The organism is Dokdonella immobilis (genome assembly GCF_900115085.1).
Taxonomy (GTDB): domain Bacteria; phylum Pseudomonadota; class Gammaproteobacteria; order Xanthomonadales; family Rhodanobacteraceae; genus Dokdonella; species Dokdonella immobilis.
Window position 1 is genome coordinate 1 of the sequence record NZ_FOVF01000014.1, and the last position, 57671, is coordinate 57671.

Below are 57671 nucleotides of genomic sequence, written 5' to 3' on the forward strand. Positions count from 1 at the left end.
GCCAGCGTGCCGCCGCCATACCGACGGGCACCTGTACCTGCAAGCCATTGGGCAAGTGCACCTCGATTGCCTCAATGACCGACTCCGGTTCGCCAACCAGGATGGGCACGACCGCGGGCGACGACGGCATCATTGGCTGCCTCCTCAGGATGCGCCGCCAATAGCCAAAACTTGGCAAACTCAAGGCGTGCCGACGGCAATACGCCGCCTGAGTCAGGCCACCGCTCTTCCATGCCGCCATGTGGCTCGACCAAAACTCCGAATTGCTGACCATCGCTGCGCTCCATTGAATACGGGCGCGCATCGAAGCAAATCGGAGCGATGACTTACAGGTGTCGTAGGCAGGCGCTTACCAAACAAGGGGCGAATCTCGGCAAGGTCGCCACAACTCGGCCTGAGCCGATTGAATGGGACTCCGAAGAGACGGCCCCGGAAAGCATTCGCCTGTTCGAGCGACACCCAGCCGAGGAACCGATCGCATTCGAATACTATCGGGCGCAATTCGGACTGCAGCAAATCGTCTATTCCTATCTGAGCCGGACGCTCGGTTTGACGACGTTGGCACAACTGCAGACGATTCCGGCGATCCTGACAGCCCTCGTTCTCGCTGGCCTGTTTTTCACCTACCTGCAGCTCTACAACCGGCTGTTTGCAGTTCTCTTCCTGTTGTCACTGGCCTGCGCGCCGTACTTCCTGAGCATGGCAAGGAATCTGTACTGGAATCCCTACTTGATGCTGGCGCCAGCGCTGGCCGCAGCTTTCCTCTACCAGGCCAGGACGCGGACCGGGCAGGGGCTGCTTCTGGGTTTGATCGGCCTATTGATGATGCTCAAATGCCTTTCCAGCTACGAGTACCTGACCTCGGTCACCCTGTTGGCATGCTCCGTACTTCTCGTGGCGCCGATGTTCGGCGACCCCGAAGCGAGACCTAGATGGAAGCTGGCGGCGGCCGTATTCGCTGTTTGCGTTGTCGGCTTCGTCGCCGCCTTTCTGATTCACGCCTCGGTCCGCGGCGATACGTTACTGGCCGGTATCAGGAACATCTACGTCGAAGACATTGCGCGGCGGACGTTTGGGGACCCGAACTCATTCGCCGGAGAAACGGGGGAGTCCCTGCGGGCCTCTGTCTGGGATGTCCTGAAGATCTACTTCTTTGAGTATCCCGGTAGACGCACCATGATCGTTCCCGGCAAGGTGTTTCTCGGTCTGTTTGCGCTGTCGATAGCGGGGATAGGTTACAAATTCTTGACTCGGCATCCGCTGGCTCGTCGCGACGCCTACACGTTTGTTGTGTTCCTCTTGGTGCCGTTGTCCTGGTTCATCTTGGCCAAGGGCCACTCTTTCACGCAGACGCACATCAACTTCGTGCTTTGGTACGTCGGGTTCATGCCGGCCCTCCTGTTTGTAGCATGGAGCGCAGTTGCAAGTGGACTGGCTGCGATCATGAACCGGCGGAATCAGGCGTTCTGATGTCGGGCGTCGCGCAAACGACGCCTCAGGTCGCCCGCTCGATTGCGTATGAACCGGTAGGGAAAACCCAGCCAAGCCGAAGCGGGTAGTCCGGGCAGTTTGCACGTTGCCGGATACCGCTCCGACATGCGCTTGGCCCATTCGGACTGAATTGCATACTGGGTCGGATTCATGAGAGCAGGCCTAAGTGCTGTCGCCATCATGATCTGGATCCGCTTCCGTTTGAGGGATAGTTCGTTGTCGCCATCCTTCTGTCGGTGATGGACAATTTCGGCCTCGCGATTGTACTGATAGGCGTAGCCAAAGTGCTCCGCTCTTGCAAAGAACTCCTGGCCAATGAATCCGTAGATTTTCAATCGCTCACTGAACAGGCCCAGATCGACTAGATCGCGCTTATACGCGCAGATATTGCACTCGGTAATAGCCGCCTTGGGCCACTCCCGACGAATACGGCTGAAAGCAAGCGGCTCACAATCCGGTAAACGATCGAGCTCACGCATCTTCTCGACTTGCCTGGAATCCAATGTGGATGCAGGAGTCCTCGGCCCGCCGGTGATAGTCCGCGAACGGACGGATCGTTTCAGCGCAGCAACATAGCCGGGACACGGAAAGCAATCATCGTCGAGGATGGCTATAGCTTCATTGTCGGCCTCAAGTATGCCCATGTTCCGAGCCATGGCCAGGCCATAGGATTCGCAATGGGTGTTGACCCACTTGAGCGAATAGGAGGTCTCGATGCCCTGCAACATCTGCTCGGTGTTGTCTGTGGATCCATCCACGGCCACCACAACCTGAAAGTTCTGGTCGCTTTGGGCGTTAAGTCGTTCCAGCAGGACCTTAAGAACTGTCACCCGGTTGTAAGTCGTGATGACAATGGTCAATGACATGGTTGAAAGAACTCTGTGGTGGTCGCAGCTGCAGTATCTACGAATATGACTAAACCCGCGATAGTATGACGCTTATGCCAGTTGACGTATGCTTCAACAAGTTGCGCAAGGTCGATTCTGGGCGTCGCGGACAATCCTGAGACAGCAATCAATTTCCAGTGTCCCGTGGTGAATGCGGTTGCTAGCACATGGTCAACTAATCGATACGGTAAGAGTTCTGTCTCGAACCTCGATGTGGCTATTCAAGAATGATGTTTCTATAGGGCAACCAAGCATACACATTGCTCGCGAAGTTCAGCCACACGAACAGGACCAATGCACAGTAGAAAAGGACCAGGGTGACCCAAAGCTTTTTCTGGCGGCCCCCAAGTACACCAGGTAGGTAGGAATAGACGACCAATTGAAGAGGGAGCAGATAGAGTCCAAGGCGATCGAGCGCAGCCGAGCTCCCTGGCGAAACGAAATACGCTCCCATCAGCAGCAGCGATAGATAGGATATCCAACGCCACAAGCTTGTCGATTCAGGCGACATGTGGAAACTGCGGTTCAATAGCAAGAACAACACAGCCGCGAGAGAATTCATGCCCAGGCGAATGAATGCGCCTTGAGATTCATACCCGCGCTCAAAGTACTGCGTGTACAAATAGGACGCTTCTCGCTCCAGAAAGGCGAGGTAGGCAATGACTCCGATTACACCGATCCAGAAGGCTATCCAAACCCGCTTCCTTGTCGCAGTCAGCGCGGCAATGGGCAGTAGCAACATAGCCGAACGATGAAATAGCGTTGCAGTGACCACCCAGCCGGCAAATCGAGGCGCTGCCTTTCTCTCCAGGGCCAACAAGCCGAGCATGGAAAACCCCAATGCCATGCCTTGGCGTGAATAGCCCATTGCCACCACGATCACGAGATACGGAACGGCCACTGCCGATGCCAGCCATGGCTTGGGCAATCGACGACAGAATGCGATCAAGCCCGCCGAGAATATCAAGGCGGCGACCGTGTTCACGCCATAGATTTCCCACCCTAGCGAAAGGCTCAGAGCATTGAGCAACTTGTAGCCGGGATCGCTCTGCATGACCAAAGACGACCAACTCTCACCACGCGCTTCTTCCAGATGGCCGAGGTAGTTGTACCAATCGCCGCCCACTTGGTATCGCAGACCAATAATTACGACCAACACAATTCCGAATACGATCCAGGGCGGCGTCAGTTTGACGGGATATCTCGGGTCTTTCGGTCCGCGGTCGCGACCTAGCAGCGCTGCTATCGCCGGAAACATGAACAAAAACCAATAGGTCAGCATGGTTGGCCTGTATCGTTATGGGCCGACAAGCCGAAGGCATTCGGCTATCACGGCTTCTCGGTAGATGGGTCTGCCGTGCCAGTAATGAACAGCTTTGCGACGCAATTCTGCGTAGGCCGCTGGCTCGTCCAGCAAGCGCAAGATGGATGTCGCGGTCCGCTCATCGGAGTCGACAATGACTGCGTTCTCGTTGTCCAGGCAATACCGTCCTATTTCGCCTACTGGCGTAACCACAGGAACAAGCCCCAGCTGCATGCCTTCGACCACCGACATTGCCATTCCTTCGTATGCACTGGTTTGCAGATAGAAAAAATGGTCAGTGGCAAGCTCACGGATGCCCTCAAAACTCATTTCGCCCATAAATCGGACTGCAGCGGTCAAGCCCAATTCGCTGCAAAGTGCCTGAAGGGATGACTTTTCGCCGGCGTCAGGGCCAATTATCGTGAATCGGCCGCTGGGGCGAGCTTGCCAGATGCGATGAAATAGCCGGATGGCCCGTTCCAGATTCTTCTGGGGAGCCAACCGCCCCCAAAATATGAATTGCGGTGTCGGCGGAACCATTGTGTCCACAGCGCGCGCCGGGGCGATTCGACGAGTCATAAACGGAATAATGGTCACCTGTCGACGAAGCGTATTCCGAAAGCGCAGCTCCACCGAAGCTTCCGAATCGGCCCAGACCGCGCTACTCAGAGCCATGGCCCAGCGGGTGAACAGGTAGTCAAGCCAGTGGGCGTCGACGGAGTTGTGGATCAGCACTACCAGTTTGATTCGGGAGCGGAACGTCCGGACCAGAATGCCGACGATGCACGAGCGCCAAAGCGAGACGATAAGAAGATCGGGTTTGCTTTTGAGAATTGCGCGAACTGCGGCGAGGAATGCCAGCGGGTTCCACGTACGCAACCGTTGTCGACTGGTTCGCACGGATGGGAACAGGAAGCGGACCTGGAAGTCGAGAGGGCCGCTTTCGCTGTCGGCCATTGACCGGGCCGCAGATTCGGCACCGCCAATGCCATCGTAAGGCAAGAGATGGATTACCCGGCGCACAGGCGTCCCAGAATGCACTGATACTTCTCAAACATCGCGAGCTGGCCATACTCTGAAACCGCCAATGCCCGTGCTCGTGTGCGCAGTCCTGAAGCCAGGTCAGGGTCATCAATGAGTTGCCTTATGGCTCTGGCAAAAGCCTCGGGTGTCTGAGCGACCGGCAGACCGACACCGCCACCAGAACCAAGCAAATTGTCGATGCCAGCGACGTCGGAGCCCACGACAGGCAAACCCATCGCCAGGGCCTGGATCATAGAGGTGCTCAGAGTCTCCCCTGACGAGGCATGCGCGTATATATCGAGGCCCCTGAACCATTCCTGCAGCGCGGCTTCGCCGAGATAACCCACGAACGACACCACCTCATCAAGCTGCAGCGCGCTGACGCGCGTGCGCAAATCTTGCAGGGTTTCCCCCACGCCGGCCAGGCTCAGCTGCCAGGCATCATTCCCGTCTTCGGCGCACAGAATCGCCATTGCATCGATCAGCAGGTCCTGTCGCTTGATCTCGGTCATGCGAGAAGCCATCCCGACTACACGCCTGGAGTTGAGTGATCCCACGGATCCACTTGGACTATAGACATCTGTGTCGATGCCATTCGAGATCACATGTACCTTGCTCTCGCGCCAGTGGCCACCCAGTCCCCGTTGCAGTTGAGCCCGGTACTCGGGTGTCAATACCACCACAGAGTCCGCGTACCGCATCAACAATCGCGAGATCCACCATTCACTGGCGCGTTTAAGTGCATTGGCCTGATGCTCAATCGCCAGAATGGGAATCCCGTGTCGATGAGCGTACAGCGCACAGGGCAGAATTGCCTTTACGCTGTGCAGAACAATCGCATCCGGGCGAGAGCGTTCAAGCGCGCGATAGAGCGCTGGCCAGGCTAGCCAGGCGCGACGAGGCTTGGTCCCGACATGCTGGAAGGTGATTCCGTTCGCAGTACACATGGCTCGGTATTCCGGGAGGACCGGTTCGACACCAAAAAAGATCAGGCTCGGCGCCCATGCATTTGCTGCCCGGGATGCTGCGGCGAGCGAAAAGGCCACGCTGCCATGTCCACCCAAGCCGGAATAGAGGATTTGAGTGACCATCATAGCGTTGAGGCAATCTCTCGAGTCGCGCTGATCAGCATATCCTTGATGACGCTTGGAACTTTGCCGGAGGTCGCATAACCCCCATCGCGCCACAACGCCGAGATCTCTGGAAAACGCCGATAGCGCGGCAGCGTGCGAATCGCGCACCGTCTCGCCAGATGTCGAGCTCGAGCCTCAGTACTGGCGAGGGTGCAAGTGGCATGTTCTCTCCCCACCAGCTTTATGAATTCCTCCTGCCGTTCGGACATTCGCTGGGAAGCTGTGGCCAGGAAATTCTGCTCGTCGGCCAGCCCGCCCGAGTGAGTGGCCTTGCGAACGAGTCCTTGCGCGCGCTCAATTAGCCCTTGGATAAAATTTGGTTGCTCAAGTCGATTGACGAAAAAATCGGATGCATTGTCACCATGTCGACGATACAGCTGGAGGCAATCATCCAGCCGTGACGTCTGGTGCAGCAAGTCAGCAGTTTGCACAAGCCAATTGTCATGTGCTCGCTGACTCGTTGGGATTGGCAGTAGGCAGGTCAAAAGACTTCGGCGGAATGCCGCGCAGCATCCCATGACCATCGCCTCGTCCGGCAAGCCAGCAGCTCGAATCTGGCCCCGCTTGGTAGTACCTGTGGGTACAAGCTCGCGGTCGGCCAACAATGCATCATTGATGAAGCAGGAGCTGTCAGGATTCCGCAGAGCCTCCTGCTCCAAAACTGCGATCTTCTCAGGCAGCCAGACATCATCCTGGTCGCTCAGCAAGACCAGGTCGCCTGTGCACAGCGACAGGGCTCGGTTGAAATTCTGGGCCACGCCTAGGCGCTGGTCGTTGATCTCAAGCCGAACCGGAAAAGGGCATGTAAGCGCGAAGGCGCGAACTATGTCGGGCGTGGCGTCGGTGGACAGGTCATCGGCCACGACCAACTCATCTGGTTGCCGAGTTTGGCTAAGAAGGCTCTCTAGCTGCGCAGGGAGGAAAGCTGCACCGTTGAAAGTCGCCATGGCGATGGAAACCATCACCGAATCTGCCCCTTCCGCGCCCGAAAATACCGTTGTATGCGCCACTTTGCGTGCCACGCCGCTAGAAGACCCAGATAAAAGCGGCTGTCGTAGGAACGCGCGCGCGTATGCGCATAGCGTGCCGAGACATCCAGAGCAGCAAAATGCGGGTAAACGCCGAAATAAGGGTTCTCATCACGAAAGCTTCCGGGGTTCCAGTGGTGAGGCAAGCCTGTCTTCCACAACACATACGGGAGACTGATCTGGTCGCGCGTGCCATAGCGACTATACAAGTTCCACCACAACTCCATCGCCGAGTCCAATTCGGGATGGGCGTGATTCTTGAGCAGCACCGTAGCCTCCACTAGACCTTGTCGGTCTGGAAAGCCTTCCGACAAGTAAGTGTTTAGTTCCTCTTCGATACGGCGCGCATCATCGACCTTGCCCATCTTGATGCAGGTCGCAACTTCGGACCTCACGCAATCTCTCTTCGAATGACGATAGAGTCCCACTGCCGTACCCGTCTGAAGAAACTTCGATAAGAGCCGGGAGCTGGGCCCGAGAATGCGAACGTTTCCGTCAACATAAATGCCAGCATCGTAGCCGGTCAAAATTCGATGACCAAGCATCTTATAGAAGCGATTTGCGATACGCGCGCTTGAAAATTGGCTGTTATCTACCAAATGCGGGCGCCAACCGCGCACATTCAAAGCGGGGTCATCAGTTATTGCGACATAGTCGATAGACGGATCCATCTCGACGGGTGGATAGATCCGGTCGTATCCGCCAAAAACACAGGTATAAACCAGCAGCTGCACTCTAGTGGTTTCCGGTAACTGTGCTGAGCGGCCTCGCCACGGCGAATTTCTCCAGCACGAAAGGAATGGCCGCTGGGACGTTCGAGGGGAAAGATGAAAATCGGAGAGCCATCGCCTTCGGTTGCGTTCTCACCCAGTGTAGGTGCATTCCGCCGTGCATTGAAGTCATTGAGCCGTGAAGAATCAGGCGAGTGGTTTGGACGCCACCCCGATTACGTTGGCCACAAAGATCGTTGTCTTCCGCGATTCTGGAGTGATGTGCCCAAGAGATCGCTATCTTGAATTGATATCTAACGTTCGGGTATTCAGCGCGCCTAAAAAACGCATGTTCCCTGAAGCCGTAACGCTTTAGGCGTGCGCCAAGCAGGAGCAATCCAATGAAGTCCTTTCCCTGCATATGTTTGCTGCTCTCAATCGGAAAGGGCTTTGGCCAGTCCCTACGCAACGGCGAAATGGGCGGAGGCGTAGGTCGAAGAAGGCGCGCAAGTTCGCGCTTTTCCCATACCATTCGCGCCTTCCACTTGCTGGCTGCATGGCGCGGATCTCCGGTGACCAAGCCCGCAGCTGCTTTTATGATTCGTCACAAAAAAGACACAGAAAAATGCTTCTTCGTCAAGCATGCAGCCGTCAAACCGGTTGAGAAAATCATGTCCCCGTTGCGTGCTCTCCCCAGTGCATGACCCGAAAGGTTTATATGAATCCGCCGGAGCCCGAATCACGGAGCCAACCTGCGCAGTACGTCCTCTAGGTTGTCGGTGGGGCCATCGAAGGCCACGATGACCTCGAAGGCCTTGTTAGTTTGCAGTCATTGCCTGTCCAGCGGTAGCGCTACCCTGCGCGCTCGGTTGCAAGTTGTAGGCAACCATACGCTGGCTCATGTCTCAGCAATCTGGGGCTGGCAAATATAATCGCATATAGGTTGCATCTTGTTTTGCCAAGTGAGGTTGCGCTCGGCATAAGTGCGCATATCTGTTCCGAATTTCGGGTTATCGCTAACCAGTTTTTCATAAAAGCGCTGTACTGCAGCGATATCAAGCGGCTCCTCGGAGGCTGGAGCGTGGAATACAAATGGCAGGTTGCCTGCAAAGTCTGGATCCTTGAATCCAAGCACGAATGGCAAGCCGCGCGCACAGTACTCACGAGCCTTGATAGTCGACGAGTCCATCATTACTCGATGTATTCCAAGGCTTGAAATCCCAATATGCGTAAGCGCAACGATGCCCTCAAGCTCCTGTCCGCTTTGAGGCCCCCAGAACCTTACGAATTTCTCTACGCCCTCAGCTGCCGCCAACTCTTGGAGGCTCATGCTTTCCGCACCACTCCCGACTACATCGAAGAAAACGTGGTGCTTGCCACCATTCTCGTAGTACCGGGAAAGACCGGTAATGACGCGATCATATCCATGCCACCTGGACAGGTTTGCCAAGCCGAGAAGGCGCAATCCAGCGCTCCGATCGCGATTAGCGCTGAGAGGCCAGCGCGCTGGATCGACACCATTGTCGGTTCGAATTGTCGGAACGCGGAAAATGCTTGTCTGATGAGAGAACGTAACAATTCTGTCCACCAATCGCCAAAGCATTCCTCGAAATAGGCGGTCTACAGTTTGCTTGGCTTTCTCGCGAAGGGTCTGAGATTCATTGTCGTACGGAAAGCTCGGAATTTCGATCAAAATCTTGATGCTTGGATCTGAGCGCCTCACACGCCAAAGCATCCAAAGCATTAGCGGCGAGCAACCTTGGTAGCGGAGATAGATGTATTCCACCACTCCTAGCAAGCGTGGAACCGCTAGATAGAAAAAAAGATAATATGTTAGGCGTCGGCGGAGCGCGCCGTAGCCAAAATGCTTGGCGACTTGCTCGTCCAGCAATATGGAGGCGCCAACTGGGTAAATCAGTCGTACAGGTCCGCCCAGCTCCTTTGCAAGTGCAACTCTCTGTCCTCGGATCTTCTCCGCTACGCCCTTCAGGTGCGGCTGGCTCAGATCCAGACGCGCTACGTAGGCACCTCTAATTGGTCGATCACTCATGTATGCGGTGCGATTTGTAGGGAGTCAAAGACTGCTTGCCTTTCAGTGAGCAGCAACTGATAACTCGTAGTCTGTTGGATTCGGCCCTTAGCAAGATGTACGATTCGGTCGCAGTTTCTCAGCGTCGTCAATCGGTGCGCGATCATAATCATGGTCATGTCGCCCGCCATTTCGCCCAGTCCGCTCATGACCCGGTCCTCGGTGGCGTCATCGAGTGCGCTGGTCGCTTCGTCCAGCACGAGGACATCGACGCCCTTGTACAGGGCCCGGGCGATACCAATTCGCTGCCGCTGCCCGCCCGACAGACGCACGCCGCGTTCGCCTACCGGAGTCTGGTAGCCCTCGGCCAGTGAACACACGTGGTCGTGAATCTGCGCAATTCGGGATACCGCTTCGAGCCGGGCTTGATCGATCTTGTTTGGCGGAGTGCCGAAAGCAATGTTCTCGGCCACGCTGGCATCGCTCAGGAAGATCGATTGCGGCACGTGGGCGATATGCTTTTGCCAGGCGGCCGCATTGGCTGGCGTTACCTTGACGCCATCGACGCTGAAGTGGCCCGATGTCGGCGACAGCAGTCCCATCAGCAGATCCACGAGCGTGCTCTTGCCGCTGCCGGTCACGCCGACGATGCCGATCTTCTCGCCGCGGCGTATGCGCAGGTTGATATCGTGCAGAACCGGGGTTGGCGCGGTGGTCGCCTCGTATTGGAAGACCACCTGCTGCATGCAGATCTCGTTTCGGAATGGAATGGCGTCGAGATCCGGCTGCGGCAGCGGCTCGTATTCGAGCAGGTCGAGCACGTCATTCACCGAGGCCTGTCCGCTGAGCGCGGCGCTCCAGCCGGCATAGACCTGCTGGAACAGCGGCATCAGCTTTGCCGCGCCGACGGCGAGGATGCCGAGCGTCGGCAGGATGGTGTTGAAGTCGCGCCCGGTGCCGCTGAAGTAAACGGCGAATCCAACGAGCAACAACATGCCGATCGCTTCGATGGCCACCCGTGGGAACGTGCTGGTGAACTGGCTGCTGGCCTGGGCGCGGCGAAGGCGCTGTTCGATGCGCGAGAAGCGGCGCGAATAGATTGGCTGGGCGCGGTCGAGGATCACATCGCGGATACCGCCAAGGCCTTCCTGGATGGCCTGGATACGCTGGTCGTTGGTCAGGGCGATGGCACTGCCGTTCTCGCGAAGGCGCTTGCGTACGCGCGCCGCAATCAGGAAATAACAGGCGCCAAAAGTGAAGGCGCCGGCGAGTGCTACGCCCGGGTTGATGGCCACGAGCAGCAGCACGATGGCCATGGCCACCACCAACGCGGTCGCTCCGGTCAGCAAGGGCTGCACGTAGCTGACGATCAGTTTCTGGACCTTGTTGATCGAGCCGATGATGACACTGGTGTTGTGGCTGACATGGAAACTGTAGGGGCGCTGCAAGGTGCGGGCATAGAGGCTTTCCCCGATCTCGGCGCCGAGACCGTTGGCGTAGCGGATGCTCGCCGAGAGCATCAGCAGGCGGGCCGCGGCGGCCAGCACAACCAGTCCTGCGAATACCGCGCTGACGGCCAGCGGCAACTGCGCCAATGTCAGCCCGGTCGCAGCCATCAACCGGCCCACGATCCGCATCTTCGCGGTCGCCTCGGGGTTGGCCAGGACAGAGATGAAAGGCAACACCGCGCCGATCGAGAGCAATTCGGCTATGGCGCCGAGCAGCATGAGGCCCAGCAGCAGGACGAGCTGACGTTTACGGCGCGGCGAGAGCTGGCGCAGGAACCGGCCCAGGCTGGCGCGCAGTTCGCCCGAGGTTCGAGTGCTGGATTCCTTGCCTGTCAACATGCGCCTTGACGATTCCCCTGGAACGCGATGGTACGATCTGCGCCGGTTTCGAGGCGACTTTGCCACTGTACCAAACCGCTGTGCGGGCATGGTCCGTGCGGCACGCGGTCCCCGTCAGGCAGCGGGTTGGGCCGCCCGGTGTCGGTCGAGCGGGCCAAGTCGCGCGGCGACGCACAGAGGTGAACTCCACCGGATCTGGAATGCAACGTGGTCAGGATCGTCCTCTTCGCCAATACCGAGTGGTACCTCTACAACTTCCGGCGTTTGCTGGCGCTGGCCTTGGATCAGGCCGTGCCTTGCCGCGAAACAATGGCGTCGCCAACACTCATGCCGGAATGGCGAGCTTGCGCGGATGGCATGCCCAATCCTGCGTGACCGCGAGGCGGATTTGGCAGGGCGGACGCGCCTCCCGGCATATCCGAAATGTGTTTCCTATTATTGACATTGTCGGTGTAATGTCTAACATAAGAAACACTTTTCGACTGAATTGCCAGCGTGCGCCCAATGGCGAAGCAACCGTCCCACCCCATGCTCGAGGCGCAGGCAAAGCGCTTCGGAACTGCACTGCGCGCTCGCCGCAAGCAGTTGGGTATCAACATGACGGCAGCCTCGGAAGCCGCAGGCATTTCCCGCGTGACCTGGCACCGGTTGGAGAAAGGCGAGACGACCGTCGCCTGGGGCTCTGTGCTGGCGGCAGCTGCCGTGCTGGACATGGCGTTCGTGATCGGCGACGACGGCACTGCCGAGGTGGAAACCCCTCGCTCGCCGGACCCGAATGCCTGGGTTCCGCTTCAGATCCGCTTGGCCGAGTACGCTGGGTTACGAGGACTGGCCTGGCAACTCCGGGAAGGACTTGAATGGCTCAGCCCTCGCGAGGCCTGGGAGATCTACGAGCGCAACGGACGGCACCTTGATACCGCCCAACTCTCGACGCACGAGCAAGCCCTGATCACATCGTTGCGTCGACTGTTCGATCGCACGGCGGATCATGTTTGATCGTCCGCACCATCAGCGAATCGCCAGCGTGCTGTCGAGCCTGGATGGCGAGCTACTGCGAACCTTCCAGTGTTGGTTCGGAGGGGGTACCGCGATTGCACTGATGTTCGGGGAGTACAGGGAATCGGTTGATATCGACTTCCTGGTGTCCGACGCGGCCGGTTACCGCGAATTGCGTCAGCGTCTTCGTGGCGCGCGGGATCTGTCGGCGCTCACCCGGGCCGATGTCCGACCGATAGATTGCGAGCGCGATATGCGCGCCGATCAATATGGCATACGCACCGTGCTTGATGTGCAAGGAACGCCGATCAAGTTCGAAATCGTGCGTGAAGCCCGCATCGCGTTCGAGGCGTCGCGACGCACGCAACGGGTATGTGGCATTTCGACGTTGTCGCGCCAGGATCTTGCCGCCTGCAAATTACTGGCAAACGCCGATCGCTGGCGTGACGACAGTGTCTTCGCGCGCGATGTCATCGACCTGGCCATGCTGGATTTGCCGCCGCGAGCGCTGAGGCCGGCCCTGGTCAAGGCCATCGCTTCGTACGGCGTGAGTGTTGTCGCCGACTTGCAATTGGCGTTGGCGTCATTGCGTGAACGACCGGAGCGGCTGCATCGGTGCCTACAGGCGCTTTCCATCACGCTGCCTGCCGCCGCCCTGCAGCAGAAACTGAGGTCGCTGGCGCGCCGCGTTGCGTCCGCGGCGGAGGGGATGGTTTGAAGATCGTCCTCTTCGCCAATACCGAGTGGTACCTCTACAACTTCCGCCGATCGCTGGCGCTGGCCTTGCGCGATGCCGGTTACGAGGTGCTGCTGATTTCGCCGCCGGGGCCGTATGGCGAGAAGTTGCGCGCGCTGGGGCTCCGCTGGGTGCCGGTGCCGATGGTTCGGCGCAGCCTCAACCCGCTGCGTGAGCTGCACCTGCTGTGGCACCTGTGGCGGTTGTTCCGGCGCGAGCGGCCGGCCCTCGTGCATGGTTTTACGATCAAGTGCGCGGTGTATGGCTCGCTGGCTGCGCGTATGGCCGGGGTGCCGGCGCGGATCAATGCCGTCGCCGGCATGGGTTATGTGTTCAGCAGCGCGGATCTGAAGGCGCGCCTCTTGCGACCGCTGGTGCGTGCGCTGTTGCGGCTGACCCTGGGCGGCGCGAATGCGCGCCTGATCCTGCAGAACCCCGATGATGTTGCCCTGTTCGAACAGGCGGGTCTGGTGGACGGGGCGAATGTGCGCCTGATCGCCGGTTCCGGGGTTGATTGCATGCGGTTCAAGGCGCGTCCGGCAGCGCGCGAATCGAACGGGCCGCCGAAGGTACTGCTGGCCTCGCGCCTGCTCTGGGACAAGGGCATTGCCGAGTTTGTCGCGGCCGCGAGGATCCTGCGCGCCGAGGGCAGGGGGGGCGCGTTCCTGCTGGCCGGTGATCCGGATCCGGGCAATCCGGCGGCCGTGCCTTTGGCCACGGTGCAGGGCTGGGTCGATGAGGGCGTGTTGCAGTGGTTGGGGCATGTCGATGACATGCCGGCCTTGTTCGCCAGTGTCGATATGGTCGTGCTGCCGAGCTATCGCGAGGGATTGCCGAAGGGGCTGATCGAGGCCGCTGCCTGCGCCTTGCCGCTGGTGACCACGGATGTGCCGGGCTGCCGTGAAGTCGTGACCGATGGGGTCGATGGCTTGCGGGTGCCGGTGCGGGATGCCGATGCGCTGGCGCGGGCGATTGCGCGGCTGATTGATGATCCGGAGCTTGCGACTCGGCTGGGTCAGGCGGCGCGTGCCAAGGCGCTTGAGCGCTTCGACGAGCGGCTTGTGGTGGCGCGCACGATTGCGGTCTATCGGGAATTGCTGGGGGCGGGGTCTTGAAGCGCTTGCGTTGGGTGGTGCTTGGCTTGAGCGTGGTCGGCCTGGTTGTGGTGGTGATGCTGACCTCGGCGGAGATGGCCGAGATCCGGCGCGGCTTTCCGTTGTTGAGCCGCTCGATGAGCAGGCTGGAGAGGGTTTGGCCGGTTGGGCCTGATCTTGAGCATGTGGTGCTGTTCGCCGGTTTGGGTTTCCTCTGGCGTGTGCTGATGCTGCGGACGCGGTGGTGGGTTCTTTTTCTGGCGCTGGTCGCGCTGGCCCTGATCACCGAGGTGATGCAGTACATGACGGTTGGGCGCACGCCGCGCTGGACTGATGCGCGCGATGACGTGGTGGGTGCCGCGCTGGGCATGCTGCTGGCTGTGCCGGTCGTTGTGTTGTTGCGGCGGGTGCGGGGCAAAGCCCGGGCTTGATGGGTGTGTTCCGAGGGCGTGGGGTTGCTGCTTCGCCCGTCCACCCTCACCAGCCTGTCGGCAGCCTCTCCCGCCAGCGGGAGAGGCATCTGAGTCGGACGACTTCGGGGGCTGTGGATCGGGATTGTTGGGGAACTGTCCTTCGACTTCGCTGCGCTACGCTCAGGACGAACGGAAGTGAGGAGCTCCTGTTGTTCCTTCTCCCGCTGGCGGGAGAAGGTCCCGGAGGGGGATGAGGGTGGGCTTTTGATCTTGGGAAATGGTCCTTCGACTTCGCTGCGTTACGCTCAGGACGAACGGTGGGGGTGAGGGATTCTTGCTTTTCCTTCTCCCGCTGGCGGGAGACCAAACGGCAGGATTGCCGTTTTGCGCAGCGGAGCTGCCCGCGAGGGCGAGCGCCAGGGATGGTGCGAGTTCATGTGCCCGGAGGGCGGATGAGGGTGGGCTTTTGAACTTGGGATTGCCGCTCCGCTCGGCCACCCTCACCAGCCTGTCGGCAGCCTCTCCCGCCGGGGGGAGAGGCATTCCAGGTTGGGGTTGGTGGGAAATTGTCCTTCGACTTCGCTGCGCTACGCTCAGGACGAACGGTTACGTCTCGTTGTCCGGCTTTGCTTCGCTGCGCGAACGGGGTGGTTGGGCTCGTTTCTATTTTTGGGGCGAATGAATAAGCTGATGGCGCTGTTTCATTCCGTGTGAGCTCATGATCGATCTGCATTGCCATATGCTGCCCGGCATCGATGACGGGGCCGTCGATCTCAAGATGGCCCTCGAGATGGCGCGTATTGCGGTGGCGGATGGGGTGCATACGGTGGCTTGTACGCCGCATATCTATCCGGGGTTGTACGAGAACAACGCGATGGGGATCCGTCGTGGCGTGGCCGAGCTGCAGGGGCGGCTCGATGCGCGGGGTATCAAGTTGCGTTTGCTTGCCGGTGCCGATGTGCATCTGGAGCCTGGCTTGTGCGAGTCGATCCGGCGTGGGCGAGTGCCGACCCTGGCCGGGACGCGTTATCTGTTGCTCGAGCCGCCGCACCATGTCGCGCCGCCGCGTTTCGAGGAATCGGTGTTCGAGCTGCGGGCTGCGGGCTATGTGCCGGTCATTACCCATCCCGAGCGCCTGACCTGGATCGAGCAGCATTACGAGATGTTCAAGCGCCTGGCCGAGAACGGAGTGTGGATGCAGTTGACGGCAGGCAGCGTGGCTGGCCATTTCGGCAAGCAGCCGCGCTATTGGTCGGAGCGCATGCTGGATGAAGGCCACGTGCATATCCTGGCCAGTGATGGCCATCATCCCGAACGACGGCCCCCGGTGCTCTCGGAAGGGCGCGAGGCGGCCGCGCGGCGGGTCGGTGAGCAGGAGGCCACGCACCTTGTGGTCACGCGTCCGCAGGGCATCATCGACAACCTGCCGCCGGAGAAGCTGCCGCCACCGCCGTTGCCGGCCTCGAAGGGCAAGTCGACAGGGAGTTTCTGGAAGCGCCTGATTGGGGCACAATGAAGCTCCAAGGATGCGGGTGCATGTGGATGAGTGGTTTTGTATTGCGAAGTCTGGCGGCCTGCTCACTGGCGCTGTTTCTGGCCGGGTGTGGCGGTGGGCCGGCGGTGCGCACGACGCCCTACGCCAATGCGCTGCCGCCGTCGGATACCACGACCTTGAATGGCGTCTACGAAGGCACGACCGACTACCGGGTCGGCCCGCAGGACCAGCTCGAGATCGCCGTGTTCGGCGTGCCCGACCTGACCCGAACGGTCAGGGTCAACTCGAACGGAGAGATCTCGCTGCCCCTGGTCGGTGGCATCGTGGCCGGCGGCAAGACCGTGCCGGAACTCGAACAACTGATCGCCGAGAGCCTGTCCAAGAATTACCTGCAGAATCCGCAGGTGACCGTGTTCGTCAAGGAATACGCCAGCCAGCGCATCACCCTGGAAGGTTCGTTCAAGCGGCCCGGCATCTATCCGCTGACCGGCAAGACCACGCTGCTGCAGGCCATGGCGATTGCCGGTGGTTTCGACCAGATGGCCGAGCCGAGCAAGGTGGTCGTGTTCCGCCAGGTCCAGGGCAAGAAGATGGCCGCGGCGTTCGACGTCCGCGCGATCCGGCGCGGCGATGCCGAGGATCCGCTGGTCTACGGAGACGATATCGTCGTCGTTGGCGATGCGGCCGGCAAATCGGCCTATCAGAATGTCATGAAGGCGCTGCCGTTGGTTGGGCTGTTCTTCCTGCTATAGCGCGCATCACGGACGACGAAGGAAAGTGAGTCTCCATGGCGCCTGACAAGTTTCCGATGAACGCAAACCCCAGCGGCAGCTCGCTGCCGGCAGCGAGACCCTCCGGGCGTGCGCTGCAGCAGCAGGCGTTCAGCGAATCCCGTGCAATCGTGGCGACGCCGGTGGATGGCGCCGACTCGGGCGATGACGACGGCATCGATCTGCTCGCCTACTGGCGCATGCTGGTCAAGCGGCGCTGGCTGATTGCCGGCATCGTGGCGGCGGTGGTGGCGATTGCCCTGATCAGCACCTTGCTCACGCCTCCCACGTATCGCGCCACCGTGGTCATGCAGATCGAAGCCCAGTCCATGCAGATCATGGACGTCCAGGGCATTACCCCGGTTGGCGGATACGATCGCGATTTCAACCAGACCCAGTACGAGCTGTTGAAGAGCCGCTCGCTGGCCGAGCGCGTCGTTGGCGATCTGCACCTGGCCGATACCAACGTGCTCGAACGACTCGAGCCGCCGAGCTGGACCGACCGCCTGCGCAACCTGCTTAACCCGGGTTCGCGCCTGCAGGAAGCGCCGGTTGCGCCTGAGCCGGCTGCCGCCGAAGGGGCCGGTGCGGACGCTGTGGACCCGATACAGAAGCTGCGCGTGGCGACCGCCCAGGTGCAGAGCGGCGTGACCGTCAGCCCGGTCCGCGACTCGCATCTGGTGCGGGTCAGCTTCGATAGCCTGTCCCCGGCATTTGCCGCGCGCGTGGCCAACGCGCTGGCCGACGGCTTCATCGCCTCGAGCATGGATCGCCAGTTCGGGGCTTCCTCGTATGCCAAGAAGTACCTCGAGGACCAGCTCGCCCAGCTCAAGTCTCAACTCGAGGATTCGGAGCGCGCTCTGGTCTCGTTCGCGCAGAAGGAGGACATCGTACCGGGCGCCGACGGAACCTCGCTGGTCGGCCAGAACCTGGTCAGCCTCAATGCCTCCCTGGCCGAGGCGCAGCAGCAGCGCATCCGCGCCGAGGCACGCTGGCGAGCGGCGAGCGGTGCCAGCGGCGCCACGCTGCCGGCCGAGATGTTCGTCGATTCGCCGGTGCGCATCCTGCAGCAGCAGCGCGCGACGCTGCAGGGGCAGTACCAGCAGAAGCTGCAGGTGTTCAAGCCCGACTATCCGGAAATGCTGGCGCTGAAGAGCCAGATCGACGAGGCGTCGAGGCAGATCGACGTCGAACTGAAGAACATGCGCGCCTCGGTCAAGGCCGAGTACGATTCGGCGCTGGCGCAGGAGAAGCTGCTGGTCGAGCAACTCGACAGCCTGCGCTCGCAAACGCTCGAAACGGATCGGCGCAGCATCCAGTACAACATCTTCAAGCGCGACGTCGATACCAACCGCCAGCTCTACAACGCCCTGCTGCAGCGCTACAAGGAAGTGGGCATGGCCGGCGGGGCCAAGCCGAGCAATATCTCGATCATCGACCGCGCCGAGGTGCCGAAATCGCGCTTCAAACCGAGCCTTTCGCGCAACCTGATGATCGGCCTGGCGCTGGGCCTGCTGCTCGGGGTCATGCTCGCGCTGTTGCTCGAATACATCGACGATACGCTGAAGACGCCGCAGGACATCGAGCAGCATCTGAAACTGGTGGTGCTCGGCATCATCCCGAAGCTGGCCCGGCAGACCCCGCGCGAGGCGCTCAACGATCCGCGTTCGGCGTTCTCGGAAAGCTACCGCTCGGTGCGCACGGCCCTGCAGTTCTCGACCGACCGCGGCGTGCCGAAGGTGTTGCTGATCACCAGTCCGGCCGCTACCGAGGGCAAGTCGACCTCGGCGCTGACCCTGGCCAACAACTTCGTCCAGCTCGGCAAGCGCGTGCTGCTGATCGAGGGCGACCTGCGCAACCCGTCGCTGGCCAAGGCCATGGGTCTGCCCCGCGGTCCCGGTTTGAGCAGCCTGCTGTCGGGCGCGAAATCCCTCGCGCAATCGGTGACTCATACGGACAACCAGAAGCTCGACGTGATCCTGTCCGGGCCCCTGCCGCCGAGCCCGACCGAGCTGCTGGCCGGTTCGCGCCTGGTTTCGTTGTTGCTGATCGCGGCGCAGAAGTACGACCAGATCATCATCGACGGTCCGCCCGTGCTCGGCATTGCCGATGCGCCGATCCTGGCCAATGCCGCGGTCGGAACCCTGCTGATCGTGCAGTCCGGCTCCTCGCGGATCAGCTCGGCGCAGGCCGCCATCAAGCGTCTGCGCGTGACCCACGCGCGCCTGATCGGCTGCCTGCTGACCCAGTACGACGCCAAGGCCAGCGGCTATGGCTACGAGTACGAGGGCTATTACGCCTATGGCGGCTCGACCAAGCTGCTCGAACGCAAGGCGCGTAGATGAGCACCGATGCGCTGGAACTGGCGATGGCCTTGCACCAGGCGCCGATCCAGCGCTTCGCCCTGCGCGATCGCCCGTTGCCCGAGAACATGGGGCTGGCCTTGCAGATCGCCTCGGCGACCCAGCCACAACTGGAAAATGCCGCGGCGCTGTTCTCGGAGCCGGAAGAGACCGTTCTCGAGGCGGTCCGCTTCTACCTGCACCAGGTCCTGTTCGAGCCCGGCACGGATGCGTACCGGGTCCTCGGCCTTTCCCCTGCCGCGGAAAGCAAGCAGATCCGTCAGCACTACATCCTGTTGCAGCGCTGGCTGCATCCGGACCGGCGTGGCGAGGATTGGGAGGCAGTGTTCGCGACCAAGGTCAACTGGGCCTGGCAACAACTGCGCAACCCGAAGGCGCGCGAAGCCTACGACGGCAGCCGTGGGCCGGAGTTGCCCGCAAGCGTTGAGGATTTGCCCGATGTCGGGGCCATGCCGCTGCCTGCCTGGAGCGCCGAGCCGGTTCGTCGAACCACCCGCCATTGGCTGCGAGGGATCACGATTGGCGGCTTGCTGCTGTTTTGCGCCGGCCTTTTCTATCTCGCGGTCACGCGCGATGACTATCTGGAGTCGGACGCGCAGGCCCTGCATATCAGCGAACCGGTTGCACCACCGCAAGCCACCTCGATGGGTGTCGCTGCGGGTGGCGGTGCGACCAACGCAGGCGACTCGATATTCACGGCGCGCCCGGATTCGGGGAGCACGGAGAGTGGCGAGACACGACCCTCGGACGGCGATCGTGGCGAACACCCGATCGACCGCGCAGAGACCGCCCTCGTCGAACCGGGCCCGCACACCGAATTGCCGCAGGCGACCGAAACCGATCCGGGCAATTCCAGCACACCCGCGGCATTAACCCGGCCGCCGCGCGCGGATCGGCCCGTGGCCGTGGAAGCCGATCCGGCGCAGGCAGGTCGCGTTGCCCACGCTTCCGGCGATTCATCGGCCATCGGCCAGGCGTCGGCCTATCCGCGATCGAGCCGGCGCGGCAATCAGCTTCGCGAAGGGTCGACGATGCTTGCCCACTCCGGCTCGGTTTCCTCCGCTAACGAGGAAGTCGCTGTCGTGCCGGCGAGTGATCCGGTGGATGAGGCAACGGCGCCGGCGTCGTCGCCGGAAATGGTCACGGATGCCGAGGGCGCGCGCGATGCCTTGGCCTCGACGGACGCACCGCCGGGCCCGTCCTCGGTGGCGGCCGCGCCCAGTGAGGATGCGGTCGAGCGATTCGAGATGGCGCGCGAGCGCCTGCGGAGCATGGTCAGCTACCTTCGCAGCAAGACGGCCGAGCTGCCGCAATGGAGCGACATGCCCGGTCAACTCACGGCCGAACGCGAGCGCAAGGCGCTGCACGCGCGAAATGGCCATGTGGACATCGATCGATTCGCCCTGGATCCGCCGACCTGGCGGATGTCGGATGCGGCCGTCGCGCTCGAGGCGACTTACCACGTCGATGCCGACAGGAAGGTCGCCGAAAAGGGGCGGTTCTACCTCGACATGGCCTGGCGCGACGGCGACTGGAAGATCACCCGGATGAAGATGCTGCCAACGCCATGAGACGGGTCGCCACCGGCGCGGCCTGGGCGATCGCGTTGACGCTTGCCGCCGTGGCCTGCTGGCGCATCGTTGTCACGGGCATCTCGGACCGGCTCGCATCCGATAAGCCGCAGCGGGCACTCGACTGGGATCCGGCCAATCCGGTGGCGTTGGCCGCCCTGGCCCAACAGCAACTGGATCGGAAGGAATGGGCCGCCGCGCGGGCGTCGGCCTTGCGGCTTCTGCATGCCGAGCCGCTCTCTCCGGAGGGATTCGTCATCCTGAGCAAGGTGGCTGTTGCCGAAGGCGACATGGAGCAGACCGAGACGCTTTCCAGTATCGCCCTGCGGCGCGCGCCGCACGCGCTCGGGCCGCCGGCGTGGCTGCTCGGCCAGCAACTGGAGCAGGGCGACTATGCGCAGGCGCTCGATCTGGTCGATCGCATCTGGCGCATCGCGCCGGGGATGCAGGCCAGGATCCATCCCGTGCTGATGGCGCTGGCCGAGAAGCCGGCGTTCGCCGATGCGCTGGCCGAACGATTGACCTTGAAGCCGGTATGGCGGGCCAGCCTGATCAATTCGATGATGATCAAGGGCAGCCCGGAGGCCATCGAGCATGTGTTCTCCGCGCTGCAACGACGCGATGCGCTGGATGCGGGGGAAATGGGGCAGTGGATCGACCGGCTGGCGAAGGATGGCGCGTGGGGCGAAGCGTATGCGCGCTGGGCAGGAGAATTGCCATTGTCCGAAATGAATACCTTGCGCAGCGTCTACAACGGCGGCTTCGAGAGCGAGCCCAGCGGGACAGGCTTCGATTGGCGCATCGGCAAATCCGTCGATGTCATCATCGATCGCGAGAGCCTGGCGGGGGCGGACGGATCGGCGGCGCTGCGGCTGCGCTTCCTGGGGCGCAGGACCGAACGCATTCCGCTGCACCAATGGTTGCTGCTGGCTCCCGGCGAATACCGGTTGCGCTTCCGGGCCCGCGCGCAGGACGTACGCAGCGATCGCGGCCTGCAGTGGACCGTGCGCTGCCTGGATGGTCGAACTGAGCTGGCGACGGCCGATGCCGTGAGCGGAACCTTCGACTGGACCGAACGGGCGGTCGACCTTGTGGTTCCGGAGCGTGATTGCCGGGTGCAGGATCTCGAATTGCGCAATGCCGGGTCGAAGGGTTCAGGCAAGATCGTCTTCGGCACGCTCTGGTTCGACGATATCTCTATTGATCGGATCAACCGATAAGTTCGATTCGCGAGCCACCCTGGACAATGCATGTCCGATTCCCGATGCCACTCGATCAGGAGGACCCGCAAGAGCACCCCCTCATCCCCCCTGCGAGGATTTCTCCCGCCAGCGGAAGAAGGGAAACCGCGCAAGCTCGCCCGATGAAACGCCTTGCCCGCTGGCGGGAGAGGCTGCCGACAGGCTGGCGAGGGTGGTCGGGCGAAGCGGCAATTCCACGCGTGCGATGCAAGTACATTGGGGTAAGCGCAGCACACCCCAGCGCCCCTGATAGGATCGGCGGCGCATGAGCCCCTCGACGTTGGGGTTCGCTCGCGCTCACCGCCAACTTACATTCCGCACTTACCCGGGGTTCGAGAGTCGATTCAATTCGGGGCGCTGAACCGGATTGCCTGGAGGGCTCGTCGGCTGCGGTGGCGCGACACGGGAGTTGGGGGTGGGTTGGCTGGGCTTCGGACTTCTGGGCTGAGCGTTTGCCTTGACACAGGGCGTGATCTAGACTAGCCGCGACTGGAATTGGCGCAGGAGCATTGCAATGAACCCCTTGGTGATCCGCTCGTTGGTACTGGGCATCGCCGTCATGGGCGTTTCCATGCCACTGCACGCCCAGATGATGGCGCCGGAGCCGGCTTCGTCGCCGAGCGCCGAGACGCCGGTTGCGAACACGGTCGCCGAAGTACGTACCGATGGCGGAGTCGTCATGGTCAGCAATGGCGGTCCGTTCCAGACCGCGGTTCCTGGCCAACGGGTCGACGCCAAGGCCCGTCTCATGGTGTCCAAGGAAAGCGCTGCAACGGTCATCTACGATGATGGCTGCAAGCAGACGTACGACAAGCCGGGCGTCTACCCGATCAACGAGACCTGCGTGCTGCCGCCACCGCCAGTGGCCGCCGCGGGCAGCAGCGCGGGCGCGCCGAAGTGGCTCATCGGCACCGGCGTTGCGATCGGCCTGTATGCCATCGTCGACAGCCTCAACGACAACGACAACAACGACCAGTTGCCGGTCAGCCGCTGAGCCGGCGCAGCGCTGGCACGCTGCATGCGCCGTCTGCAACCCACGAAGGCCTGGCGTGAACGCCGGGCCTCTTTCATGAGTGCGATGCGCGGCCACGTGCGGGGATTGCCGTGACTCTGGTGCGCGGCGACGCCCGCGCCGTGCGTGGGTTCGATTCAATGACGTCGGCTGCGCGAACCCTTGTGGAGCGAGTCTCCAAACATGGTGGCTGATGGCGGAGCGGTGCGTGGCGAGCGTGCGCTGGCGATGTCCGGCGCGTTGCTGCTGCTGGTCTGCTTCTGCAGCGGCGGCAACTCCGCACAAGGGAATTGGGGGACGACGATATCGGGGTTGCTCGCGGTGCCGCTGCTGGTCGTTGCGGCTCATCGGAGCGGCGCGTTCGCACGCAGGGGCCTGGTCCGCTGGGGCGCCCTGGTCGCGGCTGCGATCGGTCTGCTTCCGTTGTTGCAGTTGTTGCCGATTCCGGACTGGTTGTGGAACCTTCCGCTGGCGCGGCGACCCTTGCTGCAGGATCTCGAAGCGGCCGGTATCGTTGCGCCCGATCGTCGCTGGTCGCTGACCCCCGGCGCCACCGAGCGCGATCTATGGTTCCTGCTGCCGGGTCTCGCGCTGTTTTTCTGCGCGCTCGCGGTGCGTCGCAGCGCCTGGCGTCCCATGCTCTGGTTGGTGGTAGGCCTGGCCTTGGCCAACCTCCTGTTCGCGGCGGCGCAGTTCGCTGCCGGCAAGGACAGCATCCTCAACCCGTATCCGGATTTCGCGCCGGCCTGGGGTGGCATTTTCGCCAACACCAATCACCAGGCTGATCTGCTCGTGATCGGCCTGATGCTGGCCCTGATGTTTCTGGCGCATGCCTGGCGGCGCTCTCGCGAGACCGGCCATTTTGGCGTCGCGTTCGTCGTGCCGGCCACGCTCGCGCTGATGTTTGTCGCGGCCTTGCCGGTGGTCGGGTCGCGAGCGGGTGTCATCGTGGCGATGATCATGCTGATGGGCGTGACCCTCGGTTCGGGACTGGCCAGGCTGCGCGCCATCCGAGAAAGCCGCACGCTGCAGATCGGCGCGCTGCTCAGCGTGGTCGTCTTCGTCATTGGTTTGCAGGCTGCGGTGGGCTGGTTGCGGATCGATGCAGGCGATCCGACCGTCAAGTACCCGCGCTCGAGGATGTTGATCGAAACGCTGCGCGTGGGTGCCGAACACGCCCCGCTCGGTGCAGGGGTCGGCGGCTTCATGCCGGCCTACCAGCAAGGGGCGCGCAACGAGGGGCTGATGAATGTCTACGTCAACAACGCCCACAACGATTACGCGCAATGGTGGCTCGAGGCCGGTATCGCCGGCATCGCGATTACCCTGCTCGCCCTCGGCGTGCTGGTTTCGACGCTGATCCGCCTGCTGCGTCTTCCGCCCGGCTCGGGCACGCGCAGCTCCGGGTTGGCGGCGATGATGGGGATCGGTGTGATCGTGCTGCATTCCATGGTGGACTATCCGCTGCGCACCCAGGCCCTGATGGCGATATTCGCGGTGCTGGCCGGCATTGCGGTGGCCGCGGCCAGTGCCGAGCCGGTATCGCCTCGACGCCGCGGCAGGCGTCGTCTCGGCGCAAGCCCGGCGGAGTAAGTGCGGCACGTTGGCGACATGTTCGCCGAAGATCGACGATCTTGTCCCGGAAGGGGCGTGACTTTGGGCGACTGCCACGGCTGGTCCAGGCACCCGCTGTCGTTGCTGCATCGAGCCAGGAACACGCGCGGTCGCCAACAGTCCCATCGGCCCATGCCTGCGCAGGGCGCAGCAATGGACCGGGTGCCTGGGCGTCGCGGGCCTCCTTTTCGCCGGCGGTGACGGTTTGTCGAAGCAGGGTGCAAGATGTGTTGCCTTGCTGCGGCCAATGCCCCTGTGGAAGAATCGCATCAAATGGCGGATTCATGGGGCGACCGGCTGCAAGTGGGCGCTCCACCCGGTTCGGGCTGAATGCGTTCCATTGAAGTTTCCGGGAGTTTTCGCGTGATCGATCCTGATGGCTACCGCCCCAACGTTGGCATCGTCCTGATCCGGGATGACGGTCGCGTGTTCTGGGCGCGTCGGGTCAATCGCGACGGCTGGCAGTTTCCCCAGGGCGGCATGCGCACCGACGAGACGCCGCTGGAGGCCATGTACCGCGAGCTCGAGGAGGAGACCGGCCTGCAGCCCGAGCATGTCGAAGTGCTGGGCGCCACGCCCGGCTGGCTGCGCTACCGCCTGCCGAATCGCTACGTGCGCCACCATGTGCGACCGACCTGCGTCGGCCAGAAGCAGGTCTGGTTCCTGCTGCGCTTCACGGGCGAGGAGGCGCATTTCCGCCTTGATGCCAACGAAAAGCCCGAGTTCGACCTCTGGCGCTGGGTCGATTTCTGGTACCCGAGCGAACATGTGGTCTCGTTCAAGCGCCGCGTCTATGAGCAGGCCCTCAAGCATCTGCTGCCGATGGCCGAAGCGCTGTGCCAGACCCCGCTGCGCAACACCTACCGCGACGACCCGGCCGCCGCCGAGCCGGCATTTTCGCGTTGAGCTGAACGGGTTTCGCTTCGGTAGTTGACAATCATTCGTATTTGCAATTGAATAGAGCCAGTCCCAACAGGGTTCTGGTCATGTACGTGTGTGTCTGCAATGGCATTACCGATCACGCGATCCGCGAGGCCGCGGCGCGCGGTGTCGACACCCTGGAAGAACTGACCATGCGCACCGGCCTTGGCAGCGGCTGCGGCAGTTGTACCGACGTCGCCCGCGAAATCCTTGCCGAAGCCCGCCCGCGCGTCCGCGAGTTTCCGTTGCCGCTGGCCGTCGCGGCCTGAGCGTTCGCCGTTGCATCCCTGATGGCACGCAAAAATGCGTGCGATTCGCGTTCCTGCCGGCGATGCCGGCACGCGTTATAGTCGCGGCCCGAGCCGCCTCGCGGCGTCCGCCCGCCCCCTCGAACGGAGAACGCGCCCATGAAAGGCGATGCCAAGGTCATCGAGCACCTGAACAAGGCGCTGCTCAACGAGCTGACCGCGATCAACCAGTATTTCCTGCACTCGCGCATGTACCGCAACTGGGGCTACGGCGAGCTGGCCGAGCACGAGTACAAGGAATCGATCGACGAGATGAAGCACGCCGATCGCCTGATCGAGCGCATCCTGTTCCTCGACGGTCTGCCGAACCTGCAGAAGCTCGGTAAACTGATGATCGGCGAGAAGCCGAGCGAAGCGCTCGCCTGCGACCTCAAGCTCGAAAAGATGGCGGTACCGGACCTCAAGGAGGCGATCGTCTACTGCGAGAGCAGCGGCGATTTCGTCAGCCGCAAGTTGTTCGTCGACATCCTCGAGTCCGAGGAAGAGCACATCGACTGGCTGGAAACGCAACTCGGCCTGATCGACCAACTCGGTGAGATCAACTACCTGCAGACCAAGATCGGCAGCTGAGCGATCGGCGCCGCTGGCGCGCCGCATGTAGTCCTATCCCGTTCGTGGTGAGCTCGTCGAAGCCTGATCGCGAATGCTCCACTGGATCGGGATGCTGAGGTCGTCCATTGACGGACTCGGAGTCTTTCCCCGCCGGTGATGCGGGGAGGTGTGGATTTCCCGCGGGTCGCCGTTCTTCCTTCGACTTCGCTGCGCTGCGCCCAGAGCCTGCCCCGGACTACGATCCGGGGACGAACGGGGGGTGAGGACCTCTTGTTGTTCCTTCTCCCGCTGGCGGGAGACCAACGCGGCAGGATTGCCGTTTTGCGCAGCGGAGCTGCCCGCGAGTTCAAGTCCCGAAGGGGGATGAGGGTGGGCTTTTGATCTTGGGGAATTGCCCTTCGACTTCGCTGCGCTAAGCTCAGGACGAACGGGGGTGAGGAGCTCTTGTTGTTCCTTCCCCCGCTGGCGGGGGAAGGTGCCCGGAGGGGGGATGAGGGTGGGCTTTTGATCTTGGGGAATTGCCCTTCGACTTCGCTGCGCTACGCTCAGGACGAACGGGGGTTTTTCGGCCCCTGCACTTTTCGAGTGGCTTGAAGCCTGCCCGGGACTACGATCCAGGGACGAGCGGATTTCTTGCGCACGAGCATCCGCGCGGATTGTTTCAGGTCAGGCCAAGGCTGGCGTAGGCGCGAACGACGCGCTGGTATTCGTTGTTGGCGCGCGTGGGCAGGGAGCCGAGTTCGTCGCTGCGTTTGGCGCGGGCGTCGATCTCGGCGCGCTTGGCGAGTTCGGCCAGGGGGAGGGCGCCGAGATTCGCGCTTGAGGACTTCAGCGAGTGGGTGATCTCGGCGATGGCTTCGTGGTCGGTCATGTCGACGGCCTCGCGCAGGCGCTCGAGCAGCTTCGGCGTGTCCTCGAAATAGACGTGCACGAGTCCGGCGAATCCTTCGCCCATGACTTCGAGCAGTTCCTGCACGACGGCCTGGTCGATGGCCGGTGGCATGTTTGCCGTGGCCGGGGTTGGCGCGGGCGCATCGGCGGGCGGTCGGGGTGGCGGCGCAGGTTGTGCCTGGGTCGGCTGGATAGTGATCTGTGCGGCTGCCGGCGTCGCTGCCGGCCTCGACCTTTCGCCGACCGCATCCGGCAGCCAGCGCGCGATGGTTGCCTCGAGCAAGCCGCGATCGAGCGGCTTGGTCAGGTAGTCGTCCATGCCGGCGTCCAGGCATTTCTCGCGATCGCCGACCATGGCATTCGCGGTCATGGCGATGATCGGCAACCGGGGCAGGCCTTGCCGGCGCTCGTCCTCGCGCCGCGTGCGCGCAGCCGTATAGCCGTCCATCACCGGCATCTGGCAATCCATCAGGACCAGGTCATAGGTCGTACGCCCGATCTTGTCCAGGGCGGCGCGGCCGTCGCCGACCATGTCGGCCTCGATGCCGAGCAGCGACAGCAGGCGCAGGGCGACCCGGGCATTGACCGGATTGTCCTCGACCAGCAAGGCGCGACCGTGCAGCTTGCGTGTCGGCAGGGTAGTGGGCTGCTCGAAGGTCGGGTCCGGCGCGCTGGCCAGCATCGGCACATCGTGCTTGACCTCGGCGTGGCCGACGCCGAGCAGGCGATTCAGCGTCTCGCGCAATTCGCGCTCGTCGAAGTTGTCCGACAGCGCGGTCAGCCGCTCGTCGCTGCGCAGGTCCTGGACGCCCTCATCGTGGCCGGCGACGAGGATGCGCAGGCCATCCAGCGATGGATCGCGTCGGATGTTGCGGATCAGGGCCACCGTGGCCGCGCCGACCGAGGCGACATCCACGATCAATACTTCGTACTGCCAGCGTTCGTCCTTGCCCGATGCGGCGCGCAGCTTGCTCAGCGCGTCGACCGCCAGGTTGCTCTGCAGGTGGGTCATGCCGATCTGCTGGACCAGCGCGCCGGTGCGGCGCAGGAAGGCGTCGTCGCTGCTCAGCAGCAGGGCGCGCACGCCGGCCAGGTCGGTGCGCCCGCGCAGGTCGCCGATGGCCTTCTGCAGCGGCACGTTGAACCAGAACACCGAACCGCGATCGAGTTCCGAGCGTACGCCGATCTTGCCCTGCATCAGGTCGACCAGGCGCTTGCAGATGACCAGGCCGAGGCCGGTGCCGCCGTAAACGCGCGTGGTCGAGGCATCCGCCTGGGAAAACGGCTGGAACAGCTTGGCCGCGGCTTCGGGCGAGAGGCCGATACCGGTGTCGCGCACGGCGAAGGTCACTTCGTGGTGGCTGCGCGATTCGCCGCGTTTGCTGATCTGGATGGTGACGCTGCCGCGCTCGGTGAACTTGATCGCATTGCTGACCAGGTTGGTCAGGACCTGGCGCAGGCGCACCGGATCGCCGCGCACGGCGAGGCGCACGGCCGGATCGATGACCACGCCGAGGCGCAGGCCCTTGGCCGTCGCGCTGCCTTCCATCAGGGTCGCAACCGAGTCGACCAGGTCTTTCAGGTTGACGCCGACGCATTCGAGTTCGAGCTTGCTCGCCTCGAGCTTTGAATAGTCGAGGATGTCATCGACGATGCGCAGCAGCTCCAGTGCCGACTGGTGCGCGGTCGCCAGGTAGTCGCGCTGGTCGGGGCGCAGCGGCGTCGAGCGCATCAGTTCGAGCAGCGGCACGATGCCGTTCAGCGGCGTGCGGATCTCGTGGCTCATGGTGGCGAGGAACTCGCCCTTGGCCATCGTCGCGGCTTCGGCCTCCTGGCGGGCGGCGACCAGTTCGCTCTGCATGGCGCGCAGCGATTCGAGCTCGCGCAGGATCGCCGCCGGTACTTCCGGCTCGGCGCGTGCCGTGGCGGCCGCGAATGGCAGCACTTCGGGACGGCGACGGGAGAGGACCAGCGCGACCAGGGCCGCGCCGGCGATGATGGCCGAGGCAATGGCGAGGCCGCCGAGCAGAAGGGTGAGCGGCAGCGCCGGCCGCAGGATCAGGGCGAGGCTGGTCGCCAGCGCGGCCAGGGCCACTGCTGCAATCAGCCATAGTGGCCAGCGGCTCGCGGGAATCTGTGCTGAAACGGGGCCGACAGGGGCGGATCGCTGCATCGCTTGGCTCAGCCGCTGGACGTCTGGAAATCGTAGTTGGTTTCGCGCGTGGCCTGCTGGACGAAGTTGCCCTGGATCAGGTCGATGCCGCTGGCCCAGAGCGAAGCGGCGACGCGCGCCTCTTCGACCCGCGGCGCGATGACCCGGCGTCCGCTGTCGTGGCACAGCTTGACCAGTTCGCGCAGTTCGTTGCGCAGGCCCTCGTCGGCATCGCTGGTGTAGCGTGGCGCCAGCTTGACGTAGTCGACCGGCAGGTTGAGCAGCATCGCGGTGCCCTGCGCACCGGCCTCGAGGCCGGACAGGGTCAGGCTGACCCCCAGTTCCTTCATGGACAGCGCAAACGCCGCATGTTCGGGCAAGGCCTCGGCGGCATCGGTCATGCGCATCTCGAGGGAGATATGCGAGGCCGGCACGCGGTGGGACTCGAGCGCGCTGCGCATCCACTCGACCAGACCCGGGTCGCGCACGCTGCGCGCCGATTGGCTGACGAACAGGCGCAGGTTGCGGCCGTCGCGAAGATGGCTGGCGATGGTGCCGAGGCAGCTGTCGAGCATCCAGCGATCGACCTCGACGATCAACCCGGCCGCTTCCGCCGCTGGCACCAGTTCGCTGGCGGCATAGACCCGATCGCCCACGGTGGGCAGGCGCAACAGCGCCTGGAACTGCTCTTCCTCTTCCCCGTGCAGCGAAACGATCGGCTGGAAGACGACCCGGAAACTCGACTTGTCGAGGGCCACGCGTATCGCCTCGATGACCGCGCTCTGCGCGCTTTCGTCGATGCCGGCCTCGACCACGACCACGCCGGTGCCATCGGGTGCCGCCGCCTCGAGCTGGGCGCGTTCGGCTGCGTCGATCATGGCCTTGGCGTCGCCCGCGGCGACCGCGAACGGGCAGATGCCGATGACCACGCCGAGCGTGCGCGGCGCCCTCGGTGTGCCGAATGCGGTGGTGGCGACGGCCTGGCGAAGCTGCTCGGCCTGCTCGCGCAGCGCGCCCACGGATCGATCCGGGTTGAGCAGCAGGAAGCTGCTGTCGCCGCAGCGGGCGAGCATGTCGTTGCCGCCGAGCCGTTCGCTGACCAGTGCGGTCAGGCGATCCATGAGCTGGCGGAATTCGGAGCGGCCGATGCTGTCGCGCAGGCTGCCCGCGTGCACGAGTTCGATGAACATGAGCCCGCCATCGCGCGTCGCGGCATCCTCCATGGCCAGCATCTCGGTGAGGCGACGGGCCAATTGCGCGGAGTCGTGCACGCCCTTGGCCGCCTCGCGGATCGCCGGCTTGCGCTTGCGCTCGAGCATGCGCGCGCGGCGCACGCGGCTGGTCACCGCGGTGATCAGGTGGCGCGGCGCGATCGGCTTGGTCAGGAAGTCGTCGCCGCCGGCGCTGAGTGCCTCGAAATGCTTGTCGGTGTCGCCTTCACCGGAGAGGAAGACGATCGGCGTCGACAGATAGGCTTCGCGCTCGCGGATCAGTGCGGTCAGCTCCATGCCGTCGCAGACCGGCATGTTGAGATCCATCAGGATCAGGTCGGGCCTGAACTCGTCGAGCTTGTCGAGCACGGCCGAGGCTTCGTTCACGGCCAGGGCCTGCATGCCGTTCTTGCGCAGGATCGATTCGGCGAACAAGGCCTGCGATCGATCGTCCTCGACGATCATGATGCGGAACGGGTCGGCGTTTTCCGCTGCATTCAGTTCGCGCAGCCTGCCCAGCACTTCCTCGGCATTCGCCGGTTGCACGATGAAGGCATCGCAGCCGGCGCGCATCGCCCGCAGGCGCGCCGCCAGGTCGGACTTCTGTTCGCTCAGGGCGATCAGCAGCACGCGCTGGCCGACGCGCGCGCGCGCGGCCCTGACCAGGGCGCCGACCTCCTCGATCGCCTCCTGGAAAATGCCGTCGAGGACGACAAGCGACGGCGCCGAGCGACTCAGCAGGTCCTTGAGTTCCTCGAGGCTTGCGGGCAGGTCGAGCTCGTAGCCCTGGGCACGCAGCTGAAGGTCGACCTCTGCAGCCATCGCGCTGCCGTCCGCCATGTGGCAGGCACGCCGATGCGTGGCCTCGGACGCCACCTCGCCGGAATCGCTGCCGCCGGCAACGATTGGTCCGTTGGCGACGGCCGCGCTTGGCGGCGCAGACGGCGGGTTCGCGGCGGGCGGCGTGGTCGCGGCCGGCGACGGGATCGTGACGGGTTCGGGCGTGCTGACCGGGCGCGGCGCAGCAGGCGCGGCGTCCGCTTCGGGCGGGGCGGCGTGCGCAGTCGCGCTGCGCCGGGCCGCCGCCAGCGTGCTGAAGCGTTTCCAGTAGTCGGCGGGCGGCCGCACCAGCAGCGGAAATCCGTTGGTTTCGGCCGCCGCATAGCCGAACAGTCGGGCCTCTTCGGCCGGCTGCGCGATGCCCGTGGAGGTCGACTCGCCGCCGCCGAGTCTGGCCAGGTGGCGCTGGATCTCGATCAGGGCCTCGGCATCGGGAATGCTGGGCGGATCGAGCAGGGTCCACAGGGACTCGGCCAGATCCTCGAGGCGATTCGCCGTCGTCGCGTTGCCGAGCAGGTGGCAGGTGCTGGCCAGCGCCTCGGCGTCTTCAGCCAGCAACAGGGCCGTGTTGATGTCCCAGTCGCCCTGGCACAGGTGCTTGCCGCGCTGGCACAGATCGCCCGTCCGCATCGGGATCTGGGTGGCGTAGGCGACCCGCGAGCGCGGCCGCCGGGCAATGGATTCCCTAACCTGCATGGGTCCCCCCGTGGAACCTGGCCCGACTATACCAGTGCATTGGGGAGGCCCTGAACACGTGGTGCAACCGTCGCATCAGAACGGCTTGACCACGACCAGCACGACGATCGCGATCAGCAGCAGCGCCGGGATCTCGTTGAACAGGCGCAGCCAGCGGCTCGAGCGTGTGTTCCGGTCGGCGGCAAAGCGCCGGACCATGACGACCAGCATCGCGTGGTAGCCGACCAGGCAGGCCACCAGCAGCATCTTGCAATGGAACCAGAGGCCGCTGGTCAGCAGCGCCGGCGCATGCCGCAGCCACCAGACCATCAGGGCGATGCCGAAGGCCAGGGCCAGCGCTCCGCCGACGTGGGTGATCATGAGCAGGCGGCGCTGCATGATCTTGAGGCGCTCGCGGACCACCGCTTCGCTGGCTTCCACGTGATAGACGAACAGGCGGGGCAGATAGAACAGACCGGCGAACCAGGTCACCACGAAAATCACGTGAAACGCCTTCAGCCAGAGCATGTTTGTCGTCTGCGCGTTAACATGCCGGCAGTATAACTGCGCTTGACGCCGCTCCGCGGGGCTGGCTATAAGCGCAATCCCATTTCCTTTCCGTGTTTTGCCAGGATCGCCCGATTCCGATGGCTCCGCCGCGCTTCGTCATTCGCCAGGTCAACCCGACGCGCTCGCGCTGGGTCTGGCTGTTCGCGGCCCTGATCTGGCTCGGTTCGCTGACCGTCGCCGTGGTCGTGACCGGTCTGGTGCTGGTGCCGCGCGAGCCGAGCGAAGCGGCGCGAGCAGCGGTCGACGATCTCGATACCAATGCGCTGAAGATGCGCATCGCCGTGCTCGAGCGCTCCGAACAGGTGGCCAAGGCGGCGCTCGGCGACCTGCAGCGCACCCTGCGCGACCGCGAGGAGGAAATCGCCGGCGTACGGGCCGACCTGGCCTTCTACGGACGCCTGGTCGGCGGAGCCAAGCGCGAGGGGCTGGCCGTGCATGCGCTGTCGCTGAAGCCGGTGCCCGACTCGCGGGCGTGGAATTTTTCCGCGACCCTGACCCAGAATTTCAAGCGTGGCCCGGAGACGCACGGTCGGCTGACGCTCGAGGTTTCCGGCATCGCCGATGGCAAACTGGTCACGTACGACTGGAAAGCGCTGACCCAGCAGTCCGGAAATCCCGGAATCGAGTATGCGTTCAAGTATTTCCAGCAGGTTAACGGCACCATCATGCTGCCGGAAGGCTTCGAGCCCAACCGCGTGCGCGCAATCGCGGACGGCGATGGCAATCGAAGCGAGCAGGAATTCTCATGGGACGACGCGGCGAAAGCCGAGGAGACAGACGATGTTCGGCAGTGACAAGCGAGGGAACCGTTCAATGGCCGCGATCACGACCCTGGTGGCCGAGGGAACGACGATCCGCGGCGACATCGAATTCAGCGGTGGCCTGCACATGGATGGCTCCGTCGAAGGGTCGATCAGCGCGCAGGGCGACAAGGCCGTGCTGACCCTGAGCGAAAAGGGCCGGGTGCACGGCGAGATTCGCGCCCCGAATGCGGTCATCAATGGCCAGGTCAAGGGCGACATCATCGTTTCCGAGCGCCTGGAACTGGCCGCCAATGCGCGCATCGACGGCAACGTCTACTACAAGGTGCTGGAGATGGCCGCCGGCGCCCAGCTCAACGGCAAGATGATCTACCAGGCCGAGCCCCAGCGGCAGCTGAGCGGTCCGAAAGCCGCGGAAACGGACGAGACGGACCCTCCGGCCACGGGCAAGGATTCCCGGGTCAAGTCGACGCAGGCGGCCTGATGCCGACTTCGCCCGGTCACGTGGCGCCCCGTGCCGTGGCTGCGGCGCTTGAATCCTGCGCAACCGCCTCGATCTGCAAGGGTCAGATGATCGTGTCAATTTCAGCCTGGCCTTGCGCATGAACAGCGACTCCGTCCCGACCTATCTCGACAGCGCCGACGCGCCGATGGTGTTCACCGCGGCTGCGGCGGGCAAGGTCACCGAACTGATTGCCGAGGAAGGCAATCCCGAGCTCAAGCTGCGTGTATACATCAGCGGCGGCGGCTGTTCGGGCTTCCAGTACGGCTTCACCTTCGACGAAGAGCGCGCCGAGGACGACCTGGCCATCGAGCGCGATGGCGTGGTCCTGCTGGTCGATCCGCTCAGCCTGCAGTACCTGGCCGGAGCCGAGATCGACTACTCCGAGTCGCTGACCGGCGCCCAGTTCGTCATCCGCAACCCGAACGCGAAGACGACCTGCGGATGCGGATCATCGTTCGCCGTCTGAGCATTGCGCCTGCGGGCATTCGCGACGGCGCGTGGCATCGCGGCCGGCATCGTCGGCGACTGCGCGAGCGCGGGCCGGGCACCCCATGAGCGCCGACCAGCGCAGCCGCCGAAACGTCTTCGCCGGCCTGGCCCTGGACCGCTGCAGCGAACGTCGGCTCGATCACGCGTGGTTCGAGAGCCAACTGGGCCACGCCGGCGCACGCTTCCTCGTGCTCGATACCGACGGCAAGGCCCTGGTCGACGCGGGTGCGAGCGCCTTGCGCTTCCTCGACGGCGGCGAACGTGCTGACCTGCTGGCCGCGGTCCGGCCTTCACTGCTCGGCCTGGATGCGCAGCACACACCCTACTTCCTGCTCAGCGCCGAAGCCGGCGAGGCCGCCACGCTGGCCACGAACTTCAGCTCGCGCTATCTCGACCTGCGCCGCGCCGGACTCGGCCTGCCGGCATTCGAAGCCGGCCTGTTCGCCTATGCGCGTGGCCTGGCGCACTGGCAATCGCGCACGCGCTGGTGCAGCGCCTGCGGCAGCGAACTGAGCCTCGAATGGGCCGGACATCGCGCCCGCTGCACCAACCCAGCCTGTGGCATCGAACATTTCCCGCGGACCGATCCGGCCATCATCGTCATCGTCACCTGGCGCGATGCCTGCCTGCTCGGTCGACAGGCGAGTTGGCCCGCGGGCCGCTATTCGACCCTGGCCGGATTCGTCGAACCGGGTGAAACCCTCGAGGACGCCGTGCGCCGCGAGGTCTTCGAGGAAGCCGGCGTGCGCGTGGTCGATTGCGATTACCACTCCTCGCAACCCTGGCCGTTTCCGTCATCGCTGATGCTCGGATTCACCGCGCGCGCGGACGATCCGAGCATCGCCGTCGGCGACGAGATCGACGAGGCGCGCTGGTTCGAAGTCGATGAATTCGTCGCCGATCTCGAAGCGGGACGGCTCGGCCTGCCGCCGCCGTTGTCGGTGTCCTATCGCCTGATCGAGCATTGGCTCAGGCAGGCCGGCGGTCTTGAGCTCAGCGAACTGAAGGCGCCGGCGACCTGGGCCTGACTGGACGCGGAAGCTGCGCGGGCTACAATCCTGACCACGAACGCCAACGCCGGATCCCATGGCCACGACCCTGATCGCGATTCTCATCGTGCTGCTGTCAACGCATGCATTGCCGGATCTGGCCCGCTTTCGGAACTTTTCCTGGCTGCGTGACTGGCTGCAGCCGGTCGATGGGAGAGCGGCAGGCGACGTGCGCGTGCGCACCTTGCTGGTGGCCGCATCGCTGGTCGTCCTGACCGGCCTGATCCAGGCCGCCCTGCATCGACACTGGTTCGGTTTGCTCGAACTGGCCTTCATGGTCGTCGTGCTGTTCATGTGCTGGGGGCCGCGCGATCTCGATGCCGACATCGAAGCGGTGCTCAAGGCGCCGGACAGCGCACGGCGCCGTGAGGCGGCCCAGTTCCTCGGTGACGGCGTCAGCCAGGAATCGATCCCGTTCAATGCCGCGGGCCTGATCGAGGCCAGTTTCGCCGCCGCCCTTTCGCGCCGCTTCGGCGTGCTGTTCTGGTTCGCCGTGCTCGGCCCGGTCGGCGCCCTGGCCTATCGGCTCGTGCAGCAACTGGCGCGCTCGCCGGCCTTCGCCGAAGCGATCGGCGATTCGCGCATGCGTTTCGAACGCGCCGCCCTGATCATGGATTGGGCGCCGGCCCACCTGCTTGCCTGGTCGCTGGCCCTGGTTTCGGATTTCGATGCCATCGTCAGTGCGTGGCGCGACTACCACCACGCCCACGGCCAGGGCTATTTCACGCTCGATCTCGGCTTCCTGGCGGTGATCGCACGGGCTGGTATCGATGCCGATGTCGCCGCCGGTGACGGCGGCGAAGAAAGCGTCGGCGACCCGCTCGCCGAACTGGCCGATACCCAGATTGTCCTGCGCCGCGTGCTGTATGTCTGGTTGGCCGTGATCGCGGTCATCGTGCTCGGCGGCTGGGCGACCTGATGATTGGCCCCCTGGAAAGTATCAGCGCAATTCGACTCCGGCCCAAGGGAGAAGGAACGATCGGAGAGGCTGCAGCGTGAAGCGCCTCTCCCGCTGGCGGGAGAGGCTGCCGACAGGCTGGTGAGGGTGGGCGGCAGAGCACGCTTTGGACCCTTCTCCCGCCGGGAGAAGTTGGCGCGCAGCGCCGGATGTGGGTACTCCGTGGCGTCGACATCGCGCCTCGCACGGACCCTCATCCGCCTTCGGCACCTACTCCCAGGGGGAGAAGGAAAGGCACGCTGCAGAGCGCGCTTTGGGCCCTTCCCCCGCCGGGAGAAGGAAAGGCGCGTCGCAATGAGCCGCCTCAGGCCCAGGCGCCGCGCAGCTCGCGCACGCGCTGCTCGAGCGTAGCGGCGCTGGCTTCGGTCGGTGCGACCGGTTCGCCGACGGCGAGCACGATGCGCGACCAGAACCGCCGCGGCAGGCGCATGCGCCCCGGCGCACTGTCGCGACGGCTGAAGATGCTGCCCCACAGGCCCCGGATCGCGAGCGGGATGACCGGCACCGCGCGCTGCGCGAGGATGCGCTCGACGCCGGGCCGGAAGGTCGCGATCTCGCCATCCGCGGTCAGGCCGCCCTCCGGGAAGATGCAGACGATCTCGCCTTCGGCCAGGGCGCGGTCGATTTCGGCGAAGGCCTTTTCGAGCAGGCCCGGATCCTCCTTGGCCGAGGCGATCGGAATGGCCTTGGCGGTGCGGAAGATGAAGCGCATCACCGGGATGTTGAAGATCTTGTAGTACATGACGAAGCGCGAGGGCCGGCGCACGCTGCCGGCGACGATCAGCGCGTCCATGTAGCTGACGTGGTTGCAGACGAGCAGGGCAGGCCCATGCTCGGGAATGCGGTCGAGCCCTTCGGTGCGGATCCGGTACAGCGTGTTGATCAGGATCCACGAAAGGAACCGCATGAGGAACTCGGGGACCAGCGTGTAGATGTAGATGGCCACGGCGGCATTCAGCACGGCCACGGCCAGGAAGATCTGCGGAATCGAAAAGCCGAGCGCGGTCAGGCCCAGGCCGAGGCCGGCCGACACCACCATGAACAATGCATTGAGGATGTTGTTGCCGGCGATCACGCGCGAGAGTTCGCTGCGGTCGGTGCGGCTCTGCACGAGGGCGAACAGCGGCACGATGAAGAGGCCGGCGAAGAGGCCGATCAGGAGCAGGTCGATGACGATGCGCGGGCTGCCAGCGGCGCCGAGGAAGCCCATCACGGTCAGGCCGTGGGCGCTGGCCGCGACGGGGCGCGCGAAGAACAGGTCGACCGCGAAAACGGTCATGCCGATCGAGCCGAACGGCACCAGGCCGATCTCGACCTTGTGGCCGGACAGGCGTTCGCAGAGCAGTGAGCCGATGCCGACACCGACCGAGAACAGGGCCAGGGTCAGGTTGAGCACGCCTTCGCCGCCGCCGAGGAAGGTCTGCGTGTAGGCCGGCAGCTGGGCCGTGAACACGGTGCCGAAAAACCAGAACCACGAGATGCCGAGGATGGCGTTGAAGATGGTGCGGTCCTTGACCACGTAGCGCAGCACGCGCAGCGTTTCGCTGGCCGGATTCCAGTTGAACTTGAGGTCCGGCGCGGTGGCCGGCGCCGGAGGGATCGCGCGGCTTACCAGGTAGCCGATCACGGCCACGCCGACGACGAGGATCGAAGCCGCGGTGGTACCGAAATCGCCGAGCGCCATCAGCGAACCGCCGGCCATCATGCCGATCAGCACGGCCATCGAGGTACCCATCTCGACCAGGCCATTGCCGCCGACCAGTTCGTCGATATGCAGCGCCTGCGGCAGGATCGCGTATTTGATCGGGCCGAAAACGGTCGAATGCAGGCCCATCAGGAACAGCACGACGAACAGAAGCCAGACCTGGTGGGCGTGGAACGCATAAACCGCCATCAGCATCGCCGCGATCTCGAACAGCTTGACGTAGCGGATCAGGCGGGTCTTTTCGAACTTCTCGGCGATCTGTCCGGCCGTCGCCGAGAACAGGAAGAACGGCAGGATGAACACGGCCGGCGCGATCATTGCGTAGAAGCTGACCGCCTCGATGGCCAGGCCGAGATGGAAGCCGATCAATACGACCATGCCCTGGCGAAAGGCGTTGTCGTTGAAGGCGCCGAGTGCCTGGGTCGTGAAGAACGGCGCAAAGCGCCGCTTGCCGAGCAGGGTGAACTGGCTGTGTTCGGACATGGGCGCGGATGGCTGTGCGGGGACGGTGCCGGCAATTTAGCAGAGGCGCGCGGCAGGGCAATGCCGGGAATGCGGAACCCGTGCGGGATTGGCCCGGCGGTCGGGTGTATCTTCGCTCGCGTGCAGGGCGGGAACCGGACGCGCGTCGAAGGGTGGCCGCACCGGTTTGCCAGCCTGGCGCGCTTCGTCCACGATGAACCGGGGAGGGTTCAAGCATGGCGGAAAACGACCGACAGCATCTGCCGCGAACCGCGGCGGCAAGTCGATGGCGCTATCGCGTGGGGCGCGAGCGTGGCGCGATCGGTCGTTTTGCCGACGCCCTCGAGCACGACCTGGTCGCGGCCGGGGTCGCCGAATCGGTGCGCCAGACCCTGGCCACCGTGCTCGATGAGCTGCTGGCCAACGTCCTCATGCACGCCCAGTCCGCGCGTGGCCCCGTGCATGTGCATCTGCGCCGGCGCAAGGATGACCTGATCGTGCGGCTTCGCTACTGCGCAACGGCATTCGATCCGACAGCGATCGCGGCGGCGCAGATGCCGGCCTCACTGGCCGCCGCCACACCGGGCGGTGTCGGCATCGCCATGGTCCGCGCGATGACGCGCGAATTCGTCTACGCGTTCCGACGCGGCGAAAACCACCTGCGCGTGCGTGTGGCGCTCCAGACAGCGGGAATAGGGAATGGGGAGCGCGGGAATGGGGAATGGGGAATAGGGAATCGTTAAAGGCAAGGGCAAGAGCTACAGCAAGAGCAAGCGCAAAAGGCAAAAGCGAAGAGCGCTCCGCTTGAACCATTCCCCATTCCCTATTCCCGACTGAGCGCTCGGTGGCCAATGTCGCGCCGGTGGAAGGCGCCTTCGAAGCGCAGCCTGGCCAGGGCCGCGTAGGCGCGTTCGCGGGCGGCGCCGATGTCGCTGCCGAGGGCGCAGACGGTGAGGACGCGTCCGCCGGCCGTGACCACCTGGCCGTCGCGCTCGCGCGTGCCGGCATGGAAGACCTTGGTGTCCTTGCCGAAGTCGGTGTCGAGGCCGTCGATCGGATCGCCGCTGCGGACCTTGCCCGGGTATCCGTGCGCGGCCATGACCACGCCGATCGCCGGACGCGGGTCCCATTGCACGTGCATGCCCTTGAGCCGGCCGGCCAGCGCCGATTCGATCAGTTCGACCAGATCGGACTGCAGGCGCAGCATGATCGGCTGTGTTTCCGGATCGCCGAAGCGCACGTTGAATTCGATGACCTTCGGCGCGCCGTGACGGTCGATCATCAGGCCGGCGTAGAGGAAGCCGATGAATGGCGCACCTTCGGCGGCCATGCCGGCCAGGGTCGGCCGGATCACCTCGTCCATGATGCGACGATCGACTTCGGGCGTGACCACCGGCGCAGGCGAATAGGCGCCCATGCCGCCGGTGTTCGGTCCGGTATCGGCCTCGCCGACGCGCTTGTGATCCTGGCTGGTCGCCATTGGCAGTGCGTTCTGGCCGTCGGAGATGACGATGTAGCTGGCCTCCTCGCCCTCGAGGAATTCCTCGATGACCACGCGCGCCGAGGCATCGCCGAGCGAGTGCGCCCCGAGCATGTCGTGCAGCGCCTGCTCGGCATCACCGAGGGTCAATGCAACGACCACGCCCTTGCCGGCGGCAAGCCCGTCGGCCTTGATGACGATCGGTGCGCCGTGCTTGCGCACGTAGGCCAGGGCCGGTTCGAGATCGGTGAACACGGCATGCCGCGCGGTCGGAATGTTGTGGCGGGCGAGGAAGGCCTTGGCGTAGGCCTTCGATCCTTCCAGCTGCGCCGCGATGCGACGCGGCCCGAAGCAGGCGAGGCCGGCGGCACGGAACCGGTCGACGACGCCGAGCACGAGCGGAATCTCCGGACCGACCACGGTCAGGTCGATCTTCTCGCGCCGCGCCAGCGCGAGCAGTCCGTCGATGTCGTTGACCGCCACATCGGCATTGCGCATGCGCGGCTCGTGCGCGGTGCCGGCATTGCCCGGTGCCACGACGACTTCGGTGACGCGCCTGGACTGGGCCAGTTTCCAGGCCAGCGCATGCTCGCGCCCACCGGAGCCCACAACCATGATTTTCATGGTTGCGGGATTCGGGATTTGGGATTCGGGATTCGAAAGAGCACGGGCGTCATGTCACTCGTTGTCATAGGGGCAGTGTCAGTGTGCTGTGATGGGTCGGCGTGAGATCAGAGCCGGCGATGGCCACAAACTCTGGCATGACCCATCGAATCCCGAATCCCCAATCCCGAATCCCGGCACTAGCGCGCCGCGCTAGTGCCTGAAATGCCTCACCCCGGTGAACACCATGGCCATGTCGTGTTCGTCGGCGGCGACGATCACTTCGTTGTCGCGCATCGAACCGCCGGGCTGGATGACCGCGCGGATGCCGGCCTGGGCGGCCATGTCGATGCCGTCGCGGAACGGAAAGAAGGCATCCGAGGCCATCACGCTGCCGGGGACGCTGAGCCCGGCTTCCTCGGCCTTGATCGCGGCGATGCGGGCGCTGATCACGCGGCTCATCTGGCCGGCGCCGATGCCGATGGTGCGGCTCTCGCGGGCATAGACGATGGCATTGGATTTCACGTACATCGATACGTGCCAGGCGAACAGCAGGTCGCGCAGTTCGTCGGCGTTCGGCACGCGCCTGGAGACGACCTTGAGGTCAGTCAGCATCAGGGTGTCGCGATCCGCGTCCTGGGCCAGCATGCCGCCGGCGATGCGCTTGTAGTCGACCGACTGGCCCGATTGTTCCGGCCAGTCGCCGGTGGCCAGCAGGCGCACATTCGGCTTCTTCGCGAAAGCGGCCAGTGCGGCATCTTCGACGCCCGGCGCAATCACGACTTCGACGAACTGGCGCTCGAGGATCAGTGCGGCCGTCTCTGCGTCGAGCCGGTGGTTGAAGGCGATGATGCCGCCGAAGGCCGACACCGGATCGCAGGCGTAGGCGTGCTCGTAGGCCTCGCGCACGCTGGCGCCGAGGGCGACGCCGCATGGATTGGCGTGCTTGACGATGACGCAGGCCGGCGTGCGCTGGAACGCCTTGACGCACTCGAGCGCGGCATCGGCGTCGGCGAGGTTGTTGTAGGACAGTTCCTTGCCGGCCAGTACCTGGGCCGTGGCAATGGTGCCGCGCGGCGCATTGCGTTCGACGTACAGCGCTGCGGCCTGATGCGGATTCTCGCCGTAACGGAGGATGCGCTTGCGCTCGTAGGCGAGGTGCAGGTTCGGCGGGAACGGCTCGCTGTTCTCGCCCTGGGTTCGGGCGCCGAGCCAGCTGGCGACGCGGCCGTCGTAGGTGGCGGTATGGGCGTAGGCCTTGGCCGCGAGGCGCCGACGCAACTCGATCGGGGTGCCGCCATGGGCCAGCGCATCGAGCACTTCGGCATAGTCGGCCGGATCGCACAGCACGATCACGTGTTCGTGGTTCTTGGCCGCCGCGCGCAGCATGGCCGGGCCGCCGATATCGATGTTCTCGATGGCCTCCTCGAGGCTGCAATCAGGACGTGCCGTGACCGTGTCGAAGGGATAGAGGTTGACCACGAGCAGATCGATCGCGGCAATACCGTGTTCGGCCATGACCGCGTCGTCGGTGCCGCGGCGGCCGAGCAGGCCGCCATGCACGAGCGGGTGCAGGGTCTTGACGCGGCCGTCCATGATCTCCGGGAAACCGGTCAGGGCGCTGACCTCGGTCACCGGCAGGTGCGCACCACGCAGGGTCTGCGCGGTACCGCCGGTGGAAACGAGGCTGATGCCCAGCGCATCGAGGCCGCGAGCGAGGTCGCAGAGGCCGGACTTGTCGGACACGCTGAGCAGCGCGCGGCGGGCGGGGGCAAGCGGAGTTTCGAACATCGGTCAGCCGGAGGCGGTCTTGCAATCGCGCAGTATAGCGGCGCAGGGGGCGCGGAAGTCGCTCAACTGAGGCCGTACTGCTGGAGCTTCTTGCGCAGGGTCGCGCGATTGATGCCGAGCGCGGCGGCGGCGCGGCTCTGGTTGCCGCCATACCAGTCCATGACTTCCCGCAGCAGCGGCTGCTCGACTTCGCCGAGCACGAGCGCATGCAGTCCCTCGGTTGGCTGCGACTCGACATCGCTCAGATAGCGCCGGACGGCGCGTGCGACGCATTCGCGCAAGGCGGGTTGCAAGGCGGAATCGTGCGCGGCGTCAACGCGCAACGGAGAAACGGCATTCACGGAAATCGGGCCCCCGAGGCTTGTTCTTGTCGTGACGGCGCCACGTGAACTCCTGATTTCGCGTGGCGGGTCGTGGATAGTAGCGCCACGCGAGGCGCTTGATAAGTGCTGTTTGTCGTTTCCGGTGAATTCGGTAACCGAACGGAACGGATTCGCCGGGCTTCTATTCGAACTTGAATTCGAACGCGACCGCGCTCTTGCCCGGATCGGCGACCTCGAACACGAGCGGCGCCTTGGCCTCGGGAGCGAGGCCCCGGGCCAGCGCGCGCGGGTCGCTGATGTACTCGCCGGGCAGGAAGCGGCGCATCGCAATGCGTTGTTCGTCGAGATCGGACAGGGTGATTTCGACGACTGGAAACGGTTGGGCGAAGTCTGCGGCGTTCTGCAGGGTGGCCGATATGATCAGCGCGCCCGGCACCGACGGGTGCGGCCGGATGTCGCGCGAGGCTAGTTGCAGCAGATCATCATCGCGACGCAGCGGCAGCCGGCAGCCGAGGGTTGCGCAGGCGCTCTCGACCCACGGCCGCAGGCTCGAATCGTTGATCCACAGATCGCGTTCGGCCCAGGCGATTTCCCCGCCCAGCAACAGGGTCAGGACCAGGCTGCCGACGATCCAGCGACCATTGTGCTGCGGCCGGTGGTGGCGCCGATGGCGGGTGAATTGCGGTGGGCCCGAAGCGCGCTCGTGCGCCCGCGGGCGATCCTGCGGGTCGAAATTCAGCGACCCCTGCGGACCCCGGTTGGGGCGAAACACCGGTAGGCCGAGTTGCGGCGGCGTGGCCTGTTCGGCATGGCGTTCAAGCTTGCCGATCGGTTCGGCCGGCAACTGCTCGCTCAGCGTCGGCAGGGCATCGAAGACGGCATTGCAGTGCGAGCACCGAACGGCCGCATGCGCGGCGGCCAACTCGGCGCTGCCGAGCTTGAACACGGTCAGGCATTCGGGGCATTGGGTGTACATGTCTGGATTCTAGCGGCTGGCGCGCATCGACGGAGCGACTGGCGTCTCGATCCGGCCGATGGTTTCGCGCGCTTCGCTCAGCGCCGGCGCCGACCCTCGATGCGGACCCAGTCCTCGCGAATGCTGACTTTGAGGTCCTCGAACCATTCCGCATAGCGCTCCAGCAGTTCGGGTTCCTGACCCTTGAGGATGCCGGACAGGGCCATGCGGCCCGCGGGCCTGACCCGGTCGGCGAAGCGTGGTGCGAGTTCATGCAGCGGTCCGGCCAGGATGTTGGCGACGAGGTAATCGGCAGGCGTGCCGGGTTCGGCGTCGGGCAGGAACAGCGCGAGCCGATCACCGACGCCGTTGCGCCGGGCATTGTCGCGGCTGGCCTCGAGTGCCTGCGGATCGTTGTCGACAGCGATGACGTTGCGGGCGCCGAGCAGGGCCGCGGCGATGGCCAGCACGCCCGAGCCGCAGCCGTAATCGATCACGCTGGCACCGTCGAGGTCCGCGGCGTCGAGCCACTCCAGGCACAGGGCCGTGGTCGGGTGGGTGCCGGTACCGAAGGCCAGGCCCGGATCAAGGCGGACCACGATCGCATCGCCATCGGCCGGCGGTTCGACATTCCACGGATAGATCCAGAGACGCCTGCCGAACTGCATCGGCCGGAACTGATCCATCCAGGCCCGGGTCCAGTCCTGGTCGGCGACGTCGCGAAACTGGATCTGGTCCGGTTCGAGTTCCGGCAGCAATTCGCCGAGTACGTGGATCAGTCCGCTGCGATCGGTGCCGGCTTCGAACAGCGCGGACAGGACCACCTGCGACCAAAGGGGTGTCTCGCCCACGGCGGGTTCGAGGATGGCTTGCTCGTCGCTGGTGTCGGCATCGGCATCGAGCAGGGTCACCGACAGGGCGCCGACATCCTCGAGCGCAGCCTCGACGCTTTCCTGCTGGTCCGAGCGAAGGGTCAGGGAGAGTTCAAGCCAGCTCATTGCGGGAAGGGATCTCGGTCTGGAAGGAGCAGGGCGCGGTGATACGCGCACCGGCATGGTTGGGCCACTGGACAATCACTGCGGGCGACAGGTCCGCGGAGCGCCCACGAATGCGCAGCTCTGCGGGCCCCGGCGCATCAACTCAGGCCGATCGATTTTTCCTTCGCTTCGGCCATGCGCTTTTCAAGGTAATGGATGTTCATGCCGCCGGCCTGGAAGCCGCGATCGGCCATGATCCGCATCTGCAGGGGCAGGTTGGTCTTGACCCCTTCGATGACCACTTCGGCGAGCGCATTGCGCATCCGCGCGACTGCGGTGGCGCGGTCGCGTCCGTGCACGATCAGCTTGCCGATCATCGAATCGTAGTTCGGCGGGATGCGATAGCCGTCGTAAATGTGCGTGTCGGTGCGCACGCCGGGACCGCCGGCGGCGTGGAAGCGCTTGACCGTGCCCGGGCTCGGCATGAAGGTGTCCGGATCCTCCGCATTGATGCGGCATTCGATGGCGTGCCCGGTGATGCGGATGTCCTGCTGGCGCAGCGTCAGCTTTTCGCCGGCGGCGATCAGCAGCTGTTCGCGGATCAGGTCGACGCCGGTGATCATCTCGGTCACCGGGTGCTCGACCTGGATGCGCGTGTTCATCTCGATGAAGTAGAAGCGGCCATCCTCGTAGAGGAATTCGAAGGTGCCGGCGCCACGATAGTTGATGCGCAGGCAAGCCTCGACGCAAACCTTGCCGATGGCCTGGCGCTGTTCCTCGGTGATGCCGGGGGCCGGCGCCTCCTCGACCACCTTCTGGTGGCGGCGCTGCATCGAGCAGTCGCGTTCGCCGAGGTGGATCGCGCTGCCCTGGCCGTCGGCCAGCACCTGGATCTCGACGTGGCGCGGATTCTCGAGGAATTTCTCCATGTAGACCTGGTCGTTGCCGAATGCGGCCTTGGCTTCGGTCTTGGTCATCGAGATCGCATTGCCGAGGTGCGCTTCGGTGTGCACCACGCGCATGCCGCGCCCGCCGCCACCGCCGGCCGCCTTGATGATGACCGGATAGCCGATGTCGCGCGCGATGCGCGAGTTCTCGGCCATGTCATCGCCGAGCGGGCCGCCCGAACCGGGTACGCAGGGCACGCCGGCCTCCTTCATCGCGCGGATCGCCTCGACCTTGTCGCCCATCAGGCGGATCGTCTCGGCGCGCGGACCGATGAAGATGAAACCGGACTGCTCGACGCGCTCGGCGAAATCGGCGTTCTCGGAGAGAAAGCCGTAACCGGGATGGATCGCCTGGGCATCGGTGACTTCGGCGGCGGCGATGATCGCCGGCACGTTGAGGTAACTCTCCGAAGCCGGCGCCGGGCCGATGCAGACCGATTCGTCGGCCATGCCGACATGCTTGAGATTGCGATCGACCGTCGAATGCACGGCCACGGTCTTGATGCCGAGCACATGGCAGGCCCGCAGGATGCGCAACGCGATTTCGCCGCGATTGGCGATGACGACTTTGTCTAGCATGGGGGCGGGGATTCGGGATTCGGGATTTGGGATTCGGAAAGGCGCGCGTCGATCGGACGCTTCTCCAGCGCGTGCATCAATGCATTCATGCGGGCAAATGTCCTGTGCAGGAGTTCTTGTGTTGCTGCGGAGGGGGTAGCAAATCCAAGACGGAGTGCGATGTTGAGTTGGGTGTCGAGTTCGGAGAGGGAGCCGCGCGCGATGGCAAGGAATCGAAGGTAGTCGGGGGTCGACCGCCGAGCTGCGCCCTCAGCGATGTTGGAGGGAATACTGACTGCAGCGCGACGCATTTGACTGACGAGCCCGAATCTCTCGGCCTCTGGAAAGGAGCCCGTCATCTGATAGACGGCAACTACCAGCGACATGGAGTCTTGCCAGACGTCCAGCCGTTCATGAGGTCGCATTTGCGAATCCCGAATCACGAATCCCGAATCCCCGCCCTTCAGCCAATCACAAACAAAGGCTCATCGAATTCGACTGGATGGCCGCTTTCGGCGAGCACGGCGAGGACGGTGCCGGATACTTCGGCTTCGATCTGGTTGAACATCTTCATGGCTTCGATGATGCCGAGGGTATCTCCGGCCTTGACCTTCTGGCCGACGCTGACGAATGGCGGTGCGTCCGGGTTCGCCGACGCATAGAAGGTACCGACCATTGGCGAGCGCACGGTGGTGCCGGGCGGCAGGTCCTTCGACGGCGAAGAGGCCGCTGCTTCCGGTGCGCTGGGCGCCGGACTCGCCGCGACCGGCGCCGCGGCCTGCACGGCGGCCGGACCGGCCGACGGCGGCGCCGTGCAGGTCGGCGCCATGTTCTTCGGATACCGCGACAGGCGGACGATTTCCTCGCCCTCCTTGATCTCGAGTTCGGCGAGGTTCGATTCCTCGAGCAGATCGATGAGCTTCTTGATCTTGCGCAAATCCATGGGTGTCACCTGTGCTGTGGACCGGGGCCACGCGGGACCCGGGCCGGTGGGAATCCGTAGTCAGTTCGTGGCGAGCCGGCGCAGGATGAATTCGAGCGCCATGCGGTAGCTGTCGGCGCCGAAGCCGGCGACGACGCCGTGTGCGATATCGGAGAAATACGAGTGCTGGCGAAACGCCTCGCGCGCGTGCACGTTGGACAGGTGCACCTCGACGAAGGGAATCGCCACGGCCGCCAGCGCATCGCGCAGGGCCACGCTGGTGTGCGTGTAGCCGCCCGGATTGATCGCGATCCAGGCGATCCCCTCTTCGCGCGCCTGCTGTACGCGGTCGATCAGGGCATGCTCGGCGTTGGACTGGAACGTGGCCAGTTGCTGCCCGGCCGCCTCGGCCAGGCCGACCAGGGAGGCATCGATATCGGCCAGCGTGGCATACCCGTAGACCTCCGGCTCGCGCGTGCCGAGCAGGTTGAGGTTGGGTCCATGCAGGACGAGGATCTTGGCCAAGAACGCCCCCGGAACGGCCGCCGATCGGCCGGTTCAAACAGCGCCGTAGTGTCATCGAACCGGCCGGTTCTGTCCAGTTCGGCGACGTTGGGCGAAATTCGAGGTCGCGAACGAGTCTGCAGGTGCGCTGCAGGGGCGGGCCCGAGCCCCCCTGTCGGATTCCTGTCCCCGGGATCGGCTCCTGGCGCCCGGCGTCCCGTCAGAACGTGGCGCAGTCGATGACGAAGCGGTAGCGCACGTCGCCCTTGATCATGCGTTCGTAGGCTTCGTTGATCTTCTCGACCGGGATCAGCTCGATGTCCGAGGCGACGCCGTGTTCGGCGCAGAAGTCGAGCATTTCCTGGGTTTCGCGGATGCCGCCGATCAGCGAGCCGGCCAGGCGCCGGCGGCCCATGATCAGCGGACCGGCCGAGAGCGGGACCGGCTGGTCGGGCAGGCCGACCAGGATCATCGTGCCGTCGCGGCGCAGCAGGCCGAGGTAGGCGTTGTAGTCGTGCGGCGCGGACACGGTGTCGAGGACGAAGTCGAAGGAGCCGGCCCGGGTCTTGAACACGGTCGGGTCCGAGGTCGCGGCAAAATCATCGGCGCCGAGCGCGAGCGCATCGTCGCGCTTCGACGGCGAGGTGCTCAGCACGGTGACCCTGGCGCCCATCGCGCGGGCGATCTTGACGGCCATGTGGCCGAGGCCGCCGAGGCCGACCACGGCGACCGAGTCGCCGGCCTCGACCCCGTAATGGCGCATCGGCGAGTAGACCGTGATGCCGGCGCAGAGCAGCGGCGCGGCGCGATCGAGCGGGATGCTTGGCGGGATGCGCAGCACGTAGTTCTCGTCGGCGACGATGCGTGTCGAATAGCCGCCATGGGTCGGCGTGCGCGTGCCGCGTTCGAAGCTGTTGTAGGTGCCGGTCATGCCTTTCTGGCAATACTGTTCCTCGCCCTCGCGGCAGGACGCGCATTCGCGGCACGAATCGACGAAACAGCCGACCCCGACCGTGTCGCCGACCTTGTATTTCGTCACCGCATCGCCGACTGCGCTGACCTCACCGACGATCTCGTGGCCGGGCACCATCGGGAAGATGCCGCCGCCCCATTCGGCGCGGGCCTGGTGGATGTCGGAATGGCAGACGCCGCAGTAGCGGATGTCGATCTGCACGTCGTGCGGCTTCGGCGCGCGGCGTTCGATGGTCCAGGGAGCCAGTGGAGCTTTGGCAGTGGCGGCGGCGTAGGCGGGAGTCGACATGGCGGGAAGTCCTGTGACGATGGCGTGCAAGGGAGCTGAGGAAGGCCGGGTCGGGCGCCGCAAGCGGCGGAGCCGAGCATGGCCGGCATGTGCGGATCAGGGGAACAGGCGCTGCGCTTCGAGCGACGCCTGCCTACAGGTACGGTGCAATCCAGTCATCGAGCGCCTGTTCGCTGAAGTTGCCCATGCGCGTCGCCAGGATACGGCCGTCGCGGCCGATCAGCGCCGTGTACGGCAGCACGCTCTGGGTATTGCCCAGTGTCAGCGACACATCGGGCGGCTCGTCCGGGGAATTGATCAGGATCGGATAGGACACGGGGTTCTGCTCGAGGAACGCGAGCGCCACTGGCGCCTCCTCGGCGGCCACGCCGATCACTTCGACGCCGCGCGCCGCGTAGCGCGTGCGGGCGCGGTCGAGCATCGGCATTTCCTCGCGGCAGGGTCCGCACCAGCTGGCCCAGAAATTGAGCACGACGAGCCTGCCGTTCCACTCCGACAGGCTGCGCGGCTTGCCGTCGCGATCCGGCAGGCGGATGGCACCGGCAGCGTCGCCGATCGCCAGCGCCGCACTGTGCGTGCTCGGCATGGCCGGCAGCGGGGCCGGCGCCGGGCGCAGCAGGGCGCTCAGCCCGAGGCCGAGGCCGGCGCTGGCCATGGCCAGCAGGATGATCAGCAGGTTGGTTCGATTGAACATGCGCGAGCGGGCTCAGTACCGGGATTGCAGGGGCACGGGAACGTCGGTGCCGGTCAGGGCGATGGGGTGGCCAGGGCAGCCTCGACGGCGCTTTCGGTGAGAACCGTCGGCAGCACCGTGCCGTTGCCCTCGCTGCCGTGGAAGACCACGTACAACGGTACACCGACCGCGCCGTGCTGTTGCAGGAAGGCGGTGATCTCGGGGTCGACGTTGGTCCAGTCGCCCTTCATGTAGACGGCATTGGCACGGCTCAGCGCGGCTTCGAAGTTCGTCGTGCCGAGCACGCGCTTTTCGTTGGCCTTGCAGGTCACGCACCAGTCGGCGGTCATGTTGACGAACACCGTGCGGCCTTCGGTGCGCAGCGCGGCGAGCTTGTCCGCGGAATAGGCGATCGCGGTTTCCGATGCATCGAGGGCCTTCGACGGCGGTTCGATGCGCGTGATCATCCAGACCGGCACCAGCGATGCGAGCAGCAGGATCACCGCCATCACGCGCGAGGCGATTCCACCCTTCCAGCGCCCACGCTCCATCGACCACAGGGCCAGGGCCAGGATCACCGCGCCGAACAGGACGAGACCGATCGCATCGACGCCGCGTTGCTTGCCGAGCACCCAGACCAGCCAGACGCCGGTCAGGTACATCGGATAGGCCAGCACCTGCTTGAGCGTCTCCATCCATGCGCCCGGCTTCGGCAGGCGCGAGGCCAGCGCCGGCACGAAGCCGACCAGCAGGAACGGCAGGGCCAGGCCGAGGCCGAGGGCGAGGAAGATCAGCAGGGCGACGATCGAGGAGGAGGCGAAGGCGAAGGCCAGGGCCGGACCCATGAACGGTGCCGTGCATGGGCTGGCGACCACGCAGGCGAGGACGCCGGTGAAGAAGTCGCCGGCCGGCCCCGAGCGCGAGGCGAGGCCCTGGCCGGTACCGGCCAGGCTGGCGCCGATCGTGAACACGCCCGACAGGCTCAGGCCCACCGCCAGCAGCACGTAAACGAGGATCGCGACGAAGGCCGGCTGCTGCAGCTGGAAGCCCCAGCCCAGGGCCTGACCGGCGGCACGCAGGGCGATCACGAGCAGGCCGATCGCGGCGAACGAGGTCAGTACGCCGGTGGTGTACCAGAGCGCGTGGCTGCGGGCCTTGTGCAGGCTCTCGCCACTCTGGGCCAGGCCGATGACCTTGAACGAGAGCACCGGCAGCACGCACGGCATCAGGTTGAGGATGATGCCGCCGAGCAGGGCGAACAGCAGCGCGGCGACGATGCCGATCGCGGTCGCCTTCGGCGGCTGGGTGCGCAGTGCGTTGTCGGCCAGGCCACCGGTTGCGGCCTCGGCGGCCGGCGCCGGCGCGGCGACGAAGGTCTTCGCCGCATCGGCAAGCTGGTCGGCGCTGGCCGCTTCGAGATCGACCGATACCGTGCGCTGCATGACCGGATAGCAGATGCCGTTTTCCTTGCAGCCCTGGTACTCGCCGAGCAGCTGGATGGTCTGGGCCTGTCCGTCCGGACGTTTCAGGGCGATCGGCAGCTCGACCTGGTTGTAGTAGACGACGACCGTGCCGAAGTGCTCGTCGGTGTGGTCGACGCCGGGTGGCCACTGCGGCGCGCCGAGTTCGACGCCGCTGGCATCGGCCACCTGCACGCTGCTCTTGTCGCGATAGAGGTAATAGCCCTTCGGCATGGTCCAGCGGGCCAGGATCTCGGTCGGGCTCATCTCGATCGCCTCGAACACGAAGGCCTGCTCGGGTGGCAACGCTTCCTCTTCATCGAGCGGGTTGAGCGCGCCGCCGAGGACGCTGCCGGCCGCCAGCTTCTCGGCCAGTGCGCTCGGCGCGCCAGCCGTGTCCGCGACCGGTTCGGTCAGCGAGAGCCGGGTCGGATGCGGCGGGTAGCAGATCTTCGGGTCGATCTCGTGGCAACCCTGCACGGTGACCGTGAGTTCGACCGGGCCGCCACCCGCATCGGTCCGGCGGTAGGGCAGCCTGGCTTCGATCGCGTCGTGGTAGATCTCGACGTCACCGAAGAACTCGTCGTGCTTTTCGAGACCCTTGGGCAGATCCAGCGCGCCGAGCTCGAGTCCGGCCTGGCTGGTCTTGGCGTTGATCCGGCCCTTGTACAGGTAGTAGTCCTTCGCGATCTGCCAATGCAGGGCGATCTGGCCCGGGGCGACGATTTCGGCATTCAGCACGTAGGCCTGTTCGACCGGCAGCAGGCCGTCCTGTTCCTGGGCGTGCGCGGCAGTGGCGAAAGCGAGCAGGGCCAGGGCACTGGCGAGGAAGTAACGCATCAAGGGACGGCTCCGGTGGCTGGGGCGATGCGGTCGCTGGCGAGGCAGGCAGCGCATCAGGACGTGCCGACCTGGTGCGCGACCCATTCTGCGTACGGCGCATGGGCAACGCTGACATCGACCGCAATTATCTCGGGCAGTTCATACGGATGCAGTTCGAGCAGGCGCGCGGCCAGGGCCGGATACCCTTCGGCGGTGGTCTTGATCAGCATCAGCACCTCCTCGTCGGTATGCGTCTCGCCGCGCCAGCGGAAGGTCGAGCGTATGCCCGGCAGCACCGACACGCAGGCGGCCAGGCGTTCCTCGACCAGGGTCCTGGCGATGGCCGCGGCGCTGCCGTCGGCGGCGCAGCTGCAATGTACGATCAGTACGGACATGTCGGTAGCCGGTCCGGGAAGGCAAGTTGCATTGTAGGAGCGTCTTCAGGCGCGATGCTCTCTACGAGCTATCCAAAAGCATTGCGCCTGAAGGCGCTCCTGCAACCTCAACAGCGCAGCTTACCGCGCATCAGACAAATCCCGCATACAGGAACGCCCCGCACGCAAGGAACCAACCGGCAAGCCGCGGAATTCCTTTCACCGGCCATGGGTCGGAGTGCGCTGCGCGAACCCCGACTGAAATTCCATCAATGCATGGTAGGCGGAGCCGCCGTATCGAATCCGTTGACGAAAATCAGGTCATTGCCCAGCGGTTCGCAGGTGGCCGGATTCGAGGACTGGAACAGGGCTTGGGTCGCCCATTCGGGATGGTCGATGAACGGGTTGCGGTTGCCCTGGAAGGTCTGGATCACGTCGTTGCGGGCAAGTTCTTCGGCATCCGGCGGATCGGCCGCGTGCCAGGCCAGCAGGTCGCTGAGCAGGCCCATGTAGGCCGGCACGTTGTAATTCGAGCTGCCGACGATCAGCGAGCGATTGTCGGTCAGTTCGAGGTTCGGCTCGGCCTGGCCGCTGGTCGGGTCGGTGCCGCCCTCGTAGCGGATCGCCATGTACATGACCGCACGCGCGACGTCGCCCTTGCGATGGTTCCAGGTCTCGAAGGTGTTGTTGTTGACCCAGTTCGAGTTGCCCGGATAGACGCCGCTGCCGCCGCCGAAGCCGAAGTTGGCCTCGGTCGTGCGCTCGCCGCAGCTGGCCGCGACCGGACAGTTGCCGTAGGGACTGTTGCCGCGGTCGGCGTTCCATTGCGTATCGGACAGATACAGCATGTGGGTGTCCGTATAGGGCGCATTCGGCAGGCCGAGGTTGCCGGTCTGGCTCGGGAAGCCGAGCGAGTTCGGCCAGGTGTGCTCGCGGTTGTAGGTGACGCCGCTGCCGGTGCCGGCGCGATCGCTGATCGCCGTGTACAGGCGGTTCTTGTAGACGTCGAGGATCTGGTTCGGATTGCCCGGTGCGGCCTGTGCCGTCTCGAGGATCGTCCAGGTGTTCGTGCCCGACCCGCTGTACGGATAGGCGGTATGGCCGCGGATGGTCAGGTGCAGCGTGCAGCGCAATTGTTCGGCGCTGCTCGTATTGACCTGGCCGTAATAGCCGCTGGTCGAGCCATCGCCGACCGTGAAATGCACGGCCAGCGACTGCTCCATGGCGATATCGCCGGCGTTGCGCACGTGCTCGGCGATGATCGTGAACGTGCACTGGCCATTGGCCGGCAGCAGGCTGTCCGGGGTCAGCGTGCGCTGGGCGCCGCTGCCGCTCTCGGCGAGGCCGATCGGGGCGCTGTCGCAGGCCAACTCGAACGCGCCCGGCGTGGTCGTGACCGCTTCGCTGAAGCTGACCCGCACGTCACTGGCCAGCGGCACGTGGGTCGCGTTGTCGGCGGGTTGGGTCGAGATCACGCTCGGTGCGGGCAGGCTGCCGGGATCGAAGGTGGTGAACTCGACCACCGTGTCGGCGGCCATCGCATCGGGCGTGCCGTCCTGGTCGAGGACGCCCGTGGCGAGGATCGTCCAGGTGCAGACCTCGTTCGCGGCAAAGCCCGGAGACGGGGTCAGCGTGTAGCTGGTTGGACCGCCCGTCTGTGTTGCCGTGTGCGAACCGGAATCGGCGCAACTGATCGAGTACCACGGTTCCGTCACCGTCACCGCTTCGCTGAAGCTCACCACCAGGGTCGAGGCCAGCGGCACGTCGACGGCATTGTTCCCCGGCGTCGTCGAAAGCACGGTTGGCGGCACGTCGGCTGGCGGGTCGCCGGCCACGCTGAAACCGATGTCGTCGATGGCCAGGCCGTCATCGGCGCCGCTGGCATTGGTGTCGACCCAGCGCACCCAGAGGCTCGCGCCGGCAGCGAGGTTGATGCCGGTGATCGAATCGCTTCTCTCGCTCCGGTTCGCGGCCAGGTTCCCGTCCAGGGCCCCGGTCGAACCGGTCGTCGTCGGTGAGCTGAAGTCGAGCGTCGACACCGGAACCCAGGTTGCTGCGGCGTCGGTGAGCGAGGTCGCGTCGAGGCTGTACTGGAACAAGAGGGTGTCACTGCGGCCGGTTGTACCCAGTCGCCACTGCTCGCCGGTGTAGGAAACCGCAATCTCGCCGAGGGCGATGCCCGTGTCGTTGCGCAGCTGCGCACCGATCGTCGGCGTCACCGAGCCCGACAGCAGCGAACCGAAGGCGCGCTCATTGTTGCCGTTGGCGCCGAAGCTGTAGGTGTCACCGGAGTTGACCGCGCCATTGCTGGCCGTGTAGCTCGTATTGGCGTTGCTGCCCGATTCGGCCAGGTACCAGCCATCGGGCAGGGTCGAACTGGAGCCGGTGACGGCCAACGTATCGAAGTCCTGCACGGGCGCGGTGCCGCCGACCAGCGGCACGAACTGGGCCAGCGCGGCCGGCGCCAGCGCAAACAGGAAAAGCGAAGCCAGGACGCGCGTGGCGCCAGAACGTGGATGCATCGGAAAACCCCAGGAACAGCGCGTCATGCGACGCCAAGCCGCTCACTTTAGCCGGGAGCTTGTGACAAAAGGAAGTCGCTGTCCTCGCTCCGCGGCCCGCGTCGGCGGCTCGATGCCGGATCGGGAGCCGCGACCTTGCCCGGACGGATCCCGGGACCAGGGCTTGCCTGCCGCTTCACCGTTCCTGGCCGGCCCATTGAAACGGTTCAGCCCAGCCCCATGTTCCGGGCACGCCAACGCGCGGCCAACGCCTGAGGACTTCCGCAGGCGTTTTCTCGCGAGTAGAATTGGCACTCGTTCGGGCAGAGTGCTAACAGCCCGACATAAATTCAATTTAATCAACCCGTTAAAGGAATCCACCATGGCACTTCGTCCGCTACACGATCGCGTCATCCTCAAGCGTCTGGAAGAAGAGAAGGTTTCGGCAGGGGGCATCGTGATCCCGGATTCGGCCGCCGAGAAGCCGATCCGCGGCCAGGTCATCGCCGCCGGCACCGGTAAGATCCTCGAAGACGGCAAGGTCCGTCCGATCGCGGTCAAGGTCGGCGACAAGGTCCTGTTCGGCAAGTACTCGGGCACCGAGGTCAAGGTCGACGGCGAGGAACTGCTGGTCATGCGCGAAGAAGACATCATCGCTGTGATTGAGTAAGAGCCGGGATTCGAGATTCGGGATTCGGGATTCGCAAAGGCGTCAACAGCCCGCGAGCCCCACTTCCTCGGAATCTCTCCCGCCTCTGTTTCAAACCAATCCCCAATCCCCAATCCCGAATCCCGGAGTTTCACGAAATGGCTGCCAAAGAAATCCGTTTTTCCGAAGATGCCCGCGCTCGCATGCTGCGTGGCGTCAACACCCTGGCCAATGCGGTCAAGGCCACGCTTGGCCCGAAGGGCCGCAACGTCGTGCTCGAGAAGAGCTTCGGCGCGCCGACCATCACCAAGGACGGCGTCTCCGTCGCCAAGGAAATCGAGCTGGCTGACAAGTTCGAGAACATGGGCGCGCAGATGGTCAAGGAAGTCGCTTCCAAGACCTCCGACGTCGCCGGTGACGGCACCACGACCGCGACCGTTCTGGCCCAGGCGCTGATCCGCGACGGCATGAAGGCCGTTGCCGCCGGCATGAACCCGATGGACCTCAAGCGCGGCATCGACAAGGCCGTGATCGCCGCCGTCGAAGAGCTCAAGAAGCTCAGCAAGCCGTCCGCCGATTCCAAGTCGATCGCCCAGGTCGGCACGATCTCGGCCAACGGCGACGAGCCGATCGGCAAGCTCATCGCCGAGGCGATGGACAAGGTCGGCAAGGAAGGCGTGATCACGGTCGAGGAAGGTTCCGGTCTCGATAATGAACTCGACATCGTCGAGGGCATGCAGTTCGATCGCGGTTACCTGAGCCCGTACTTCATCAACAACCAGGCTTCGCAGCAGGTCGAGCTCGAAGAGCCGCACATCCTGCTGTATGACAAGAAGATCTCCAACGTGCGCGAGCTGCTGCCGATCCTCGAAGGCGTCGCCAAGGCCGGCAAGCCGCTGCTGATCGTCGCCGAGGAAGTCGAAGGCGAAGCGCTGGCGACCCTGGTCGTCAACACGATCCGCGGCATCGTCAAGGTTGCCGCGGTCAAGGCGCCGGGCTTCGGCGATCGTCGCAAGGCGATGCTCGAGGACATGGCCATCCTGACCGGCGGCCAGGTCATCTCCGAGGAAGTCGGCCTGCAGCTCGAGAAGGCCACCTTGAAGGACCTCGGCAAGGCCAAGAAGGTCGTCATCACCAAGGAAAACACCACCATCATCGACGGCGCCGGCGAAGCCGCCTCGATCCAGTCGCGAATCAAGCAGATCAAGGCGCAGATCGAAGAGACCTCTTCGGACTACGACCGCGAGAAGCTGCAGGAGCGCGTGGCCAAGCTCGCTGGCGGCGTTGCCGTCATCAAGGTTGGCGCGGCGACCGAAGTCGAGATGAAGGAAAAGAAGGCGCGCGTCGAAGACGCCCTGCACGCCACGCGTGCGGCGGTCGAGGAAGGCGTGGTCCCGGGCGGTGGCGTGGCCCTGATCCGCGCGCTGTCGGCCCTGAGCAAGCTCAAGGGTGACAACGAGGACCAGACCCACGGCATGCAGATCGCCAAGCGCGCGATGGAAGCGCCGCTGCGCGAGATCGTCACCAATGCCGGCGAAGAGCCGAGCGTGATCCTCAACAAGGTCGCCGAAGGCAAGGGCAACTACGGCTACAACGCCGCCAGCGGCGAATACGGCGACATGGTCGAACTCGGCATCCTCGATCCGACCAAGGTCACCCGCACCGCGCTGCAGAACGCGGCGTCGATCGCCGGCCTCATGATCACGACCGAAGCCATGGTCGCCGAAGCGCCGAAGAAGGAAGAAGCGCACAACCACGGTGGCGGCGGCGGTGGCATGGGCGGCATGGGTGGCATGGGCGGCATGGATTTCTAAGAAGATTGGCCCCTCTCCCCGCGGGAGAGGGTGTCGCGAAGCGACGGGTGAGGGTTCGGCACTTGCCGAATGCCCGTCGTATCGAGGAAGTGCTGTTCGACAAGAAGCCCCGCAGCAATGCGGGGCTTTTTCTTTTGCTGAACGTGCGATGCAGACGCAAACGCCTGCGACGCCGATGCGTTGCTGAATCTCGTGTTATGTCGGCGAGCAGGTGTTGGCGCAGGTTAAAGGCCGCTCGGCTAGTCTCCTTGC

General features: G+C 64.5%; 52 protein-coding genes. 25 read left to right on the plus strand and 27 right to left on the minus strand.

The annotated features are described in order from the left end of the window. On the minus strand, positions 1-304 hold a 304-nt coding region (gene tnpA, locus BM125_RS19835; RefSeq protein ID WP_217647854.1), incomplete at its 3' end, for an IS66 family insertion sequence element accessory protein TnpA. A gap of 17 nt (positions 305-321) precedes the next feature. Between tnpA and BM125_RS10745 the strand changes: the two genes are divergently transcribed. Further along, positions 322-1470, plus strand: coding sequence for a glucosyltransferase domain-containing protein (locus BM125_RS10745; RefSeq protein ID WP_092407802.1), 1149 nt, complete (start codon positions 322-324; stop codon positions 1468-1470). On the opposite strand, the gene BM125_RS10750 is transcribed toward BM125_RS10745, so the two are convergent. The 6 genes from BM125_RS10750 to BM125_RS10775 all read right to left on the minus strand — a co-directional run bounded on the left by BM125_RS10750 (position 1458) and on the right by BM125_RS10775 (position 7599). Continuing rightward, positions 1458-2357 carry a glycosyltransferase family 2 protein gene (locus BM125_RS10750; protein ID WP_092407804.1) on the minus strand — a complete coding sequence of 300 codons (900 nt, stop codon included), beginning with the start codon at positions 2355-2357 and terminating at the stop codon, positions 1458-1460. The two genes, BM125_RS10745 and BM125_RS10750, sit on opposite strands and share 13 nt — an antisense overlap. A gap of 238 nt (positions 2358-2595) precedes the next feature. Then, positions 2596-3660 (minus strand): EpsG family protein, encoded by a 1065-nt coding sequence (locus BM125_RS10755; RefSeq protein WP_092407806.1) that lies wholly within the window; start codon positions 3658-3660, stop codon positions 2596-2598. Between the two features lie 15 nt (positions 3661-3675). Further along, complete coding sequence (locus BM125_RS10760) at positions 3676-4638, minus strand: glycosyltransferase family 4 protein (RefSeq protein ID WP_092407808.1); 963 nt, start codon at positions 4636-4638, stop codon at positions 3676-3678. Positions 4639-4691: 53 nt separating this feature from the next. After that, positions 4692-5798, minus strand: a complete 1107-nt coding sequence (locus tag BM125_RS10765) for a glycosyltransferase family 4 protein (protein WP_092407810.1) — start codon at positions 5796-5798, stop codon at positions 4692-4694. Further along, a complete protein-coding gene (locus BM125_RS10770; protein ID WP_092407812.1) occupies positions 5795-6799 on the minus strand; it encodes a glycosyltransferase in 1005 nt (334 codons plus the stop codon). The genes BM125_RS10765 and BM125_RS10770 overlap by 4 nt, the downstream gene beginning before the upstream one ends. Next, the gene (locus BM125_RS10775; RefSeq protein WP_092407814.1) at positions 6799-7599 is read right to left on the minus strand and encodes a glycosyltransferase domain-containing protein; all 801 of its coding nucleotides are present in this window, start codon (positions 7597-7599) and stop codon (positions 6799-6801) included. The genes BM125_RS10770 and BM125_RS10775 overlap by 1 nt, the downstream gene beginning before the upstream one ends. 377 nt (positions 7600-7976) lie before the next feature. On the opposite strand from BM125_RS10775, the gene BM125_RS19840 reads away from it, so the two are divergent. Beyond that, positions 7977-8279 carry a hypothetical protein gene (locus tag BM125_RS19840; protein WP_139224960.1) on the plus strand — a complete coding sequence of 101 codons (303 nt, stop codon included), beginning with the start codon at positions 7977-7979 and terminating at the stop codon, positions 8277-8279. A 194-nt stretch (positions 8280-8473) separates the two neighbouring features. On the opposite strand, the gene BM125_RS19845 is transcribed toward BM125_RS19840, so the two are convergent. Further along, complete coding sequence (locus BM125_RS19845) at positions 8474-9625, minus strand: glycosyltransferase family protein (protein WP_139224961.1); 1152 nt, start codon at positions 9623-9625, stop codon at positions 8474-8476. Beyond that, positions 9622-11451 (minus strand): ABC transporter ATP-binding protein, encoded by a 1830-nt coding sequence (locus BM125_RS10785; RefSeq protein ID WP_175498022.1) that lies wholly within the window; start codon positions 11449-11451, stop codon positions 9622-9624. The genes BM125_RS19845 and BM125_RS10785 overlap by 4 nt, the downstream gene beginning before the upstream one ends. A gap of 207 nt (positions 11452-11658) precedes the next feature. Between BM125_RS10785 and BM125_RS20220 the strand changes: the two genes are divergently transcribed. The 15 genes from BM125_RS20220 to bfr all read left to right on the plus strand — a co-directional run bounded on the left by BM125_RS20220 (position 11659) and on the right by bfr (position 26555). Further along, on the plus strand, positions 11659-11826 hold the full coding sequence (locus tag BM125_RS20220; protein ID WP_175498023.1) for a hypothetical protein: 168 nt from the start codon (positions 11659-11661) through the stop codon (positions 11824-11826). Positions 11827-11979: 153 nt separating this feature from the next. Next, positions 11980-12447: a helix-turn-helix domain-containing protein gene (locus BM125_RS10790; protein WP_175498024.1), complete on the plus strand. Its 468-nt coding sequence runs from the start codon at positions 11980-11982 to the stop codon at positions 12445-12447. Next, positions 12440-13165 carry a nucleotidyl transferase AbiEii/AbiGii toxin family protein gene (locus BM125_RS10795; protein WP_092407822.1) on the plus strand — a complete coding sequence of 242 codons (726 nt, stop codon included), beginning with the start codon at positions 12440-12442 and terminating at the stop codon, positions 13163-13165. The genes BM125_RS10790 and BM125_RS10795 overlap by 8 nt, the downstream gene beginning before the upstream one ends. Continuing rightward, entirely contained in the window at positions 13162-14298 is a 1137-nt protein-coding gene (locus tag BM125_RS10800; protein ID WP_092407824.1) for a glycosyltransferase family 4 protein, read from the plus strand. Before BM125_RS10795 ends, BM125_RS10800 begins: the two co-directional genes overlap by 4 nt. Then, positions 14295-14708: a VanZ family protein gene (locus tag BM125_RS10805; protein WP_092407826.1), complete on the plus strand. Its 414-nt coding sequence runs from the start codon at positions 14295-14297 to the stop codon at positions 14706-14708. Before BM125_RS10800 ends, BM125_RS10805 begins: the two co-directional genes overlap by 4 nt. 700 nt (positions 14709-15408) lie before the next feature. Further along, entirely contained in the window at positions 15409-16206 is a 798-nt protein-coding gene (locus BM125_RS10810) for a tyrosine-protein phosphatase (RefSeq protein WP_175498025.1), read from the plus strand. Positions 16207-16232: 26 nt separating this feature from the next. After that, the gene (locus BM125_RS10815) at positions 16233-16937 is read left to right on the plus strand and encodes a polysaccharide biosynthesis/export family protein (protein ID WP_175498026.1); all 705 of its coding nucleotides are present in this window, start codon (positions 16233-16235) and stop codon (positions 16935-16937) included. A gap of 35 nt (positions 16938-16972) precedes the next feature. Further along, a complete protein-coding gene (locus BM125_RS10820; protein ID WP_092407830.1) occupies positions 16973-19300 on the plus strand; it encodes a GumC family protein in 2328 nt (775 codons plus the stop codon). Next, positions 19297-20889 (plus strand): DnaJ domain-containing protein, encoded by a 1593-nt coding sequence (locus BM125_RS10825; protein WP_092407832.1) that lies wholly within the window; start codon positions 19297-19299, stop codon positions 20887-20889. The genes BM125_RS10820 and BM125_RS10825 overlap by 4 nt, the downstream gene beginning before the upstream one ends. Then, positions 20886-22109 carry a tetratricopeptide repeat protein gene (locus tag BM125_RS10830; protein WP_092407834.1) on the plus strand — a complete coding sequence of 408 codons (1224 nt, stop codon included), beginning with the start codon at positions 20886-20888 and terminating at the stop codon, positions 22107-22109. The genes BM125_RS10825 and BM125_RS10830 overlap by 4 nt, the downstream gene beginning before the upstream one ends. Positions 22110-22644: 535 nt before the next feature. Next, a complete protein-coding gene (locus BM125_RS10835; protein ID WP_092407836.1) occupies positions 22645-23124 on the plus strand; it encodes a hypothetical protein in 480 nt (159 codons plus the stop codon). A 201-nt stretch (positions 23125-23325) separates the two neighbouring features. Then, on the plus strand, positions 23326-24735 hold the full coding sequence (locus tag BM125_RS10840; RefSeq protein WP_092407838.1) for an O-antigen ligase family protein: 1410 nt from the start codon (positions 23326-23328) through the stop codon (positions 24733-24735). A 384-nt stretch (positions 24736-25119) separates the two neighbouring features. Next, positions 25120-25662, plus strand: coding sequence for an RNA pyrophosphohydrolase (locus tag BM125_RS10845; RefSeq protein ID WP_092407840.1), 543 nt, complete (start codon positions 25120-25122; stop codon positions 25660-25662). 80 nt (positions 25663-25742) lie between these two features. Continuing rightward, complete coding sequence (locus BM125_RS10850; protein ID WP_092407842.1) at positions 25743-25946, plus strand: bacterioferritin-associated ferredoxin; 204 nt, start codon at positions 25743-25745, stop codon at positions 25944-25946. Positions 25947-26084: 138 nt separating this feature from the next. Next, positions 26085-26555: a bacterioferritin gene (bfr, locus tag BM125_RS10855; protein ID WP_092407844.1), complete on the plus strand. Its 471-nt coding sequence runs from the start codon at positions 26085-26087 to the stop codon at positions 26553-26555. A gap of 643 nt (positions 26556-27198) precedes the next feature. On the opposite strand, the gene BM125_RS10865 is transcribed toward bfr, so the two are convergent. The 3 genes from BM125_RS10865 to BM125_RS10875 form a co-directional block, all read right to left on the minus strand. Then, on the minus strand, positions 27199-29601 hold the full coding sequence (locus BM125_RS10865) for a hybrid sensor histidine kinase/response regulator (protein ID WP_092407848.1): 2403 nt from the start codon (positions 29599-29601) through the stop codon (positions 27199-27201). Between the two features lie 8 nt (positions 29602-29609). Beyond that, positions 29610-32327, minus strand: coding sequence for a GGDEF/EAL domain-containing response regulator (locus BM125_RS10870; RefSeq protein WP_139224962.1), 2718 nt, complete (start codon positions 32325-32327; stop codon positions 29610-29612). A gap of 75 nt (positions 32328-32402) precedes the next feature. Continuing rightward, a complete protein-coding gene (locus BM125_RS10875) occupies positions 32403-32834 on the minus strand; it encodes a CopD family protein (RefSeq protein ID WP_092407852.1) in 432 nt (143 codons plus the stop codon). Between the two features lie 119 nt (positions 32835-32953). Between BM125_RS10875 and BM125_RS10880 the strand changes: the two genes are divergently transcribed. The 5 genes from BM125_RS10880 (at position 32954) to BM125_RS10900 (ending at position 36599) form a co-directional block, all read left to right on the plus strand. Further along, on the plus strand, positions 32954-33670 hold the full coding sequence (locus BM125_RS10880; RefSeq protein WP_092407854.1) for a DUF6776 family protein: 717 nt from the start codon (positions 32954-32956) through the stop codon (positions 33668-33670). A gap of 19 nt (positions 33671-33689) precedes the next feature. Further along, positions 33690-34121, plus strand: coding sequence for a bactofilin family protein (locus tag BM125_RS10885; RefSeq protein WP_245778892.1), 432 nt, complete (start codon positions 33690-33692; stop codon positions 34119-34121). 118 nt (positions 34122-34239) lie between these two features. Beyond that, complete coding sequence (gene erpA, locus BM125_RS10890; RefSeq protein ID WP_092407858.1) at positions 34240-34608, plus strand: iron-sulfur cluster insertion protein ErpA; 369 nt, start codon at positions 34240-34242, stop codon at positions 34606-34608. A gap of 85 nt (positions 34609-34693) precedes the next feature. Then, a complete protein-coding gene (gene nudC / locus BM125_RS10895; protein WP_092407860.1) occupies positions 34694-35659 on the plus strand; it encodes an NAD(+) diphosphatase in 966 nt (321 codons plus the stop codon). Positions 35660-35717: 58 nt separating this feature from the next. Beyond that, entirely contained in the window at positions 35718-36599 is an 882-nt protein-coding gene (locus BM125_RS10900) for a hypothetical protein (RefSeq protein ID WP_092407862.1), read from the plus strand. Positions 36600-36942: 343 nt separating this feature from the next. Here BM125_RS10900 and BM125_RS10905 read toward each other — a convergent pair whose 3' ends face one another. Further along, positions 36943-38826, minus strand: a complete 1884-nt coding sequence (locus tag BM125_RS10905; RefSeq protein WP_092407864.1) for an MFS transporter — start codon at positions 38824-38826, stop codon at positions 36943-36945. Between the two features lie 215 nt (positions 38827-39041). Between BM125_RS10905 and BM125_RS10910 the strand changes: the two genes are divergently transcribed. Next, positions 39042-39548: an ATP-binding protein gene (locus BM125_RS10910; RefSeq protein WP_092407866.1), complete on the plus strand. Its 507-nt coding sequence runs from the start codon at positions 39042-39044 to the stop codon at positions 39546-39548. Positions 39549-39628: 80 nt separating this feature from the next. On the opposite strand, the gene purD is transcribed toward BM125_RS10910, so the two are convergent. The 14 genes from purD to BM125_RS20225 all read right to left on the minus strand — a co-directional run bounded on the left by purD (position 39629) and on the right by BM125_RS20225 (position 54977). After that, on the minus strand, positions 39629-40909 hold the full coding sequence (gene purD, locus BM125_RS10915; RefSeq protein WP_092407867.1) for a phosphoribosylamine--glycine ligase: 1281 nt from the start codon (positions 40907-40909) through the stop codon (positions 39629-39631). A 192-nt stretch (positions 40910-41101) separates the two neighbouring features. Next, on the minus strand, positions 41102-42679 hold the full coding sequence (gene purH, locus BM125_RS10920) for a bifunctional phosphoribosylaminoimidazolecarboxamide formyltransferase/IMP cyclohydrolase (RefSeq protein WP_092407869.1): 1578 nt from the start codon (positions 42677-42679) through the stop codon (positions 41102-41104). 62 nt (positions 42680-42741) lie between these two features. Further along, positions 42742-43020, minus strand: a complete 279-nt coding sequence (locus tag BM125_RS10925; RefSeq protein ID WP_092407871.1) for a helix-turn-helix domain-containing protein — start codon at positions 43018-43020, stop codon at positions 42742-42744. A 163-nt stretch (positions 43021-43183) separates the two neighbouring features. Then, positions 43184-43978 (minus strand): zinc-ribbon and DUF3426 domain-containing protein, encoded by a 795-nt coding sequence (locus BM125_RS10930; RefSeq protein ID WP_092407873.1) that lies wholly within the window; start codon positions 43976-43978, stop codon positions 43184-43186. 77 nt (positions 43979-44055) lie between these two features. Then, on the minus strand, positions 44056-44955 hold the full coding sequence (gene prmA / locus BM125_RS10935; RefSeq protein ID WP_092407875.1) for a 50S ribosomal protein L11 methyltransferase: 900 nt from the start codon (positions 44953-44955) through the stop codon (positions 44056-44058). Positions 44956-45092: 137 nt separating this feature from the next. Further along, positions 45093-46460 (minus strand): acetyl-CoA carboxylase biotin carboxylase subunit, encoded by a 1368-nt coding sequence (gene accC, locus BM125_RS10940; protein WP_092407877.1) that lies wholly within the window; start codon positions 46458-46460, stop codon positions 45093-45095. Next, entirely contained in the window at positions 46454-46825 is a 372-nt protein-coding gene (locus BM125_RS10945; protein WP_342741298.1) for a four helix bundle protein, read from the minus strand. Before BM125_RS10945 ends, accC begins: the two co-directional genes overlap by 7 nt. Positions 46826-46902: 77 nt before the next feature. Continuing rightward, a complete protein-coding gene (gene accB / locus BM125_RS10950) occupies positions 46903-47382 on the minus strand; it encodes an acetyl-CoA carboxylase biotin carboxyl carrier protein (RefSeq protein WP_092407881.1) in 480 nt (159 codons plus the stop codon). Between the two features lie 60 nt (positions 47383-47442). Continuing rightward, positions 47443-47886, minus strand: coding sequence for a type II 3-dehydroquinate dehydratase (aroQ, locus tag BM125_RS10955; RefSeq protein ID WP_092407883.1), 444 nt, complete (start codon positions 47884-47886; stop codon positions 47443-47445). Positions 47887-48085: 199 nt separating this feature from the next. Further along, positions 48086-49126: an NAD(P)-dependent alcohol dehydrogenase gene (locus BM125_RS10960; protein ID WP_092407885.1), complete on the minus strand. Its 1041-nt coding sequence runs from the start codon at positions 49124-49126 to the stop codon at positions 48086-48088. A gap of 133 nt (positions 49127-49259) precedes the next feature. After that, positions 49260-49820 carry a TlpA family protein disulfide reductase gene (locus BM125_RS10965; protein ID WP_092407887.1) on the minus strand — a complete coding sequence of 187 codons (561 nt, stop codon included), beginning with the start codon at positions 49818-49820 and terminating at the stop codon, positions 49260-49262. 53 nt (positions 49821-49873) lie between these two features. Next, a complete protein-coding gene (locus tag BM125_RS10970; protein ID WP_092407889.1) occupies positions 49874-52099 on the minus strand; it encodes a protein-disulfide reductase DsbD family protein in 2226 nt (741 codons plus the stop codon). Between the two features lie 56 nt (positions 52100-52155). Further along, positions 52156-52476 carry a divalent-cation tolerance protein CutA gene (gene cutA, locus BM125_RS10975; RefSeq protein WP_092407891.1) on the minus strand — a complete coding sequence of 107 codons (321 nt, stop codon included), beginning with the start codon at positions 52474-52476 and terminating at the stop codon, positions 52156-52158. A 248-nt stretch (positions 52477-52724) separates the two neighbouring features. Continuing rightward, positions 52725-54977: an endonuclease gene (locus BM125_RS20225; protein ID WP_175498027.1), complete on the minus strand. Its 2253-nt coding sequence runs from the start codon at positions 54975-54977 to the stop codon at positions 52725-52727. A 361-nt stretch (positions 54978-55338) separates the two neighbouring features. Here BM125_RS20225 and groES point away from each other — a divergent pair, with 361 nt between their 5' ends. Further along, a complete protein-coding gene (groES, locus tag BM125_RS10985) occupies positions 55339-55626 on the plus strand; it encodes a co-chaperone GroES (protein ID WP_092407893.1) in 288 nt (95 codons plus the stop codon). Positions 55627-55763: 137 nt separating this feature from the next. Continuing rightward, on the plus strand, positions 55764-57419 hold the full coding sequence (groL, locus tag BM125_RS10990) for a chaperonin GroEL (protein ID WP_092407895.1): 1656 nt from the start codon (positions 55764-55766) through the stop codon (positions 57417-57419). Positions 57420-57671: the final 252 nt, after the last annotated feature.

Bases quoted from the DNA above. Each gene is read 5' to 3' on its own strand.
- prmA (WP_092407875.1), bottom strand. From the start codon at position 44,955: ATGAGCTGGCTTGAACTCTCCCTGACCCTTCGCTCGGACCAGCAGGAA.
- accB (WP_092407881.1), bottom strand. From the start codon at position 47,382: ATGGATTTGCGCAAGATCAAGAAGCTCATCGATCTGCTCGAGGAATCG.
- nudC (WP_092407860.1), top strand. From the start codon at position 34,694: ATGAGCGCCGACCAGCGCAGCCGCCGAAACGTCTTCGCCGGCCTGGCC.
- BM125_RS10850 (WP_092407842.1), top strand. From the start codon at position 25,743: ATGTACGTGTGTGTCTGCAATGGCATTACCGATCACGCGATCCGCGAG.
- BM125_RS10795 (WP_092407822.1), top strand. From the start codon at position 12,440: ATGTTTGATCGTCCGCACCATCAGCGAATCGCCAGCGTGCTGTCGAGC.
- BM125_RS10815 (WP_175498026.1), top strand. From the start codon at position 16,233: ATGAGTGGTTTTGTATTGCGAAGTCTGGCGGCCTGCTCACTGGCGCTG.
- BM125_RS10875 (WP_092407852.1), bottom strand. From the start codon at position 32,834: ATGCTCTGGCTGAAGGCGTTTCACGTGATTTTCGTGGTGACCTGGTTC.
- BM125_RS20225 (WP_175498027.1), bottom strand. From the start codon at position 54,977: ATGCATCCACGTTCTGGCGCCACGCGCGTCCTGGCTTCGCTTTTCCTG.
- BM125_RS10905 (WP_092407864.1), bottom strand. From the start codon at position 38,826: ATGTCCGAACACAGCCAGTTCACCCTGCTCGGCAAGCGGCGCTTTGCG.
- BM125_RS10900 (WP_092407862.1), top strand. From the start codon at position 35,718: ATGGCCACGACCCTGATCGCGATTCTCATCGTGCTGCTGTCAACGCAT.
- BM125_RS10965 (WP_092407887.1), bottom strand. From the start codon at position 49,820: ATGTTCAATCGAACCAACCTGCTGATCATCCTGCTGGCCATGGCCAGC.
- BM125_RS10930 (WP_092407873.1), bottom strand. From the start codon at position 43,978: ATGTACACCCAATGCCCCGAATGCCTGACCGTGTTCAAGCTCGGCAGC.
- groL (WP_092407895.1), top strand. From the start codon at position 55,764: ATGGCTGCCAAAGAAATCCGTTTTTCCGAAGATGCCCGCGCTCGCATG.
- bfr (WP_092407844.1), top strand. From the start codon at position 26,085: ATGAAAGGCGATGCCAAGGTCATCGAGCACCTGAACAAGGCGCTGCTC.
- BM125_RS10745 (WP_092407802.1), top strand. From the start codon at position 322: ATGACTTACAGGTGTCGTAGGCAGGCGCTTACCAAACAAGGGGCGAAT.
- BM125_RS10755 (WP_092407806.1), bottom strand. From the start codon at position 3,660: ATGCTGACCTATTGGTTTTTGTTCATGTTTCCGGCGATAGCAGCGCTG.
- BM125_RS10750 (WP_092407804.1), bottom strand. From the start codon at position 2,357: ATGTCATTGACCATTGTCATCACGACTTACAACCGGGTGACAGTTCTT.
- BM125_RS10880 (WP_092407854.1), top strand. From the start codon at position 32,954: ATGGCTCCGCCGCGCTTCGTCATTCGCCAGGTCAACCCGACGCGCTCG.
- BM125_RS10760 (WP_092407808.1), bottom strand. From the start codon at position 4,638: ATGGCCGACAGCGAAAGCGGCCCTCTCGACTTCCAGGTCCGCTTCCTG.
- BM125_RS10910 (WP_092407866.1), top strand. From the start codon at position 39,042: ATGGCGGAAAACGACCGACAGCATCTGCCGCGAACCGCGGCGGCAAGT.
- cutA (WP_092407891.1), bottom strand. From the start codon at position 52,476: ATGTCCGTACTGATCGTACATTGCAGCTGCGCCGCCGACGGCAGCGCC.
- BM125_RS10970 (WP_092407889.1), bottom strand. From the start codon at position 52,099: ATGCGTTACTTCCTCGCCAGTGCCCTGGCCCTGCTCGCTTTCGCCACT.
- BM125_RS10865 (WP_092407848.1), bottom strand. From the start codon at position 29,601: ATGCAGCGATCCGCCCCTGTCGGCCCCGTTTCAGCACAGATTCCCGCG.
- BM125_RS10830 (WP_092407834.1), top strand. From the start codon at position 20,886: ATGAGACGGGTCGCCACCGGCGCGGCCTGGGCGATCGCGTTGACGCTT.
- groES (WP_092407893.1), top strand. From the start codon at position 55,339: ATGGCACTTCGTCCGCTACACGATCGCGTCATCCTCAAGCGTCTGGAA.
- erpA (WP_092407858.1), top strand. From the start codon at position 34,240: ATGAACAGCGACTCCGTCCCGACCTATCTCGACAGCGCCGACGCGCCG.
- BM125_RS10885 (WP_245778892.1), top strand. From the start codon at position 33,690: ATGGCCGCGATCACGACCCTGGTGGCCGAGGGAACGACGATCCGCGGC.
- BM125_RS10820 (WP_092407830.1), top strand. From the start codon at position 16,973: ATGGCGCCTGACAAGTTTCCGATGAACGCAAACCCCAGCGGCAGCTCG.
- BM125_RS10840 (WP_092407838.1), top strand. From the start codon at position 23,326: ATGGTGGCTGATGGCGGAGCGGTGCGTGGCGAGCGTGCGCTGGCGATG.
- purD (WP_092407867.1), bottom strand. From the start codon at position 40,909: ATGAAAATCATGGTTGTGGGCTCCGGTGGGCGCGAGCATGCGCTGGCC.
- accC (WP_092407877.1), bottom strand. From the start codon at position 46,460: ATGCTAGACAAAGTCGTCATCGCCAATCGCGGCGAAATCGCGTTGCGC.
- BM125_RS19840 (WP_139224960.1), top strand. From the start codon at position 7,977: ATGAAGTCCTTTCCCTGCATATGTTTGCTGCTCTCAATCGGAAAGGGC.
- purH (WP_092407869.1), bottom strand. From the start codon at position 42,679: ATGTTCGAAACTCCGCTTGCCCCCGCCCGCCGCGCGCTGCTCAGCGTG.
- BM125_RS10835 (WP_092407836.1), top strand. From the start codon at position 22,645: ATGAACCCCTTGGTGATCCGCTCGTTGGTACTGGGCATCGCCGTCATG.
- BM125_RS10825 (WP_092407832.1), top strand. From the start codon at position 19,297: ATGAGCACCGATGCGCTGGAACTGGCGATGGCCTTGCACCAGGCGCCG.
- BM125_RS10785 (WP_175498022.1), bottom strand. From the start codon at position 11,451: ATGTTGACAGGCAAGGAATCCAGCACTCGAACCTCGGGCGAACTGCGC.
- BM125_RS10870 (WP_139224962.1), bottom strand. From the start codon at position 32,327: ATGCAGGTTAGGGAATCCATTGCCCGGCGGCCGCGCTCGCGGGTCGCC.
- BM125_RS10790 (WP_175498024.1), top strand. From the start codon at position 11,980: ATGCTCGAGGCGCAGGCAAAGCGCTTCGGAACTGCACTGCGCGCTCGC.
- BM125_RS10765 (WP_092407810.1), bottom strand. From the start codon at position 5,798: ATGATGGTCACTCAAATCCTCTATTCCGGCTTGGGTGGACATGGCAGC.
- BM125_RS10945 (WP_342741298.1), bottom strand. From the start codon at position 46,825: ATGTCGCTGGTAGTTGCCGTCTATCAGATGACGGGCTCCTTTCCAGAG.
- BM125_RS10810 (WP_175498025.1), top strand. From the start codon at position 15,409: ATGATCGATCTGCATTGCCATATGCTGCCCGGCATCGATGACGGGGCC.
- BM125_RS10960 (WP_092407885.1), bottom strand. From the start codon at position 49,126: ATGTCGACTCCCGCCTACGCCGCCGCCACTGCCAAAGCTCCACTGGCT.
- BM125_RS19845 (WP_139224961.1), bottom strand. From the start codon at position 9,625: ATGAGTGATCGACCAATTAGAGGTGCCTACGTAGCGCGTCTGGATCTG.
- BM125_RS10770 (WP_092407812.1), bottom strand. From the start codon at position 6,799: ATGGTTTCCATCGCCATGGCGACTTTCAACGGTGCAGCTTTCCTCCCT.